The organism is Pauljensenia sp. 20925_1_27 (assembly GCF_041432835.1).
In the GTDB taxonomy this organism is placed as follows: domain Bacteria; phylum Actinomycetota; class Actinomycetes; order Actinomycetales; family Actinomycetaceae; genus Pauljensenia.
The window spans coordinates 1-57,215 of the sequence record NZ_JAPWAH010000002.1; the positions used below are offsets into that span (position 1 = coordinate 1).

At 66.2% G+C, this 57,215-nt stretch carries 55 protein-coding genes and 1 other RNA gene (1 of these 56 running past the window's edge); 14 read left to right on the forward strand and 42 right to left on the reverse strand.

The window, feature by feature from the left end:
• Window positions 1-56: 56 nt before the first annotated feature.
• The 6 genes from O3684_RS01510 to O3684_RS01535 form a co-directional block, all read right to left on the reverse strand.
• On the reverse strand, window positions 57-659 hold the full coding sequence (locus O3684_RS01510) for a class I SAM-dependent methyltransferase (protein ID WP_500064578.1): 603 nt from the start codon (window positions 657-659) through the stop codon (window positions 57-59).
• 332 nt (window positions 660-991) lie between these two features.
• Window positions 992-1,357, reverse strand: coding sequence for an iron ABC transporter (locus O3684_RS01515; RefSeq protein ID WP_500064579.1), 366 nt, complete (start codon window positions 1,355-1,357; stop codon window positions 992-994).
• 123 nt (window positions 1,358-1,480) lie between these two features.
• Entirely contained in the window at window positions 1,481-1,660 is a 180-nt protein-coding gene (locus tag O3684_RS01520; RefSeq protein WP_500064581.1) for a DUF8730 family Cys-rich protein, read from the reverse strand.
• Between the two features lie 217 nt (window positions 1,661-1,877).
• Window positions 1,878-3,554 carry an FAD-dependent oxidoreductase gene (locus tag O3684_RS01525; RefSeq protein WP_500064582.1) on the reverse strand — a complete coding sequence of 559 codons (1,677 nt, stop codon included), beginning with the start codon at window positions 3,552-3,554 and terminating at the stop codon, window positions 1,878-1,880.
• A gap of 243 nt (window positions 3,555-3,797) precedes the next feature.
• Window positions 3,798-4,376: a hypothetical protein gene (locus tag O3684_RS01530; protein WP_500064583.1), complete on the reverse strand. Its 579-nt coding sequence runs from the start codon at window positions 4,374-4,376 to the stop codon at window positions 3,798-3,800.
• Window positions 4,377-4,746: 370 nt separating this feature from the next.
• Window positions 4,747-5,271, reverse strand: coding sequence for a DUF6932 family protein (locus O3684_RS01535; RefSeq protein WP_500064584.1), 525 nt, complete (start codon window positions 5,269-5,271; stop codon window positions 4,747-4,749).
• 636 nt (window positions 5,272-5,907) lie between these two features.
• Here O3684_RS01535 and O3684_RS01540 point away from each other — a divergent pair.
• From O3684_RS01540 to O3684_RS01550, 3 genes are read left to right on the forward strand one after another with little or no spacing between them, the layout of a single operon-like run.
• The gene (locus O3684_RS01540; RefSeq protein WP_500064586.1) at window positions 5,908-6,231 is read left to right on the forward strand and encodes a 2-oxo-4-hydroxy-4-carboxy-5-ureidoimidazoline decarboxylase; all 324 of its coding nucleotides are present in this window, start codon (window positions 5,908-5,910) and stop codon (window positions 6,229-6,231) included.
• Window positions 6,228-6,422, forward strand: coding sequence for a hypothetical protein (locus O3684_RS01545; RefSeq protein ID WP_500064587.1), 195 nt, complete (start codon window positions 6,228-6,230; stop codon window positions 6,420-6,422). Before O3684_RS01540 ends, O3684_RS01545 begins: the two co-directional genes overlap by 4 nt.
• Before the next feature lie 59 nt (window positions 6,423-6,481).
• Window positions 6,482-7,195, forward strand: coding sequence for a hypothetical protein (locus O3684_RS01550; protein ID WP_500064588.1), 714 nt, complete (start codon window positions 6,482-6,484; stop codon window positions 7,193-7,195).
• Window positions 7,196-7,327: 132 nt separating this feature from the next.
• Here the strand turns inward: O3684_RS01550 and ssrA are convergent.
• The 16 genes from ssrA to O3684_RS01630 all read right to left on the reverse strand — a co-directional run bounded on the left by ssrA (window position 7,328) and on the right by O3684_RS01630 (window position 23,461).
• Window positions 7,328-7,705: a transfer-messenger RNA gene (gene ssrA / locus O3684_RS01555) on the reverse strand.
• Between the two features lie 100 nt (window positions 7,706-7,805).
• Window positions 7,806-10,010 carry a YhgE/Pip family protein gene (locus tag O3684_RS01560; protein ID WP_500064590.1) on the reverse strand — a complete coding sequence of 735 codons (2,205 nt, stop codon included), beginning with the start codon at window positions 10,008-10,010 and terminating at the stop codon, window positions 7,806-7,808.
• The gene (locus O3684_RS01565; protein WP_500064593.1) at window positions 10,007-12,697 is read right to left on the reverse strand and encodes a YhgE/Pip family protein; all 2,691 of its coding nucleotides are present in this window, start codon (window positions 12,695-12,697) and stop codon (window positions 10,007-10,009) included. Before O3684_RS01565 ends, O3684_RS01560 begins: the two co-directional genes overlap by 4 nt.
• 18 nt (window positions 12,698-12,715) lie before the next feature.
• Window positions 12,716-13,243: an SsrA-binding protein SmpB gene (gene smpB / locus O3684_RS01570; protein ID WP_500064594.1), complete on the reverse strand. Its 528-nt coding sequence runs from the start codon at window positions 13,241-13,243 to the stop codon at window positions 12,716-12,718.
• Between the two features lie 85 nt (window positions 13,244-13,328).
• The gene (locus tag O3684_RS01575; RefSeq protein ID WP_500064596.1) at window positions 13,329-14,603 is read right to left on the reverse strand and encodes a peptidoglycan DD-metalloendopeptidase family protein; all 1,275 of its coding nucleotides are present in this window, start codon (window positions 14,601-14,603) and stop codon (window positions 13,329-13,331) included.
• A 5-nt stretch (window positions 14,604-14,608) separates the two neighbouring features.
• Window positions 14,609-15,523, reverse strand: a complete 915-nt coding sequence (gene ftsX / locus O3684_RS01580; protein WP_500064598.1) for a permease-like cell division protein FtsX — start codon at window positions 15,521-15,523, stop codon at window positions 14,609-14,611.
• Window positions 15,524-15,528: 5 nt separating this feature from the next.
• Window positions 15,529-16,218 (reverse strand): cell division ATP-binding protein FtsE, encoded by a 690-nt coding sequence (ftsE, locus tag O3684_RS01585; protein WP_500064599.1) that lies wholly within the window; start codon window positions 16,216-16,218, stop codon window positions 15,529-15,531.
• A gap of 191 nt (window positions 16,219-16,409) precedes the next feature.
• On the reverse strand, window positions 16,410-17,531 hold the full coding sequence (prfB, locus tag O3684_RS01590; protein ID WP_500064600.1) for a peptide chain release factor 2: 1,122 nt from the start codon (window positions 17,529-17,531) through the stop codon (window positions 16,410-16,412).
• A 136-nt stretch (window positions 17,532-17,667) separates the two neighbouring features.
• Window positions 17,668-19,029: an NADP-specific glutamate dehydrogenase gene (gdhA, locus tag O3684_RS01595; RefSeq protein ID WP_500064601.1), complete on the reverse strand. Its 1,362-nt coding sequence runs from the start codon at window positions 19,027-19,029 to the stop codon at window positions 17,668-17,670.
• Window positions 19,030-19,101: 72 nt separating this feature from the next.
• Entirely contained in the window at window positions 19,102-19,542 is a 441-nt protein-coding gene (locus O3684_RS01600) for a hypothetical protein (RefSeq protein ID WP_500064602.1), read from the reverse strand.
• Entirely contained in the window at window positions 19,535-19,933 is a 399-nt protein-coding gene (locus tag O3684_RS01605; RefSeq protein WP_500064603.1) for a 1-hydroxy-2-methyl-2-(E)-butenyl 4-diphosphate synthase, read from the reverse strand. The genes O3684_RS01600 and O3684_RS01605 overlap by 8 nt, the downstream gene beginning before the upstream one ends.
• On the reverse strand, window positions 19,930-20,274 hold the full coding sequence (locus O3684_RS01610) for an ABC transporter (protein WP_500064605.1): 345 nt from the start codon (window positions 20,272-20,274) through the stop codon (window positions 19,930-19,932). Before O3684_RS01610 ends, O3684_RS01605 begins: the two co-directional genes overlap by 4 nt.
• Before the next feature lie 28 nt (window positions 20,275-20,302).
• A complete protein-coding gene (locus tag O3684_RS01615) occupies window positions 20,303-20,473 on the reverse strand; it encodes a hypothetical protein (RefSeq protein ID WP_500064606.1) in 171 nt (56 codons plus the stop codon).
• Window positions 20,474-20,490: 17 nt separating this feature from the next.
• Entirely contained in the window at window positions 20,491-21,387 is an 897-nt protein-coding gene (locus O3684_RS01620; protein ID WP_500064608.1) for a type II secretion system F family protein, read from the reverse strand.
• The gene (locus O3684_RS01625) at window positions 21,384-22,205 is read right to left on the reverse strand and encodes a type II secretion system F family protein (RefSeq protein ID WP_500064610.1); all 822 of its coding nucleotides are present in this window, start codon (window positions 22,203-22,205) and stop codon (window positions 21,384-21,386) included. The genes O3684_RS01620 and O3684_RS01625 overlap by 4 nt, the downstream gene beginning before the upstream one ends.
• Window positions 22,206-22,246: 41 nt before the next feature.
• Window positions 22,247-23,461 carry a TadA family conjugal transfer-associated ATPase gene (locus O3684_RS01630; RefSeq protein WP_500064611.1) on the reverse strand — a complete coding sequence of 405 codons (1,215 nt, stop codon included), beginning with the start codon at window positions 23,459-23,461 and terminating at the stop codon, window positions 22,247-22,249.
• A 144-nt stretch (window positions 23,462-23,605) separates the two neighbouring features.
• On the opposite strand from O3684_RS01630, the gene O3684_RS01635 reads away from it, so the two are divergent.
• Window positions 23,606-24,787: a phosphotransferase gene (locus O3684_RS01635; RefSeq protein ID WP_500064612.1), complete on the forward strand. Its 1,182-nt coding sequence runs from the start codon at window positions 23,606-23,608 to the stop codon at window positions 24,785-24,787.
• A 117-nt stretch (window positions 24,788-24,904) separates the two neighbouring features.
• Here O3684_RS01635 and O3684_RS01640 read toward each other — a convergent pair whose 3' ends face one another.
• From O3684_RS01640 to rfbA, 3 genes are read right to left on the reverse strand one after another with little or no spacing between them, the layout of a single operon-like run.
• Window positions 24,905-25,297: a DUF2304 domain-containing protein gene (locus tag O3684_RS01640; protein ID WP_500064614.1), complete on the reverse strand. Its 393-nt coding sequence runs from the start codon at window positions 25,295-25,297 to the stop codon at window positions 24,905-24,907.
• Complete coding sequence (locus tag O3684_RS01645; protein WP_500064616.1) at window positions 25,294-26,049, reverse strand: glycosyltransferase family 2 protein; 756 nt, start codon at window positions 26,047-26,049, stop codon at window positions 25,294-25,296. Before O3684_RS01645 ends, O3684_RS01640 begins: the two co-directional genes overlap by 4 nt.
• Complete coding sequence (gene rfbA, locus O3684_RS01650; RefSeq protein WP_500063062.1) at window positions 26,050-26,922, reverse strand: glucose-1-phosphate thymidylyltransferase RfbA; 873 nt, start codon at window positions 26,920-26,922, stop codon at window positions 26,050-26,052.
• A 195-nt stretch (window positions 26,923-27,117) separates the two neighbouring features.
• Here rfbA and O3684_RS01655 point away from each other — a divergent pair, with 195 nt between their 5' ends.
• Complete coding sequence (locus tag O3684_RS01655) at window positions 27,118-28,545, forward strand: sugar nucleotide-binding protein (RefSeq protein WP_500064618.1); 1,428 nt, start codon at window positions 27,118-27,120, stop codon at window positions 28,543-28,545.
• 393 nt (window positions 28,546-28,938) lie between these two features.
• On the opposite strand, the gene O3684_RS01660 is transcribed toward O3684_RS01655, so the two are convergent.
• From O3684_RS01660 to O3684_RS01675, 4 genes are all read right to left on the reverse strand, one after another.
• Window positions 28,939-29,682 carry a hypothetical protein gene (locus O3684_RS01660; protein ID WP_500064620.1) on the reverse strand — a complete coding sequence of 248 codons (744 nt, stop codon included), beginning with the start codon at window positions 29,680-29,682 and terminating at the stop codon, window positions 28,939-28,941.
• A gap of 211 nt (window positions 29,683-29,893) precedes the next feature.
• Window positions 29,894-31,954, reverse strand: a complete 2,061-nt coding sequence (locus tag O3684_RS01665) for an N-acetylmuramoyl-L-alanine amidase (RefSeq protein WP_500064621.1) — start codon at window positions 31,952-31,954, stop codon at window positions 29,894-29,896.
• 201 nt (window positions 31,955-32,155) lie between these two features.
• Window positions 32,156-33,355 (reverse strand): glycosyltransferase, encoded by a 1,200-nt coding sequence (locus O3684_RS01670; RefSeq protein WP_500064623.1) that lies wholly within the window; start codon window positions 33,353-33,355, stop codon window positions 32,156-32,158.
• A complete protein-coding gene (locus O3684_RS01675) occupies window positions 33,349-34,653 on the reverse strand; it encodes a nucleotide sugar dehydrogenase (protein WP_500064625.1) in 1,305 nt (434 codons plus the stop codon). The genes O3684_RS01670 and O3684_RS01675 overlap by 7 nt, the downstream gene beginning before the upstream one ends.
• 45 nt (window positions 34,654-34,698) lie before the next feature.
• On the opposite strand from O3684_RS01675, the gene O3684_RS01680 reads away from it, so the two are divergent.
• Complete coding sequence (locus O3684_RS01680; protein WP_500064627.1) at window positions 34,699-35,841, forward strand: glycosyltransferase family 4 protein; 1,143 nt, start codon at window positions 34,699-34,701, stop codon at window positions 35,839-35,841.
• 288 nt (window positions 35,842-36,129) lie between these two features.
• Here the strand turns inward: O3684_RS01680 and O3684_RS01685 are convergent, their stop codons facing one another.
• Window positions 36,130-37,413: a lipopolysaccharide biosynthesis protein gene (locus tag O3684_RS01685; protein ID WP_500064628.1), complete on the reverse strand. Its 1,284-nt coding sequence runs from the start codon at window positions 37,411-37,413 to the stop codon at window positions 36,130-36,132.
• Between the two features lie 90 nt (window positions 37,414-37,503).
• Between O3684_RS01685 and O3684_RS01690 the strand changes: the two genes are divergently transcribed.
• Window positions 37,504-38,610 carry a glycosyltransferase gene (locus O3684_RS01690; protein WP_500064630.1) on the forward strand — a complete coding sequence of 369 codons (1,107 nt, stop codon included), beginning with the start codon at window positions 37,504-37,506 and terminating at the stop codon, window positions 38,608-38,610.
• Window positions 38,611-38,619: 9 nt separating this feature from the next.
• On the opposite strand, the gene O3684_RS01695 is transcribed toward O3684_RS01690, so the two are convergent.
• Genes O3684_RS01695 through O3684_RS01705 form a run of 3 tightly spaced genes read right to left on the reverse strand, consistent with a single transcriptional unit; the run spans window position 38,620 to window position 41,370 of the window.
• On the reverse strand, window positions 38,620-39,603 hold the full coding sequence (locus tag O3684_RS01695) for a Gfo/Idh/MocA family protein (RefSeq protein ID WP_500064631.1): 984 nt from the start codon (window positions 39,601-39,603) through the stop codon (window positions 38,620-38,622).
• A 1-nt stretch (window position 39,604) separates the two neighbouring features.
• A complete protein-coding gene (locus tag O3684_RS01700; RefSeq protein ID WP_500064632.1) occupies window positions 39,605-40,705 on the reverse strand; it encodes a DegT/DnrJ/EryC1/StrS family aminotransferase in 1,101 nt (366 codons plus the stop codon).
• Window positions 40,702-41,370 carry an acyltransferase gene (locus tag O3684_RS01705; protein ID WP_500064634.1) on the reverse strand — a complete coding sequence of 223 codons (669 nt, stop codon included), beginning with the start codon at window positions 41,368-41,370 and terminating at the stop codon, window positions 40,702-40,704. Before O3684_RS01705 ends, O3684_RS01700 begins: the two co-directional genes overlap by 4 nt.
• 95 nt (window positions 41,371-41,465) lie before the next feature.
• Here O3684_RS01705 and O3684_RS01710 point away from each other — a divergent pair, with 95 nt between their 5' ends.
• From O3684_RS01710 to O3684_RS01725, 4 genes are read left to right on the forward strand one after another with little or no spacing between them, the layout of a single operon-like run.
• Complete coding sequence (locus O3684_RS01710; RefSeq protein WP_500064636.1) at window positions 41,466-42,146, forward strand: glycosyltransferase family 2 protein; 681 nt, start codon at window positions 41,466-41,468, stop codon at window positions 42,144-42,146.
• Window positions 42,143-42,613: a DUF2304 domain-containing protein gene (locus O3684_RS01715; protein WP_500064638.1), complete on the forward strand. Its 471-nt coding sequence runs from the start codon at window positions 42,143-42,145 to the stop codon at window positions 42,611-42,613. Before O3684_RS01710 ends, O3684_RS01715 begins: the two co-directional genes overlap by 4 nt.
• Complete coding sequence (locus tag O3684_RS01720; protein WP_500064640.1) at window positions 42,606-43,937, forward strand: LCP family protein; 1,332 nt, start codon at window positions 42,606-42,608, stop codon at window positions 43,935-43,937. Before O3684_RS01715 ends, O3684_RS01720 begins: the two co-directional genes overlap by 8 nt.
• Complete coding sequence (locus tag O3684_RS01725) at window positions 43,934-45,319, forward strand: LCP family protein (protein ID WP_500064642.1); 1,386 nt, start codon at window positions 43,934-43,936, stop codon at window positions 45,317-45,319. Before O3684_RS01720 ends, O3684_RS01725 begins: the two co-directional genes overlap by 4 nt.
• Before the next feature lie 102 nt (window positions 45,320-45,421).
• Here O3684_RS01725 and galE read toward each other — a convergent pair whose 3' ends face one another.
• From galE to O3684_RS01755, 6 genes are all read right to left on the reverse strand, one after another.
• Entirely contained in the window at window positions 45,422-46,417 is a 996-nt protein-coding gene (galE, locus tag O3684_RS01730; RefSeq protein WP_016460145.1) for a UDP-glucose 4-epimerase GalE, read from the reverse strand.
• 63 nt (window positions 46,418-46,480) lie between these two features.
• Complete coding sequence (purE, locus tag O3684_RS01735; protein WP_500064643.1) at window positions 46,481-47,035, reverse strand: 5-(carboxyamino)imidazole ribonucleotide mutase; 555 nt, start codon at window positions 47,033-47,035, stop codon at window positions 46,481-46,483.
• A 66-nt stretch (window positions 47,036-47,101) separates the two neighbouring features.
• Window positions 47,102-48,256: a 5-(carboxyamino)imidazole ribonucleotide synthase gene (locus O3684_RS01740; protein WP_500064645.1), complete on the reverse strand. Its 1,155-nt coding sequence runs from the start codon at window positions 48,254-48,256 to the stop codon at window positions 47,102-47,104.
• Window positions 48,257-48,288: 32 nt separating this feature from the next.
• Complete coding sequence (locus O3684_RS01745) at window positions 48,289-49,617, reverse strand: ATP-binding protein (protein WP_500064647.1); 1,329 nt, start codon at window positions 49,615-49,617, stop codon at window positions 48,289-48,291.
• A 22-nt stretch (window positions 49,618-49,639) separates the two neighbouring features.
• A complete protein-coding gene (locus O3684_RS01750; protein WP_003790196.1) occupies window positions 49,640-50,317 on the reverse strand; it encodes a response regulator transcription factor in 678 nt (225 codons plus the stop codon).
• Window positions 50,318-50,410: 93 nt separating this feature from the next.
• The gene (locus tag O3684_RS01755) at window positions 50,411-51,445 is read right to left on the reverse strand and encodes an adenylate/guanylate cyclase domain-containing protein (protein ID WP_500064649.1); all 1,035 of its coding nucleotides are present in this window, start codon (window positions 51,443-51,445) and stop codon (window positions 50,411-50,413) included.
• Window positions 51,446-51,671: 226 nt separating this feature from the next.
• On the opposite strand from O3684_RS01755, the gene O3684_RS01760 reads away from it, so the two are divergent.
• Window positions 51,672-52,382 carry a Maf family protein gene (locus tag O3684_RS01760; protein ID WP_500064651.1) on the forward strand — a complete coding sequence of 237 codons (711 nt, stop codon included), beginning with the start codon at window positions 51,672-51,674 and terminating at the stop codon, window positions 52,380-52,382.
• 44 nt (window positions 52,383-52,426) lie between these two features.
• Window positions 52,427-53,383 carry a 2,3,4,5-tetrahydropyridine-2,6-dicarboxylate N-succinyltransferase gene (gene dapD / locus O3684_RS01765; protein WP_500063041.1) on the forward strand — a complete coding sequence of 319 codons (957 nt, stop codon included), beginning with the start codon at window positions 52,427-52,429 and terminating at the stop codon, window positions 53,381-53,383.
• A 79-nt stretch (window positions 53,384-53,462) separates the two neighbouring features.
• Here dapD and dapC read toward each other — a convergent pair whose 3' ends face one another.
• Together dapC and fdxA are read right to left on the reverse strand one after the other, a co-directional pair.
• Window positions 53,463-54,608: a succinyldiaminopimelate transaminase gene (gene dapC / locus O3684_RS01770; protein WP_500064653.1), complete on the reverse strand. Its 1,146-nt coding sequence runs from the start codon at window positions 54,606-54,608 to the stop codon at window positions 53,463-53,465.
• Between the two features lie 19 nt (window positions 54,609-54,627).
• Complete coding sequence (gene fdxA / locus O3684_RS01775) at window positions 54,628-54,969, reverse strand: ferredoxin (RefSeq protein WP_500063039.1); 342 nt, start codon at window positions 54,967-54,969, stop codon at window positions 54,628-54,630.
• A 52-nt stretch (window positions 54,970-55,021) separates the two neighbouring features.
• Between fdxA and O3684_RS01780 the strand changes: the two genes are divergently transcribed.
• Window positions 55,022-55,348 (forward strand): putative acetyltransferase, encoded by a 327-nt coding sequence (locus O3684_RS01780; RefSeq protein WP_500064655.1) that lies wholly within the window; start codon window positions 55,022-55,024, stop codon window positions 55,346-55,348.
• A 20-nt stretch (window positions 55,349-55,368) separates the two neighbouring features.
• On the opposite strand, the gene typA is transcribed toward O3684_RS01780, so the two are convergent.
• On the reverse strand, window positions 55,369-57,215 hold the 3' portion of the coding sequence (gene typA, locus O3684_RS01785; protein ID WP_500063037.1) for a GTP-binding protein TypA/BipA. Its footprint extends 73 nt past the window's final position; 1,847 of the gene's 1,920 nt are visible here — the last part of the coding sequence; its start codon lies off the right edge, out of view — the gene reads right to left on this strand; the stop codon is at window positions 55,369-55,371.

The window sequence follows — 57,215 nt, forward strand, 5'->3', positions numbered from 1 at the left end:
CCGCGACTCGGTCACCTACGGGGCGATGCTGCGGAACGTCGCCCTGGGCTCGGCATCTACTGATCGTTCGTGAAGGAGGCAATCACGCAGGGAATTCGACCTCGCACGACGCGGTAGGTGACACCCGTGCAGCCCACACGATCAAAGAACGCCCGGTAGGACACCGGGTCGAAGTGCTCCTGGAAGTGCACGCCGAATCGGGAGATCACCCTCAGGAACATGGTGTGCGCCCGCTTCTTGGGAATCACGTAGGTGGGCACGATGATCGTGCCACCCGGGCGCACGACCCTCTTGAGCTCCTTGAGCGCGTCGCCCGGTTCAGGCAGCAAGTGGATGACGTTGCCCGCGACGGCCACATCGAAGGAATCGGCGGCGTAGCGTAGGGCCGTGATGTCGGCTTGCTCGACGGTGACGTTCGAGTGTGTCGCGAGCTTCTTGCGTGCCTGCTTGAGCATCCCCTCGGAATAGTCGGTCGCGACCACACGCGCGCATGCGGGGGCGATGGCGGCGCTAATCGCGCCCGTTCCGCACGCACATTCGAGCACGGTGTCACCGGGGCGAATCAACCGGGCAACGGCACCGCCCGTCCCGTCGTACACCCTCCTGTTGAGCGTGTTGACGACGAGGTCGTAGAGCGGGGCAACTCGATCCCAGAACAATGCTGAACACCTCCGTATTCCCATACGTCGCACGAGGCCGACGCTGCTTCGCGCTGCTGGACATGATACGCCTGCGTGGGAGATGCCGGGGCGGAAAGGGGTTCTGCGCACAGGAACAGAACCACGAAGGCGCACGCGGATAGGTTATGCGGATACGGATAGGTTATTCACTTGCGGATAGGTTAATAAGCTATCCGCATCGTCATAACCTATCCGCATGTTCGTAACCTATCCGCGTAGTTACCCCCTGCGTGCCACACCCGCTGCGTGCGACTCGGCCAGAGAGTAACCGCGTCCGCAGACTCGGGGAAGGACTACCCCTTCGCGCGCATCTACGCCCGCGGCGCGCGGCGCGCATGGACGAGCGCGCCGAGGCCGTGGGCTGCAAAGCCGAGCAGGCTGTAGCCCACCCCGTAGATGAGCCCGCTGTCGTTGAGGAACAGGTACATCGGTGCCAAGAAACACACGAAAGGCGCGAGCAGCCACAGGAGGCTGAAGCCCTCCTTCACGCCGTCCCAGGCCCCAAAGGCCATCGCCAGGATCGGTAGGATCGCGAGCAGGATCAGGAACACGAGGCTCTTCACGATCTCCATCGAGTCCGCGACGCGCGAGACACTAAACCACGCCGCCAGCACCAGCAGGTAGATGCCGAACAGCACGGCGATACGAATCCACGTTGATTTTGTCGTCCACCTCATGACTCAATAATACCCGTGTCACATGAAGAAAAAAGCTCCTTGACACGTCATCTGTGTGGGCCGCAAAAAGGGCGTGAACAACCCATCGTCGCGGCGCGCGCGACGCTACCAGAGGGTGACAGGCTACCTGCAGAAGCTGCCGAAGAAACCGCGCTTCTTCTCGGCGGCCGCGTACTCCTCGTCGGAATGGTCCTTATCGCACCACTGATCCGGGGGCACCTGTTCCTTCACCGAGTCGATGTGCTTGCCGCAACCCTTCCAGGTGGTCTTTCCGCATACCTCGCAGGTGGTGGGTCGACACATGATTGTCTCCTTCCTTGTTGCGCCGCGAATTCGTCAGCGGAGCCGCGCCATGGTGTTGCGAGCTTGCGCCCTCCTCAGGCTCGTTGCACCGTCGCATGAAGCCAGTCGGAGGACCAAGCGCTCGGAATTGCCGATCGTTACGCTCTCGGTTGTGACTAGAAATTCTACTGCTTCAGGCTCCGATGCGGGGTCGTTTCCGGGGCAAGAATCCGCAGGCTCAGCCCTCCCCCGTCACGAGGACGGCCTCGGCCCTGTCCCCGAGCCACGCCCGCAGCGTCTGGATACCGCCCGACAGCATGGTCACGTTGAAGCCCGCGTGGCGCACGATGCGGTAGCCGATCCAGGAGCGCACGCCCGCGGCGCACATGACGACGAAGGGCTGGTCGCCGACGTTGGTCTCGACCCAGGTGCGGACTTCATCGAGGCGGTCGCGCAGCTGGGTGTGTGGAATGTTGAGTGAGTTCGGCATGTGCCCGGCCGCGTACTCGCCGGGCGTGCGCACATCCAGGATCGGCGTGTCTTCGGTCAGGGCGTCGGGGCCGGTGAGGACGAGTTCGCCGGTCGCCACGTTGTGGGCGACCATGCCGGTCTGGTTGACGGGGTCCTTGGCTTGGCCGTAGGGCGGCGCGTAGGCGAGGTCCAGGTCGATGAGGTCAGTCGCGCTCAGGCCGGCTCGCATGGCGGTCGCGATGACGTCGATGCGGCGGTCCACGCCGTCGGCGCCCACGGCTTGCGCGCCGAGAATCTGCCCGCCGGTGCCGACATGCATGAGGATGTGCACGGGCTTGGCGCCGGGGAAATAGCCCGCGTGCTGGTTGGCGTGCGTGTGCACCGTGAAGTACTCCGTGCCCGAGGCATCGAGGGCCTGGCGGTTAGCGCCGGTCATGGCGGCAGTGAGGCACCCGATCCGAACGATCGCGGTGCCCTGGGGGCTTGGGATCGGGCGCGCGGTGGCCTGGCCGTGTTCGGCGTCGGCGATCGCGTCGGCGACGAGGCGTCCCCCGCGGTTCGCGGGTCCGGCCAGGGCGACGGGACGGTCGTGGCCTCGGCCGACCGCGGCGTCACCGACCGCGTAGACGTCGTCCACGCTGGTACGCCCATGCTCGTCGACGAGGATGTAGCCGCGGCTGGTCTCGATGCCCGCGGCTTCGGCGAAGGCGGTGTCGGGGCGCACGCCGGTCGACAGGACGATGACGTCTGAGGTCAGGACGGTCCCGTCGGAAAGCGTCACGGAGTCCTGATCGTCGCCGTGGACGATGGACTGGGCAGCAACACCTGCGTGGACGCACACGCCGAGGCCGCGCAGCTCGCGGGTGACCAGCGTGGCCATCTCGACCTCGAGGGGCGGCAGGACGTGTTCGGCGTACTCGACGAGGTGGGTCTCGAAGCCTCGCTGCGCGAGGGCCTCGGTGGCCTCGATGCCGATGAAGCCGGCGCCGAGGACGACGGCTCGCGTGCCCGAGGCCTCGCGCAGGGCGAGGGCATCGTCGACGGTGCGCAGCGTGTGCACGCGCGGGGAGTCGAGGCCGTCGATCGGGGGCCTGCTAGCGAGGCCGCCCGGGGAGAGGATCAGGTGGTCGTAGGTGAGCGTGTAGGCCTCGCCGGTTTCCGTGTTTGCGACCTGGACAATGTGCGCACTGGGATTGATCGCCGTGACCTCGGAGTTGATGCGCACGTCGAGGTTGAGGGCCGCTTTGAGGGTGTGCGGCGTGTGAAGGAGGAGCTTGGCGGGGTCTTCGATCTCGCCGCCGACGTAGTACGGGAGTCCGCAGTTCGCGAAGGACACGTACTTGCTGCGTTCCAGCACGATGATCTCGGCGCCCTCGTCACGCCTGCGCAGGCGTGCCGCCGCGCTCATGCCACCCGCGACTCCTCCGACGACAACTACTCGCATGTGCGGCTCACTTTCTGGCTCAAGGGCTGGTCTTCTTCGACTGCATCGACCATACCCCCGGGGGTATTATTATGACAACAGGACGCAGATGCTCACAGACAGAAATCCCCGGGCTTCCAACGGAAACCCGGGGAAGGATAGCGGCGTTAGAGGAATCGACACTGAACGACGGAAACACTACAAAATCGGTGGGTTATGTCATCAACGCCCTGTTGACCGTAGTAGACAGCCAGTTCAGCAGGCTCAGTCCTCGACAACTGCCACCTGGCACGCACGCCGCATGACGCTTGTTTCTCCAGCGGCAGATACTCGAGACTTCTCAATTACTTCGACGCGCACTCGGGACCCCGTATGCAACAAGTCAATGTCCTCATCTTGAAGATCCCCCCGCAGTATCTGAACCACACCTGCTCCATCAGCTAGATCAACAACGAGGGCTACGCGCCGTTCACGAAAGATACCGATCAGAGTACCCTCAATGCTTGCGAATTCCTCATCCAGATCCCGCCCATCAATGATCGAGGAGATGCGCGCAGCATCCGCGCTCGTCGTCGTCACTCTCCGGGTAGGATGCTCGGGTTCTTTCCATATAAGGTCTGTGGTGAAGTGCCCACGCACAAGCGTGTCAGCATAAGCCTTCAAAGCGGAAGCAACCCTGGGACCACGTTCTCGCACATCAGCACTGAAGCGGTCAGCAACTGGCTCAACACTTGCCCCCTCTGTCAACAAGGAGACAAGATCTTCGAACGCTCTATCCGTGAGCATCCGCTCGTCATTGCCAGCCACCACCATAGGTGCGTCGCCACCGAGTTCTTCAGACACGTCACAATTGGGACTAAAAACCAAGCGGAGCGAACCAGGTTGAGGATCAGCACTAAGCTGCAGGCGAGTACGTTTACAAATAGTCTCGGGGAGTTTCCCCGCGCCTGTGCGCACCCCCTCAACCGCTGCCCCCATCGCATCTACAAGGCGCTGCAGCGCACTCATGACACTTGCCACCGCGGGAAGACTCGCCTCATGACCACGCACACCGGCGCCGGTGAGTCGCAGTTCCCCTGAAGACCGTAGAATGCGGCCGGTCGCACGTTGCGAGACAAACGATTCTACGGAAAGTCTCGAGAGATCATCAGGGGTTTGCCACTGGGATGTGGGAGCACCCCTTCGAATGCGTTCGCGTAGCTCGTTGAGACCTTCAACGGTTCCCATCGATGATCACCTCCACGTACCCGCGCCGCTGATATGCTTCTGATTCTACTGGTTCCCCAGGTTGTCTGCGGCGCCGCTCCCACCAATCGTCCCAGTACCCCCGTAGTTGCTGGTACCCCGTGACATCCGCGCCAGCCTCGAGCGGCCATGGAACCAGGAAAGAGTCTACTCGGAGGCCAGTTACTTCCTTGAAACGATGGCCGCTCGCTGCAAGTTCGAGGATCCGACTATCGTCTTCTCTCAACTGGGCATGCAGAATTTGATCGGCACGCACAAAGAACACTGCATCCACATCCCCCGGCTCCTCCTTGACGGAGATAAAAGACCCACCTACCCACACCCTGGATACGCGGACTACCGACCGCAGGAGACTAAGCGCCGCCTCAAACTCAGCCCACACCTCAGCGCGCCAAGACGATGAGTCCTGCGCGAAACAGCTCCGGACCTCATCCAATGTGGCTCCCCAGCGCCCTGGGGGAAGGAATCCATCATTGTTCAGGGTTGGGATCATTGACCATTCCGAATCTAACGATACCTTTACGCGTCGCCACCATTGCACCACGCGCGTCTGACTGTCTTACAGACGACACAATACCGCAAGAATCGACACAGGGGGCTTTGCACCTCCCGCCACCGATCAAATCCCATTGAATCTGCACCTGAGTATAGCCGAAGTCCAGCACATCAACTTCACCTCAACCGCCAAGGTCTACCCTCCCAAGCGCAAGCAGCGCCGATGAAGGAAGGCCCCTTAGCGTACTGCTATTTCAGGGTCGTTACATCAACATTCGAACAGCAGAACTAACTTTTCTGGATCGAGCGAAGAGCCCGCGCAGTCCATGAGAAACCTTCGACAAGGAAGTAACTCAACACTTCTTTCCACAAGCTGAGCCACACACTGCTACAGCATGACACACGTGAAGAACACAAGCAGAGGAGCGAAAGTCTTCTAGTTGTACAGAAACCCCGGGCTTCCGTTAGGAAGCCCGGGGAAGGATGGCGGAGCTCAGAGGGCACGTGTCGAACTCGTTCTCACGCGAGATCACCTGCTGCTGGCGTAGGCATCCCGGGACTTTCGTGAGGGCACTTGCTACCTAAGAGAGGCAGCCCGGTCACCCAAGTTTCGCGGGGCGCACCCTCAGCCTCGTTGGCGTCAACGCCTGCTGTCCGAACGAACGCGCGTGAGTCCCGAGCATTCGCCACGACGACGGCGCTGCGCCAACCCTTCGAAGACGAGGTCCTCGCCGCCTCGTCCAAGGATCGGGAGGCACTCATCGCCGACTACACCGGCGTCGTCGACCTCCAGATGGACACCACCTCGCTGACCCTGGGGGAGCCCGACGACGCTGAGGCCGCCGAGCTGCGAGACCTGACCAAGGTCAACCGTGCGACGTTCGGGCATCCGCTCGTCATGTGCGTCGAGCACGTCGCCGACCGCAGCCAGTTCATCACCCAGGGCTGGCCGGCATGAAGATGTCCGATGGCCCCGAGACGCGCACCTCTGTAAGCGAGGTCATCAACGTCGTCGACGAGCATTTCAGCACGATGATCGCCGACGCTTGCCCCATCCGCTCCGCCTGGGCGCGCAAGTTCGAGCAGCTCGACTCACGGTCCGTGGACCCCTGGAGAAACGCGCGATGCAAAGAGTACAGCCAAGCGTAGTGACGTCCGTCATAGCGGTCAGCACGCCCCCGCCGTCGACAGCCTGAGATAATTCAGGCATGACTGGCATACCCTCCCCTACAGACGTAGCAGTCAACATACTGCAATTATTGGGCGTTCCCACCATAATTCTCCTGCCGCTTGTTTTCGCCCTGCAGATCGCCGAGTGGTGGAAGACGGGGCAACAACTGCGAATCGGCGTGCGGAACGTAGGAGAGACTGCTGCTGTGCTCGCACATCGACGCCCCGTGCGTCTTATCCTGTTCGTTCTGCTGCAGTCACTGCTGGTGGCACTCGTCTACTCATGTTTTACGCTGGCCCACGCTATGGGCGTTTCGGACGCAGCAGGAAGAAATATTGCCGACGGTAGTTCATTCACTTGGACGCAACTGTGGATGACCATTACAACATACTCGACGACAGCCGGGCTTCCATACCAGGCCTCGCTCGGCGCAATGGGGTGGCTGATCGCCCTGAACATCACGCATGCGACACGCACACGGCTATTGGTTCGCATCCTGACCATGCCAGTGCCCCTCATCGTCATCCTGGCAGCTCTCTCCGGACTCGGCATTGGCATCGTAGGGCTGATGGTCCTCAGCCTCGCAACCTGGATGCACAGCCCCGGATACAACGTGGGGATGGTGTCGCTGTACGCAGCTTGGGTGATCATCCTTTGGGGCATTGCCGCCACCCTCCCCACATGCGTGAGTCAAGCCGAGCAGATATACAATCAGAATGCTCAGCCTCAGGCACCTCAATCGTCACGGTAGCATGCTTCAGCACGATGATCGCCGACACCAACCCCATCCATTCCGCGTGGGCGTGCAAGTTCGAGAAGCTCGACTCACGCGGGCACGACAACAACGTCCCCTGCAGTCCTCTCGGACCGCGGGGGACGTCACAGGTGGAGATGGGGGGAATCGAACCCCCGTCCAGCAGCCGGCCCCGAATTCTTCTCCGAGCGCAGTCTACGATTTTATTTCTCAGCCCCCAGCATTGCGTAGACACACCGCCAGATAGGCTCAGTTGATTAAGTGTCGGAGGCACCCCACCAACATGGGCGACTCCCAGTGGCTCCCTAGACGACGCCAGACACCGGGCCGGAAGCAACTCCCGGGCTGACGGACTAAAGGTTCAGGCTGCGATATCAGGCAGCGAGAACGTAGTCGGTGCGATTCTGTTCGGCACCTATTGGTTTGCACGCATCGTTAACGAGATGAGCGCACATTCTCGGCTCGCTTCACTTCGATCGACGACCACTGTCGAAACCGATCATCCCCTCTTGAGTTTTCAACTCCCCGACGCCCAGCATTACCGCAGACCGTCGGACACATCAGTCTACGCCCGCAGCCCACGCCCGTCAAGGGAAAAACCGACGCCTCAGAGCAGCTTCGTCGACTCCAGCTTCTCCACCATGCGCCGGTTCTTACGCACCAGCAGCGGGCGCAGCGCCAGCCCCAGGAACGCGGCAAACAGGATGAAGGAGGCCAGGAACCACATGGCATCCGCATACTCGTGCCCCGCGTACCCCGCGATCGACGCGCGCAGCGCAGTGATCGCGTGCGTGGCCGGCAGGAACGGGGAAACGGAGGAGAAGAAGGAGGGCAGGATCGCCAGCGGGAACGCTCCCCCGGCGCCCGAAATCTGCAGGACCAGGAGCAGCACGCCCAGGGCCTTGCCCACATTCCCGAATGTCGCAATGAGCGTGTACATGAGGAACGAGAACACGACGGCCGTCAGCCACAGGGTGCCCATGAACTGCAGCGGGTGAGCGTGTTGGACCTTCAGGAAGTACAGGTCACCCAGCCCCACCAGGGTCGCCTGGGTGAGCGCGATCGTCCCGAAGATCAGGTAGCGGCCCAGGTACCCGGCGGCCAGGCCGACGGGCTTCGCGGTCAGGGTCGCGCGCAGCGGGTCACCCTCGGGTAGGCCGTCGGCGACGTTGGAGTCCGTGACGTCCGAGCGCAGCGACACGACCATCAGGATAGAGCCAACCCACAGCGCCAGGATCGTGTACAGGGGCGCCATCTGGGAGCCGAAGTTCGCGACCGGGTAGACGGGAGTTTTCTCCACGCCGACAGGTGCCGCAATCGCGGCAGCCAGGGCCTCGGGATTATTCCCGATGATGGTCCCGAGCGTCGTCAGGTCGCCACTGGCAAGCGCCTCGCTGATCGAAGCGTGCAGGGAGTCCAGCTTTCCGGCCGCCTCGCGCAGGCTCGAGGCCGCGCCGGCCAGGTTGTCGCGCAGTTGGGTCAGCCCCTCGCGGGCGCTCCCGCTGCCGTTCGAGGCAGTGGACGTCGCACCCTCGAGGGACGTGCGCGCTGCGCTCAGGGACGACTGGGCCGAGGCCAGGGTTGAGCCAAGCGATTCAAGCTGAGGACGCAGGTTGTTCTCGTAGTCGGAGGACAGGCCGTCGACCGCGGAACGCGCCTGGGCGATCAGGCCGTTCACGCTCGCGCGCCCAGCGTCGGCATTCGCGACCTTGGAGTCCAGCTCGGACGCGGCGGCGCGCAGCCCGTTCGCAACCGCGGTCAGACGGTCAGAGGCGGCCTGCAGGCGGTCCAGCGAGGACTGGGAGACGGGCGAGCCCGGCAGGGCCTCCAGCGTCGACTTGATCGATGCGAAACTGGCGGACTGCGTGTCCAGAACGGAGGCCTGCGAGCGCAGCGTCGAAGCCGCGTCCGACGCGCTCGTCGAGCCGTTCGCATACACGTTCTCGACGGCGCTCGACAGGGAGGACAGCGAGGACTGCGAGGAGGAGATGGCGTCGGACACCGAGGAGACCGCCGCCGACGCAGCGGACCCAAGCCCGCCTGCTCCAGCCTGAGCACTCGACACCGCGGACTGCGCGGAGCCCTTCGCGCTGCCCAGCCCGTTCACGAGCGTGGTCGTCGAGTCGATGAGCGTCACCGAGGAGCCCACGAGCGACGCGTAGGCGTCCGCGCTATCGGCCGCCGTGCGCAGGCGCGAGGCGACCGTCTGCACGCGGTTATCGAGGGCCGTCACCGTGTTGACCGCGGTCGGGGCGGACAGCGCGTCCCCCACCGACGTTGCCGTATCGAGGGCGACCTCGGACAGCGTCTGCACGAAGATCTGGTTCACCTGGGCGCTCACGGCCTCGGCGCCCTGCCCGGCGATCTTCGGCGAAATACCGTTCTTCTTCTCGTTGACGTAATAGGTCATCGGCGCGGAGGATGCTCCCCCGTCGAAGAACGTCAGCATCTCCTGAGAGAAGTCCGAGGGAATGACGATGGCCGCGTAGTACTCGCCTGACCGCGTCCCCTCAACCGCCTTATCCTCGGATGCAATGACCCAGTCGAAGTTGTCGTTCTTACGCAGCGCGGACACCACAGAGTCCCCAATGTTGACGTGCAGCGGCACCAGGTCCGATTTGTAGCCCGCGTCCGTGTTCGCAATCGCGATGCGCAGGCTCTTCGTGTTCCCGAACGGGTCCCACGACGCCGCCACGTTGAACCACGTAAACAGGGACGGGATGACGACCAGTCCGAAGACGACGACGCTGGCGATGAGGGAACGATGCGCGCGGCGCAGGTCGGCGCGGTAGATGGCCCAGATGGTCCTCACTGCTCTTCTCCCTTCGCCGCCTCCGACGCGTCACCCGCGCTGTCCTCATCGACGAGGCCGGGGTCGACCTTGTCCATGCCCTCTCCCCCGCGCTCACCCAGGGTTGAGGCAAGCGCCGACGAGATCGACGCGCCCACGGCGGCCGCGCCAAGCGCGAGACGCGATCGCGCGCCCTGCACGCGGCGGGTGAGCAGGGAACGCACGTCCTGCTCGTCCATGGCACCGAGGAGCTGCTGGCGCGCCAAAGCCTCACGCAGGTACTCCAGCCCAATCAGGAAAGTGATGACGAGGAGGACCCAGACGATCCAGGCGCCCAGAATGATCGGCACCTCCGCCACATTCGCGACGGACAGCACCGCCAGAGCCACCGGCACGATAACCCCGAGAATGATCGCGATGCGGCGAATCCTCGGGTAACGACGCTCGAAGCGCGCGGCGCGGCCGCTGACCGAGCGCTGGAAGCCGTCGTGATCGGCCAGGGCTGCCACGATCTGCGTCAGGCGGTAGCGGTTCGAAGGCACGCGCGTGGCCTCGGCCAGGAAGAGCCCGGAGGAGGCCAGGTCGCGCGTGATCATCGCGTTCAGGTTCACCAAGAACGGACGTAGCGCGAGGCCGATCGCGAACGCAACCAGCGCCTCGGCACCGAGAACCGCCAGGCACGACAGGTAGGTGTGCCCATAGAACCCGGCCACGATCTCACGCAGCGCATTAACACCGTAGGTAAAGGGGAACAGCGGGTGCAGGAAGCGGAAGAAGGACGGGAGCATCTCGATCGGATACAGGCCGGCGGAACCGGGAATCTGCATGACCATGATGATGACGCACAGGCCCTTGCCGATATGCTGGAAGCACGTGGAAAGCATGTAGACGATCGAGGTGAACACCAGCGAGATGATCATCGCCGTCCCCACGAAACCCAGTCGGGAGACCGTCTGCACGCCGATGATGAGGTCGCCGATCGACACAACAAGCGCCTGAATGAGCGCGAAGAAGGCGAGCAGCATCCACCTGCCCATGTACTTGGCGGCAGAGGACGTGGGGCCGATGCCCTCCTCATCCACGTCAAGCTTGAGGAGGAGGACGAGCGAGAACGCGCCAATCCACAGGGCCAAATTGGTAAACAGCGGGGCCATCGCCGAGCCGTACGCAGCCACGGGGTACACGGCCTTCGTCTCGATCTGCGTCGGCGAGGCCATGAAGGAGGCGATCGACTCGGCGTTGACTCCCAGGGAGCTCGAGAGGTCGCGCAGCGTATTCGAGGAGGACAGCGACGAGATGTCCGTCGCCACCGAGTTCAGGTCGGACGTGATCGCAGCGACGTTCGTGGCGCTCGTCTGAGTCGCTGTCTTTGCCCCGTCCAGCAGGGAATCGAGCTGGTCGAGCAGGCCCGACACCTGGTCGCGCTGGCTGCGCAAGGTGTCGAGGGAGCCGCGCATCGACGAGGATGCGCTCGAGAAATCGTCAAGCGCCGACGAAATCGCGGGAAGCTGGGCAGACACGCCGCTGCGGGCGTTCGTCACCGCGGACGAGACAGCAGCCGAGGCATCGGAGGCCGACGTCAGCGCGTTCGTGATCGATGAGGATGACGCCGAGAGGTCCGAGTTGAGGGTCGTCAGGTTCCCGAGGGCCGCGGACAGCGCGGTGTTCTGGTTCGTCAGGTCTGCCAGAGCCGTCCCCGCGGCGGGCAGGTTCCCAATCCCTAGGGCATTCAGCTCCGTGAGCACCTCGCCCACCGAGTCGTTGATCGACGTGCCCTCGGTCAGCAGGCCACCCACGCGTCCGGACGCGCCCTGCACCGCACCGTCGAGGGTGCCCGCGTCCGCAGAGACCCCCGCAAGGGCGCTCGCCGCGTTCGAGGACAGGCCGTCGAGGGCACCGCCCATCTGACCGGAGAATGAGGCCAGCGAGGAACGCGAGTCGCCCACCAGCTGGTCCGCCCGGTCCAGGGACGCCGACAGATCCGAAGCTGCGCTATCCAGGTCGCTCAGGGTCGCGCGCGCCGAGGCCACCGAAGCCTTCGCCGCGTCGATCTTCTCCCCCACACCCTCCAGGGTCTGCGAGGCACTGCCCAGCTTCGCCGAGGCCTCGGACACCGAAGCAGACACGTCCGAACGCTTCTGGTCAGCGTTGTTCGCGATGCTCACCCCGGCCTCGGACGCCTTCTCCGACAAAACCTTGGCCACCGTCGACACGAACGCCGAGTTGATCTGGCGATCCAACGCCGTCGCACCCGCCCCCGTGATCTTGGGGGCCACCGCGTTGTTCTTCTCGTTGACGTAATACTGGATATTCGGCTTGACGTACGTACCGTCAACGATGCCCGTCAGGTCACGCGAAAAAGACGCCGGGATGATGAAGGCCGCGTATGAATCACCGCGCTCGACCTCCGCGCGGGCCTCGTCGGCGCTCACGAAGTGCCAGCCCAGCTGATCGTTCTGCTTCAACTGAGTCTCAAGCATCGCACCCACATTCACGGTGCCGATCCGGTCCTTGGTCGCGCCCTCGTCCTCGTTCGCCACCGCCACGCGGATGTGGGAAGTCTGCGAGTACGGGTCCCAGAAGCCAACGATGTTGAACCACGCGTAGAGCGCGGGCACGAATGCCATACCGATGATGACAATCCACGCGACCGGTACACGTACCAGCCTCAGCAGATCACGACGAAAAATCCTGACGGAACCTCGCACAAGGTCGCCTTCTTTCCCCTATCGGCGGGCCTGCTTGACGTAGCGGCGCATCGCGCGCTCGGCCTCGCGCTGGTCCTGCTTTTCGCGCAGCGCCTGGCGCTTATCCCATTCCTGCTTGCCCTTGGCCAGGGCGATTTCGACCTTGACGCGGCCGCCGATGAAGTAGAGCTCCAGCGGCACGATCGTGTAGCCCTTCGCGGCCACCCGGTCCTGCATGCGCTCGATCTCCGCGCGGTGCAGCAGCAGCTTGCGCTTGCGAGTCGGCGCGTGGTTCGTCCACGAACCCTGGGAGTACAGGGGAATGTTCGCGCCGTAGAGCCACGCCTCTCCCCCGTTGATCTCGACCCATGCATCCACGAGGGAAGCGCGGCCCATGCGCAGCGCCTTCACCTCGGTGCCCATGAGAGCCAGGCCGGCCTCCCACGTGTCTTCAATCGTGTAGTCGTGGCGCACCTTCTTGTTGCGGGCGATCGTCTTCTTCGCGTCGGAGGCAGCCTTGGCGCGCTGCCCCTCCGTGGGCTTGGGCTTCTTCCAATCCTTGGGCATGCTGCCTCCTTTCAGACTCGTTTTCCGCGCAACTTGCGGAAAGACCCCCGTAGCAAAACGCTACGAGGGTCCATCCTAACGCGGATTACAAATAATCCATCGGTTCAACGTAGCTTCCGTTCTGAATGACACCAAAATGCAGGTGGCATCCGGTCGCGTAGCCGGTCGAGCCAACCTCACCCAGCGCGTCGCCCGCGTTCACGTACTGACCCGGCGACACGTACTGGGCCTGCATGTGCAGGTACTCGGTGATGACGGAGTTACCGCCGACGAGGCCGTGGTTAATATCCACGTAGTTACCCGCCGAGTAGTCCGAGGACACCGCGTTGACGTAGCCCGAGGCCACAGCGCGAATGATCGTGCCGCAGTCGGCGGCCATGTCGGTGCCCGAGTGGCCCTTCATGATGCCCAGGACCGGGTGGTAGCGCATGCCAAACGGGCTGGTCACGACGATCGGAATGTCGAGCGGGCTACGGAAGCCCGACGCCGACACGTAGGAGGCCCCCGACGCAATGTTTGCCGCGTCGATCGCCGCGAGCTCGGAGCTGCGCGCCTGATAGTCCGCTTCGGCCTGGTCGAGCGAGGCCTGAACCTGGCCCTTCTGGGCATCCCACTCGGCCTGCTTGGCCTGCGCCTGCGTCTTCAGGTTATTGAGCTCAGTGAGCTTGGAGTCAGCCTCGCTCTTCGCAGCCTCCGCCTCGGCCTCGGCCTGCGCGGCCTTCTCCTCCAGGTCGGAGATACGGTCCGTGATCGCGTTCTGACGAGTGGCCTGCGTGCGCTGGGACGAGGAGACATCCAGCGCGGCCGTCATCGTCTGGCTCTCCGTGCGCAGCGCCATGTCGGCGGCCGCCGCACGGTCGGTGATCGACTCCGTACCGCCCGCGGTCAGGGCCACGGCGACCGGATCGACGTTGCCTTCGCGGTACTTACGGCGCACCAGATCGGCGATCGCGCGCTGAGCGTCGTCGGCCTGTGTGGTGGCCTGAGTCAGCGACTGGTCGATGCGGTTCTGCTCGCCCTGGGCGGCATTCAGCTCGCCCAGGATCGTCGCGTGCTCGCGCGACTTCGCGTCGTAGGTCGCGGTCGCGGACTCGTAGGCGGCCTGCGCCACCGGAATCTGCCCGTTGAGAGCCTGCAGGTCGATGAAAACCTGAGCCAGCGACGCGTCGATGCCCTCCAGCTGCGACTGCAGGGCGTTGACCGTTGCCTCGGCCTCGGCGGCTGCGTTCGCGGCGGCGTCGCGCTCGTCGTCGGCGCGAGCAGGCATCGCCTGACTCATCGCCGCGAAGCACGCAACCGCCAGGGCAAGCGCGCCAACGCGCAGCGCGCGAGAACCCGGATGATGCAGGAAACGGGACATGAGACTTACGCCTTCGTGTACTTCGCGAGCGAGAACGCCGAGGCGATAACCGCCAGCGCGACCGCCGCCAGGACGAGGACCGGCGTCATGATCGCCACCTCGCCCATGCCGATAAAGTTCGTCCACCTAAAGGAGGGGGCCATCCAGCCCTGGACGATGAAGTGAACGCCGGCGAACAGCGAACCGATCGCGAACACGGCACCCACGAGCGCAGCCAACGCGCCCTCAATCATGAAGGGAGCCTGAATGAACAGGTTCGAGGCACCCACGTATCGCATGATCTGCGTTTCCTGCTCGCGGCTCATCGCGCTCAGGCGGATCGTCGTCGAGATCAGCAGGATCGCGGCGACAACCATGATCGCGCCGAGGCCCAGGGCGGCCGTGCGAGCGGCACCCAGCACGCGGAACAGGGGCTCGACGACCTCACGCTGGTCGCGGACCTCGGACACGCCAGGGGTCCCGGAGAACTCCTCCTTGACCACCGAGTACTGCTCGGGGTTGACCAGCTTGATGCGGAAAGCGAACTGGAGCATGTCCGGCGTGGTCCACTGGGTCAGCGCATCGTTGCCGTTGAGGCGCTTGAAGTTCTCGTAGGCCTCTTCCTTCGTCTCCTCGTACACGTTCGCCACGTACGGGCTCATCTCGGCGGAAGCCAGCTTTTGGCGCACCGCGTCGATCTGCGCATCACTCGCCTCCGTTGCGTTGCAATTCGGGGCTGCGTCGTTGATCGCGCACATGTAGATCGTGACCTCGATCTTGTCGTACCACTCCGACTTCATCTTGGACACCTGCATCTGGGTCAGGCCCGCGATGCCCACGAAGAGGAGGGACACGAAGGTCACGAGGATGACGGCGACGCTCATCGCGCGGTTACGCGACAGGCCCTTGCCGACCTCGGACAGAATAAAACGAAGCTTCACTGGTGTTACCTCCCGGCCCCGTAGACGCCGCGGTTCTGATCGCGCACGACGTCGCCGGCCTCAAGCTCAATAACTCGCTTACGCATCTGGTTGACGATATCCGCGTCGTGGGTGGCCATGACGACGGTCGTGCCCGTGCGGTTGATTCGATCCAGGAGGCGCATGATGCCCAGCGACGTCTCCGGGTCCAGGTTGCCGGTGGGCTCATCCGCGAGCAGCAGCTCGGGACGATTCACCATGGCACGCGCGATAGCGACGCGCTGCTCCTCGCCGCCGGAGAGTTCGTGCGGCAGACGCGACTCCTTGCCGGACAGACCCACCAGCTCGAGCGCGTCCGGGACCAAGGTTTCGATCGCGTGACGCGGCTTTCCGATGACCTGCATGGCCAGCGCGACGTTCTCGTACACGGTCTTAGAAGGCAGCAGTCGGAAGTCCTGGAAGACCGTGCCGATCTGGCGGCGCAGCTTCGGGACCGCCCACGTGGACAGCTTGGACACGTCCTTGCCGAGCACCCACACCTTGCCGCTGGTCGCCTTCATTTCGCGCATGACGAGCTGCAGGAACGTGGACTTGCCGGAACCCGACTTGCCAACGAGGAACACGAACTCTTCGCGTTCCACCTCCAGCGAGACGTGGTCCAGCGCGGGCTGGGCACCAGGTGTGTACACCATGGTGACATCATCAAAACGAATCATGGGACCGTCCGATCGGGGTCAATAGTCCCTGTCAGATTAGGTAACGATCGGGTCACGCCCCTGCTGCGACACGCGGAAAACCGCCGGTGTGTCACTCAGCCCTCCGCCCGGGACGCCTTGGACACGCGCGCGGCCCCGGCCTCGTGCATAAATCGACGAGGCCGGGGCCGGGTGATGCGTTGCCGCGCGGCTCAGTCCTGGGCGGCGTTCTGTTCGTTCTTGCGCCAGCGGATACCGGCGTTGATGAAGCCATCAATGTCGCCATCGAAGACGGACTGGGGGTTGCCCGACTCGTACTCGGTGCGCAGGTCCTTGACCATCTGATACGGCTGGAGGACGTAGGAGCGCATCTGGTCGCCCCACGAGGCCTTGACGTCGCCGGCGAGCTCCTTCTTCTTCGCCTGCTCTTCCTCGTGGCGCAAAACGAGGAGGCGGGACTGCAGGACTCGCAGGGCGGCCGCGCGGTTTTGGATCTGGGACTTCTCATCCTGCATGGACACGACGATGCCCGTGGGGATGTGGGTCATGCGCACGGCCGAGTCGGTCGTGTTCACGGACTGGCCGCCGGGGCCCGAGGAACGGAAGACGTCGACCTTCAGCTCGGACTCGGGGATCTCGATGTGGTCCGTCGTCTCGATGAGGGGAATGACTTCGACGGCCGCGAAGGACGTCTGGCGGCGACCCTGGTTATCGAAGGGGCTAATACGCACGAGGCGATGGGTGCCGGCCTCGACGCTCAGCGTGCCGTAGGCGTAGGGGGCCTGGACCTCGAAGGTCGCCGACTTCAGGCCCGCCTCTTCCGCGTAGGAGGTGTCCATGACCTTCGTCGGGTAGCCGTGACGCTCGGCCCAGCGCAGGTACATGCGCAGGAGGATCTCGGCGAAGTCGGCGGCGTCCACGCCGCCCGCGCCGCTTCGGATCGTAATGACGGCGTTGCGCTCGTCGTACTCACCGTCCAGCAGCGTGCGGATTTCGAGGTCGCTCAGGTCCTTGCGGAGCTTCTCCAGGTCGGCTTCGGCCTCCGCGAGGATATCGGCGCTCTCGTCCGGGTCCTCGGCGGCCATGTCCACCATGGCCTCCAGGTCGTCGATGCGCTCGCTCATCTGCGTGACGCGGTCGAGCTCGCTCTGGCGGTGGCTGAGCGCGCTCGTCACGGCCTGGGCGGCGCTCGGGTCGTCCCACAGGTCGGGCGCGGCCGCCTTCTCATTCAGCTCGGCGATCTGCTCACGCAGCTTGTCCGGCTGCACGACCGCGAGGATGTTCTCCATCGTGGTGCGCAGGGACGGGATCTCTTCAGAAAATTCAATGGCCACCCATCCAGGGTAGCGGATCGGGCGGCCAACGAGGAACGCTAGGGCACGACGGTGGCCGGGCTTACTCCCCCGATCAGCCGCAGAGACGACGGTGCCCCGACGCCACAAGGACGCCGGGGCATCGACAGGAAGCGGATCAGATGAGACCCATCGCAACCATCGCGTCGGCCACCTTGCGGAAGCCCGCCAGGTTCGCGCCGGCCACATAGTCGCCAGCCACACCGTATTCCTCGGCGGTGGCAACGGTGTTCGCGTGGATGTCGACCATGATCTGGTGGAGCTTGGCGTCGGTCTCCTCGAAGGCCCACTGGGTGCGGCCCGAGTTCTGCTGCATCTCGAGGCCGGAGGTGGCCACGCCGCCCGCGTTGGAGGCCTTGCCGGGGGCGTAGGCGACGCCCGCGGCCTGCAGAGCCTCGATCGCCTCGGGGGTGGTGGGCATGTTCGCGCCCTCGGCCACCAGCTGGACGCCGTTCTTGATGAGGCTCTGAACGCCGGACAGGGGCAGCTCGTTCTGGGTCGCGCAGGGCAGCGCAACGTCACAGGGGACGTCCCAGATGGAGCCGTCGGCCACGAAGACGGCACCGGGGCGCTCGGCTGCGTAGTCGGAGACGCGTCCACGACGCACCTCCTTGACGTCCTTGAGCAGGGCGACGTCGATGCCGGCCTCGTCCACGACGTAGCCGGAGGAGTCGGAGACGGCGACGACGGTCGCGCCCAGCTGCTGGGCCTTCTCGGTCGCGTAGATCGCAACGTTACCGGAGCCGGACACCACGACGCGCTTGCCGTCGAAGCTGGTGCCCTTCGCGGCGAGCATCTCGGCGGCGAAGTAGACGAGGCCGTAGCCGGTGGCCTCGGTACGCGCAAACGAACCGCCCCAGGTCAGGCCCTTGCCGGTCAGGACGCCCGCGTCGAAGCGGTTCTTGAGGCGCTTGTACTGGCCGAACATGTAGCCGATCTCGCGGCCGCCCACGCCGATGTCGCCCGCGGGCACGTCGGTGTCGGGGCCGATGTGGCGGGAGAGCTCAGTCATGAAGGACTGGCAGAAGCGCATGACCTCGGCGTCGGACTTGCCCTTGGGGTCGAAGTCCGCGCCACCCTTGCCGCCACCCATGGGCAGGCCGGTCAGGGCGTTCTTGAAGATCTGCTCGAAACCGAGGAACTTGATGATGGACAGGTTCACGGAGGGGTGGAAGCGCAGGCCGCCCTTGTAGGGGCCGAGCGCAGAGTTGAACTGGACACGGAAGCCGCGGTTCACGTGGATGTTGCCCGAATCGTCGGCCCACGGGACGCGGAACTGGAGCTGGCGCTCGGGCTCGACGATGCGGTCGATGATGGCCAGGTCGGCGTACTCGGGGTGGCGCTCGGCCAGCGGGGCGATGGTCAGGAGGACCTCGTAGACGGCCTGGTGGAACTCGGCCTGGGCGGGATCACGGCGCTGGACGGATTCGAAAACGGAGGCCAGCGCGGGGGAAAGACGAGATGTATCAAAGCTGCTCATGGCTTAAAGTTTACGTTTCATTTACCCTCACTTCTGGAGCCATCCCACAATGTGACCGTAGCGGACGCCACTTTAGTGCGGCCCATGAACCTGCCGAAGGCGCGCACTTGAGGTACGCATCAGCTCGGGAACCGCCACTGCGCGCAGAACTGGAGGTACCAACGACACGGTCGGCCGCGCACTCACTGCGACCTCCACCTCGGTAGCGCTGACATTCACCGCGCTCAGAGTCACCCCATCGCCCACCTTGCATGTGGTATCCGATAGCGCCGCCAGGCCCTCCTCGACCCGAGAACGCACCCCGGCCTCGTCGACTTCGAGCGCGTCCCCTTCCACGAAGAACGCGCCAGTCGAAGCGTTACCACCCCCGACGCTCGCCAGGGCATCGGCGCACGACACAAGCCTGCGATCCTGCATCGCGACCTCGGTCAGAGCGAGGGAGACGAAGAGAAACAGACAGACGAATGCGCAACCCGCACCCATCAGAACGCCGACGCGCCCCTCATCACCCATGGGCAACCACCTCCCGGATGGGAACGCGCGCACTCGAGGACACACCCACACCGGCGCTTCCCAGCCATGCAGGCATATACGGCAGGGGGACACGCACGGACACACGCACGTCGACGACGCCGCCATCCCCCTCGCACCCCACGCAGCTCGAGACCACGTCCGCCTGAGCATCGATCCCAAAGTCCTCAACGATGAGCGCAACGGCATGGGATGCGTCGGCTTCGCGAGCGGGATCCTCGGCGAGAATCGGCGCGGCTTCGCGCGCCCCCGCATCCACCGCCATCGCACCGGCACTCACCTGCCCAACCGCGAGAACAATGTAGAGGACTGGGATGACGAGGACCACCAGGATGCCCAGGAATTCCACGCTGGCGTCCCCGCGCTCACTCACGGCCCCTCCACCAGGGCACGGCCATGAACGGTGAGCCAACGCGGCCCAAAGCCACCGACGAGCGGCAGGCGCGTGCGCACCGTCACCACGAGAACGTCAACTCCCCCATCATCCTCGCGTGCGACGTCGATGTCGCGGTCCTCGGCGGACCCCACGAGAGAATCGAGGAGTTCCCCCGTGCGCACCCGCGCCTCGTCCTCGTCGCCGCCGAGGAGACCACCGCGGCGCGCGCCCTCGGACGCGGCGCTGACGCTCATCGTGCGCACGTGCGAGGCAAAGGCGATCTGGACGAGCAGGAGTATCACCAGGACGACGAGTCCCTGGACGAGGACCGTGGACACGACCTCGGAACCTCGCTCGGGATGCGCGTCAGATGCCTGAAATCGAGTCCATCGCACGGTTAAAGATCTCCACGAGACGCTCCGAGGCGACGCCCCAGATAAGAACGACGAGGGCAGCCGTCATCAGCGTGATGAGCACCCATCCGGGCACGTCACCGCGCTCCCCGAGGGGCATCTTCCTGAGAAATAGCTTCTTCATGACAGTATTTCCTTCCTTCACGGGGTGAAATCCAAGGCAATGAGCCCCGGGTAGAGGGCGAACATGACGGTGACGGGCAAGATGAGAAAGACGACGGGTAGCAGCATCGCGATCTCGCGGCGTCCACCCTCCTCCATGAGGTCGGCGAGGGATCGTTCGCGTTGATCACGCGCCTGATCATGCAGGACCGAGGCCAAGGGTGAACCACGCTCGATCGCGGTCGTGAGCGTTCGGCTCAGGCGCGTGAGAGCGGGCGACTCGGTGCGTTCAACGAGGTCGGAGAGGGCACGCACGGAAGGCGTGCCGTTGCGGATGTGTCCAGCCGTCAGGGACAGCTCCGCCCCCAGCGGCCCACCCGCGCACCCCGCAACCCGCTCGATCGCGGCAGGAATCGACTCCCCCGCCGCGACCGCGAGCGCAAGCAGCTCCGCGCAGTCGGGAACGGCGACGTCGATCGCGCGCTGCCTGGCGTGGGCCCGCACAGTGAGGTAACGATCCATACCGGCAACCCCCAGCAGCGTGCCGACGAGAGCGCACGCGCACAGGGGGATGATTGAGGCGCGCAGCGAGGAGGCGGGGCGCACCGTGAGGGCGAGGCAGGCGAGGATGAGGCCGGCGATCCCGGCGAGCGCCTGGCGTAGCCGAAAGACGGAGACCTCCGGCGTCATGCCCGCCAGGGCGAGACGGCGTGCGACTGACTGCGTGGTCGATCCCAGGGATTCGAGGGCAGCTGCACTGAGGCGCCGCGCCCACGCACTCACCGGTGACGGGGCCTCCTCGCTGACGCGGCCCTGCGCGACTCGGGCCGCGAAAGTGGGACGGCGCGCGAACCAGGCCGCCGCGAGCAGCGCGAGGCCTCCCACGAGCAGTGCGCTGACTGCCACGTCGAGGATGCGGAAAGTCCAGGGGCTCACGATCCACCTCCCAGGTTGCGCGGATCGGTGCTGAGCCGACTCATTGCCTTCATCGCCAGGTAGGCGATGACGCAGATTCCGGCACCCGCGCACAGGACAGCGATACCGCCTGGGGAGTTCCAGACGCTGGCGCTGGCACCTCCTCCGGATAGGAGCAGGAGGACGACCCACGGAGCGGCGATCCCGAGACGAGCCGCCCCAACCGTCCAGGACTGTCGGGCCTCGAGTTCACCACGCACGCGCGCGTCCTCGCGCAGGAGAGCGGCCAGGTCCTGCAGGAGGCGCGTCAGATCAGCACCACCGACGGACCGCGCAATACGCAGCGCCTCGATAATGCGGTCGGCGACGGGGTCTGCGACTTCTGCTTTCATCCGATCGAGCGCGGGAGCAAAACGCCCGTGAGCACTGTAGTCGCGGGAGAAAGCCTCGAAGGCAAAGCGGACGGGGACGGGGCCCTCCTCGGCGAGATCGCACAGCACCTGGGGCAACGAGGTGCCCGCGCGCACGCCGGACACCATCGCATCGATGACCTCCGGCCATGCGGCACGAACGGTTTGAGCGTGTGCGCGCACCCGAGAGACGACCCACGCGTACGGCAGGAAAGACACGCCGAGCGACACGATGAGGGCCACCGGCCATGCGCCGGTGACAGCGAGGACAACCATCGCGACGACCGCCCCGATCACACCGCTCAGCATGACGAGGCGCCCTGCCGTCAGCCCCGGAACACGTGCACGCGCGACGTCCTCACGCACGCGCTTCCACGGCCCCCACGGCCTCCACGCCGGCGCGGGTACGAACCACGGGGAGAGGGCCATCACAAGCCCTATCCCGAATACGAGTCCACACACGATGGCGATCACGCCGTCCCCCACTCCAGCAGGGAGGCCAAGTCGAACCCGGCTGCGGCGAAGCGATCATGCAGATCCAGTCCGCCGCTGCCTCGTTCGCAGCGGATCCCGTCGTACGTAAAGAGCGACGCAGTTTCAATCCGATTACCTTCAACGCGCCCGGGAACCGCGAGAATCTCGGCGATGTGGCGGTGCCCATCGGCTCCTCGTTCAACGTGACACACGAGGTCAATCGACGAGGCCAGGGTCGGCGTGACGAACCCCGTCGTGACATTTTCTCCCGCGAGGAGAGGCAGGATCGAGAGCTTGTCGAGGGCCTCACGCGCCGAGTTAGCGTGCACGGTCGCCATACCCGGAACACCGGCGTTCAGGGCGACGAGGAGATCGAGGGCCTCGGGTCCTCGCACCTCGCCGACGATCAGATATTCGGGGCGCATACGCAGTGACTCGCGCACGAGGTCACGCAGGGTGATCTCCCCCGTGCCCTCCGCACCCGCCGGACGCGTCTGCATCGCGACATGGTCCCAGTTAGCCAGACCCAGCTCGAAGACCTCCTCGCAGGATATGACGCGGCGCGAACGCGGTAGCTCCCCCGCGAGGGCGCGCAGCAGCGTCGTCTTGCCCGCCTGAGTCCCTCCCGAGACGAGCACGGACAGGCCGCAGCTGACGGCGGCCGAGAGGAAGTCGCGCATCGGGGCAGCGACCATCTCCACCGCGACCAGGTCCTCCAGGGTGCGCGCCCGCTGGATGTGTTTGCGGATGTTCACGCTCCACGACGAGCCCGTCACCGGCGGGATGACGACGTGGAGGCGCTCCCCGCCCTCGAGCATCGCGTCCACGAAGGGGCTCGATAGGTCGAGTCTGCGTCCCGAGTGGTGCAGCATCCTCTCCACGAGGGCCCGCACATCCTCGTCCGTGAGAATGAGGCTGGTCAACTCAGCCACACCGCCGCGCGCGACAAACACGCGCGAGGCGGCGTTAATCCATATTTCCTCCACCGACGGATCGTCCATGAGCGCCTGGAGCGGCCCTAGGCCGCAGATGTCGTCCATGAGGTCTGCCTCGATCTGCGCGCGCGCAGCGGGCAACAGGTCGGGTGCATGCCGATCGATGGCACGCTCGATGAGCGCGCGCACCGCCGCAGGATCGCGAGCCGCGTCAATGCCGCCCGCAGCCAATCCCTCTCGGACACGCGCCGCGAGAGAACGCGTCATGGCTTCCATCGCTGCGCCTCCTTGCTACAGACCAAGCCAATGTGTCGAAAGTAACAGAGTTTTTCGGAAAGGAGCAAACCCACACCCACCCAATCTCCCCCGACTCCGCGCGGGGAAGCACTCGCGCGCACTCGCACGCGATACGTTAAGTCAATGACCTCCCCGAAGAGCCCCCTCGAACTGGCAGCCCTGGCCACCGCCGCCGTCCCCGGTATGCGCGTCACCGCCCTGCGCCCGCCCTCCTACAGCGACGAGCTCTCTACCGTGACCGGCATCGAAGACGCCGCAGGCAACCGCTGGATCGTCACCTGCCCCCACGAGGAGGTCTCCGGCCCCGCCCTCGAAGCGACCTCCGGAATCCTCGACCGCCTCGGGCAGGCACACGACCACGACTACATCCCCTTCGACGTGCCCCGACTGGCCGGGCAAGCCAAGCTTGCACATGGCGGAAGCGTCTACGTCCACCGCGATCCGGGCGGCGCCGTCCCCACCGACGAGGACCTCGACACGGACCCGCTCCTGCCCGCCTCTCTCGGACGCGCCCTCGCAGCCCTCCACAACCTCCCCGAGACCGTGTTTTCCGCGATCGGACTGCCCACCTACACGGCCATCGAATGCCGCGACCGCAACCTCGCACTCCTCGACGAGGCCGCCAGCGAGGTCACCATTCCCGCCGCCCTGTGGAGCCGCTGGGAAGCCGCCCTCGAAGACGTCTCCCTCTGGCGATTCCCCGCCGCCCCCGTCCACGGCGACATCCAAGAACACTGCCTGTCCGTCAAACGCGGTTCACTCCTGGCCATCAGCGGCTGGACCAGCGCGCACGTGGGCGACCCCGCCCTCGACATCGCATGGATCCAGGCCACCGCATCCGATGCATTCCTCGAACGCTTCCGCGAAACCTACGGCCACGAGCGCCGCGCCACCGACCTGCACGTCTTTACACGCGCACAGCTCATGAGCGAGATCGCCCTCGTCCGCTGGCTCGTCCACGGCCTCCACGCCGAAGACTCCTCCGTCATCGACGAAGCACGCGCCATGCTCGACGACCTCGCCAAAGACCTCGACGGCGAGCCCCTCCTCCCCTCGCATGCATCCGCAATGGGGGCCCGCATCTCCCTAACCCCCGTCGAGTCCCCCTCCGCCTCGCCGATCGAAGCCTCGAAACCTACGCCGAGCGCGGCGGACGACACCGACGAGGACACCTCCGGCGAACCCACCGTCCCCGTCTCGCGCCCAGCCTCCGCACTCAGGCGCAAGCTCGCACAAGGCGAAGTCGACCCCGCAGCCCCCACCGAACGCCTCAGCCTCGGCCCCGACGGCACGCTTTTGCGCTAACCGCGCCGCGCCGCCCGCGGACCACCCGCCCAGGGGCGCTCCCACGCAACAAACCGGGGCCCGCCAGGTTTCCACCTGACGGCCCCGGCCTCGTTGATTGCCTTGAAGGCGAGCGCCTCAGTCGGAGCGATCATCCCCCTGCCGCGATGCCTCGAGAGCATCGACACGGCGCTGTAGATCCTCCACCTGGAGGCGCAGGATCGCGGCCTCCTCCGTGAGGCGGCGACGATCCTCATCCGAACGCGACAAGTCCACCGAAAAACGCAGCGACAGCAGCAGCAACACCACGCCGGCCACAAAGTAGCCCAAATTCAGCGGAACTACGACGCCCAGCTGCATCGCCGTCCACTTCAGGATCTGCGGGAAAATGGAAAGCAGCGCCGTGAAGAAGGCGATGCAATACCACCACAGACCGTAGCGCTCCTTCAGGCCCGAGTTACGCATCTTGACGAACACCATCACGAGGATGATGATCGCGAACACCAGTCCAAGCACATAGGTGGGTGTCATGCGTTATCTCCCTGTGCCGGCGCGACCTTCTCGCCGGGGCGCGACAGAGAGACCGCGAGGGCCATCGTCGCGCGCACCAGGAAGAGCGCCGATTTGATCGGATTGTGGGAGGGCTCCCCACCGGCCCGAGGATGCATCTGCACGCCAACCTCGCGCACGACCAAGTGTGAGCGCGCCGCAATCACGAGCGCCCCAATCGTGTCACCCAGGTACTCGGCAGGATAGTTATGCGCGAACAGCGACAGAGCCCGAGGACCGTAGAGCTTAAACCCGCTGGTCGTATCGCTCAGGTGGGTCTTGCACACGCGCGAGAGGATCAACGAGAAGAGGTTCATCGCCCACTTACGAGGACCCCGCGCACGATAGTCGCCCTTACCCGCGAAACGGGAACCGATCACGACGTCCGCATGCTCGCGCGAAGCCGTCTCGACGAGCGTGTCGATCTCGCGCGGATCATGCTGTCCGTCCGCGTCGAGCTGGCACGCGTACTCGTACCCCATGCGCTGGGCGTACTGGAAACCGGCGCGCATGGCACCACCGACACCCAGGTTGAGGGGCAGGTCAAGGACGGCGACGCCCGCAGCGCGCGCAATATCGGCAGTCGCATCCGTCGACCCGTCGGAGACCACGAGAATATCCGCGAAGGAAGGCTTCTCAACCTTCACCATTTCGAGGACATCACCGAGCACCTCCTCCTCGTTCCACGCGGGAATAACGATGAGCAGGCGGGATCGAGCACTGGGACGGCTCACTCAGCAGCCCTCGCGCTCAAGCAGCTCGAGCAGGTACGCACCGTAACCGGACTTGACCAGAGGTTCGGCACGCTGGCGCAGACCCTCGTCGTCAATGAAGCCCATACGCCACGCGACCTCTTCGGGGGCGCCGATCTTCATGCCCTGGCGGGCTTCGACCGTACGCACGAACGCAGTGGCGTCGGCGAGGGAATCGAATGTGCCCGTGTCGAGCCACGCGGTGCCGCGCGGCAGGACCTCGACCTTGAGCTTCCCGGCTTCGAGGTAGGAGCGGTTCACGTCGGTAATCTCGTACTCGCCACGCGCACTCGGCTTGAGGTTACGGGCGATCTCGACCACGTCGTTGTCGTAGAAGTACAGGCCGGGCACCGCGTAGTTCGACTTGGGGTTCTCGGGCTTCTCCTCGATGGACAGAGCGTTGAACTCCTCGTCGAATTCCACGACGCCGTACGCACGCGGGTTGGACACGTGGTAGGCGAAGACCGCACCGCCGTCGGGGTCGACGTGGCGGCGCAGCTGCGCGCCCATGCCGGGGCCGTAGAAGATGTTGTCGCCCAGGACCAGGGCGGCGCTGTCATTGCCCACGTGATCGGCACCGAGCACGAAAGCCTGCGCGAGGCCGTTGGGCTCGTGCTGAACCGCGTAGGAGATGTTGACGCCGAGCTGGCTACCGTCACCGAGAAGGCGGTGGAAGGACGGCGCGTCGTGAGGCGTCGTGATGACAAGGACGTCAGAAATTCCCGCCAGCATCAGGGTCGACAGCGGGTAGTAGATCATCGGCTTGTCGTAGACGGGGACGAGCTGCTTCGATGTCCCCAGCGTAATCGGGTTGAGACGGGTGCCCGAGCCGCCCGCCAGGATGATGCCTTTCATGTTGCCTCCGCTTCCCGGCGCGTCCTCGTGTGGGTCGCGCGTCGTTGACAATTATCCCTATCAACGAGTATTTTTCCACAACTTTATCCCTACGCGCGCCCATGGGGCGGCGCACACCGCCACGAGGGTACAGATCGGATAGTATTTACACGGAATGTTGCGTCCGCACAGAAACCTCGCACGTAAGGAAGAACCATGGCGCCCACCACTAAGCCCCTGGGGATTACGACCACGCCGATCCCCGGCTTTTTGCGCATTGACCTGACTGTTCACGGCGATAATCGAGGCTGGTTCAAGGAGAACTGGCAGCGCGAAAAGATGGTCGCGCTGGGTCTGCCGGATTTCGGCCCCGTGCAGAACAACATCTCGTTCAACGACGAGGTTGGAGTAACCCGCGGCATTCACGCGGAGCCGTGGGATAAGTTCGTGTCGGTCGCGACGGGCCGCGTTTTCGGCGCATGGGTGGACCTGCGCGAAGGCCCCTCGTTCGGCACGGTCTACACGACGATCATCGATCCGGGTGTCGCCGTCTTCGTGCCTAAGGGCGTGGGTAACTCCTACCAGACCCTGGAGCCGAACACGGCGTACACGTACCTGGTGAACGATCACTGGTCGCCGGACGCGCGCTACACCTTCCTGAACCTCGCTGACGAGACGGCTGCCGTGGATTGGCCGATCCCGCTCGAGCGCGCCATTCTGTCGGACAAGGACAAGGCCCACCCGCGCATGGCGGACGTGACCCCCTTCCCGGCTCCTGCCCCGGTGGGTCGCCGCGCCCTCGTGACGGGCGCGAACGGACAGCTGGGCCGCGAGCTCATGCGCGCCCTACCCGAGGCGGGTTTCACGGTCACGGGTGTGGACTTGCCCGAGGTGTCGATTTCCGACGCAGAGCAGGTGTCCGCGCTGCCGTGGGACGACATTGACGTGGTCATCAACGCCGCCGCGTGGACGAACGTGGACGGCGCCGAGACGCCCGAGGGACGCCGCGCAACCTGGCAGGCGAACTCGACCGGCCCAGCAGTCCTCGCACGCGAGGCGACGGCTCACGGCGTGACGATGGTTCACATTTCGACGGAGTACGTTTTCGACGGCACGCAGGACGTGCACCTTGAGGACGAGGCCCCCTCTCCCCTGGGCGCGTATGGCCAGTCGAAGGCGGGCGGCGACGCCGCTGTGGCCTCGACCCCCAAGCACTACATCGTGCGCACCTCCTGGGTCGTGGGCGACGGTAAGAACTTCCTGAAGACCATGGCGTCCCTAGCGGATCAGGGCACGTCCCCCTCGGTCGTGTCCGACCAGGTGGGGCGCCTGACCTTCACGTCCGACCTGGCGCGCGGCATCATTCACCTGCTGACCACCGGCGCCGAGTTTGGCACTTACAACCTGTCGGGTGAGGGCCCGGTCATGAGCTGGGCGCAGGTCGCCAAGCGCGTGTTCGAGCTGTGCGGCCGCGATCCGGAAGACGTCACGCCCGTGACCACGGAAGAGTACTTCGCTGGTCGCGAGGTGGCACCGCGCCCCCTGTCCTCCGTCCTGGATCTGACGAAGATCAAGGCCACTGGCTTCACCCCAGAGGATTCCTCGCAGCACATCGACTCCTACGTCGCTTCCCTGCGCGGCTGATTTCTGTAGCGGCGAGGCCCCGGGCGCTTTCCAGAAGCGCCCGGGGCCGTTGCTATGTCCGCGTTCACTGCGTGCGCGTGGGGCTACGGGGACTGCCCGCGTAGCCGGGGCTGCCCGCACATGCCCTAGGGGCGACGGTTGCGAATGGGGGGGCGGCGGTTACGAATGGGGGGGCGGCGGTTACGAATGGGGGGCGGCGTATCCGAATAGGATACGAATATCCGGATAGCTTAATAAGCTATCCAGAAGCGCATAACCTATCCGGATGCGCACAACCTATCCGCGCATGAGCCATCGGCGAGTGAATCGCTGAGAACACACACCCTTCACGATGGCACAACACCGATCAATGATGAGCGGTGCCCTTTGCAGCCATCTCGTCACGAGGATCAGCTAGGAGACATCCGGGGAATAGACCCCTCGTGGCTGGAGAGTCCCCACATAGCGCTTGCCCTTGAAATCATCGACATTATCGTTCTCGGGGTGAGGAACAGGAATCCGGATGCAAGTACTATCCGGATCGGCGAGTTCCCATTCAAGGTTGGGATCCACTTCCCAGGACCCGAGGATGACATGAGCCTTTGTTAGCACAGCGACCAGCTTCCTAATCTTGGGACGCTTGTCAGGGGCGACGTTCCAATACTGTGCTGCACGTTCGATAAACACCTCGCCGGTGTTGCCGCCAAACGCAGAGACGCGCCCTTCGAGAGAGTCCGCAGAGATCGGCACGATGATCGTCCCCCTCATGTCACTCTGAGCGACCTCTCCGTCACGCATGAAAATGGCCGGCCCCAGGTGTTTGCTCGTCTTCGTCCCCGCAATGTTCGTAACCGGCTTGTCGCTCTTCTCGAACAGCTCGTCCTCATCCTTAGCGGCATAGATCGGGTCCAGCCCCATGAGAGAGGCGACATGGATGGCGACAGCCTCGGCCCTGAGCGCATCCTCACGGCTCGAAAACGGCTCGACGGTCTGGCGAATGAGTGTCCCCTCCGTGTCGCGAAGACGCTCGGCGTCGGGATTATGGGGTTCGAACACACGCCCCATGCTCTCACCGATCCCGATGTAGATGCTCCTGCGCTCCTCCTCGTCGCTGCGAGGCGCACCCTCATAGATGTACAACCAGGTTTCTTTGGACATTGCACTCTCCTTGTCGATAGACACACACTGTCTATCTCGCCCTCATCATAGGGCAGATTGCCTGACATTTTGCTCAAACAAGGCTACCCACCACAATTTGACAGAAGCGATGTGCAGCCCGCGCGACCAGGACCAGAACCGGAGGATAACGAGGCCGGGGCCAGCCGCACTCACACGCGCGGCTGGCCCCGGCCTCGTCACGGAACAACTCTCAGAAGTAGGCCTTCATCATAGACACCAGGTCGTAGCCGTAGTTCTTGGCTGCGGCCCAACCGGTATGGCTCGGGTTCTCCTGGATGCCCAGGTGCTCGACGACGGGTGCCGCACCCTTGCGCACGTAGGTGAAGCGCGGGTCGACGACCGCGTTCGCGAGCGACGCCGTGGTCACCGAGGAGTCCGCGTAGGCGCGCAGGTGCTGGACCTGGGCGCGGATGCCGGTGCGCACGTCCGGGAAGGATGCACCCTTCGCGCCGCCACCGACGGCACCGATACCGGAGAAGTTGTACTGACTGACGCTCACGTCGCCGCCGAAGCGCAGCCAGCCCGTTTCCTTCATGGCCTGCACGAAGACCAGCTCGGGGGACACACCCTCGGCCACGGCCTCGTCGTAGACGATGGACGCGAAATCACGGATCGTCGGCGCACCGCCGGCGGCCAGCGCGCTCGGGTAGCTGTACCCGGCCTGATCCCAGGCGTCTTCCATCGCGTCAATAACCTCAGAGCGCGAGGCGGTGGGTGCACTCATGATGAGGCGCTGACCCGCAGCGTTCGTCACGGAGGCGCTGCGCGAGGCGCTGCGGGAGGCCGCAGGAGCACCGCTACCGTCCGCGTAGCCCAGCCACGCGCCGGAGGACGCGAAGTTGGATGCGCGGCCTTCAACGGTGACCGTACCGGTCGCCATGGCACCTGAGCTCGGGTCCAGCCAGTACCAGGCACCGTCGAGGAGCCAACCGGTGCTCATCGCGCCGGAGGACTGCATGTGATACCAGGTGCCACCAACCTTGACCCAGCCGGTCACCATGGCACCGTCCCCGTCCAGGTAGTACCACGTGCCGCCGTCGAGGAGCCAACCGGTGACCATCTGACCGTTGGGCCGCATGTAGTACCAGCGCTTATCATCCTCAGTCAGCTGCCAGCCGGTGAGCATGCGCGCGTCGTCTTCGAAGAGATACCAGGCGCCGCCAACATTGGCCCAACCGATAGCTGCCGCGCCGTTGGCACGCAGCCAGTACCAGTTGTCACCGTCCTTGAGCCAGCCAGTGGCCATGACACCGTCGGAGCCGAGGAAGTACCAGGAGCCGCCGTCCTTCACCCAGCCCGTCGCCATGTCACCCTCGGGACGCAGGTAGTACCACTTGCCGTCTTCCTGCTTCCACCCCGTCACCATGGCGGTGGAGTCATCGAAGAAGTAGCGGCGTCCGTTGATCGTGGACCAGCCGCGGATCGTCCGCTTGTCGGCGCCCGCCCAGTACCAGCGGCCGCCGGTGGAGAACCAGCCGGTCTTGGCGGTGCCGTTGGAGATGAAGCTCCAGGAGTTGCCATCTGCGCGCCAGGTGCCCTTGCTCAGGCCGTACGCCTGGGCGATGCCGGTGGCATCAGCGATGCCGAGTGAGCGCACGAAGTTCGCGTCGCGCAGGAGTGCAGCGTCGGACGGGGAGGTCACGAAGGCGTGCTCGACGATGATGCCGGTCATGTTCTCTTCGCGAGACTGACGGATGATCGCGTAGTAGTCGCCGGTGGAGCCGTCCGGGTAGTCGTAGTAGGGGTTGTCGCGCGTCTTGATGCCGCGGTCGGCCAGCCCGAGGCCGGTGAGCTGCTTCTGGATGGCGTTGGACAGGGCGCGTCCCTGCGTGTGGGTGCCGTAGTTGTACGAGGAGGAGTTCGGGTACCAGATCTCGGCGCCGTTCGCGATGGGCGAGGCCGAGTTGAAGTGGATGGAGACGAGGGCATCTGCATCCGCAGCAGCGGCCATGTCGACGCGGCTCGACAGGTCGGCGCTGGTGTTTTCCGAGGGACGGGTGTCCGTCGTGCGGGTCATGACGACGCGCACGCCGTCGTAGCTTTCCAGTTCTTCCTTCAGGGCCAGGGAAACCGCGAGGGTCAGGTCCTTTTCACGCAGGCCGTTGGCGACCGCACCGGTGTCCGAGCCACCGTGACCGGGGTCGATGGCGATCGTGATGCCAGCTGCGTGCGCCGGTGGCACCAAGGCCGATACGGCGGCACCGAGGGCCAGGGCGAGCCCGGCGACGATGGTCCTCCACGAGGAGCGCATAGTAATCCTTCGAGTTGCTGATGTGACAGTCGTGATTGTAGGTACTTATGGTGTAACTGTAAACATGAGAATAGTTACATGAATAAACTAATATGAACTAATACGATTGCTTTTCCGCATGTGAGACGAGGCCGGGGCACCCCAGAGAACGCCGCGCGGCAACGCTGCGACGTCAGCCACAGAGAAGAGAAACGGCCAGTCCTACGCGAGCGCCGAACGCACCACCGCGGCTGCTGCGCGCGACGAGGCCGAGACCGACCGATGCTCGCGGACCCAGGCGCGCGCGCCACTGCATCCGACCCACGGGGCAGTCCCCGATGCGAGGGCAACCATGGCCTCGGCAATCTCGTCGGCGTCGAGGGAGCACGCTACTCCCAACCCGCCTTCGGCGACGTCTCGAGCCGCCTGCCCAGGACCGGCGTAGATGACGGGGGTTCCCTGCGCGAGAGAGGCGAGGATCTTCGTGGGGTAGGCGTAGTCGTATCCGCCCGGGCGCAGCGAGGCGAGCGTGGCGGTGGCTCGCGCCATCCACCGGTCGGCCTCGTCGGCACTGACCGCAGGAATAAGGTCGACGCCGGCCACGCCCCGCGCACGCTCAGCGAGGGCATCCCATCCGCTGCCCTGCCCCACGAACACCAGGCGCGCATCCCCGAGCCGCCCGCGCGCACGTTCGAAGGCGTCGACAAAGACCTCGGGGGCCAGCCACTGGGCGACCGTGCCCGCGTAGACGAAAACGGAACCTGAGCCGGCGGGGAAGCCTTCAGGCGCCCCGGTGGCCACGGCCTCGGGCACGCGCACGCCGTTGGGGACGACCGCAACGTCGCGGGCACCCAGCTCACGGGCGCGACTCGCAACCCCGTCGGAGACGGCGATGACGCGGCGCGCACCCCGCAGCGCGAAGGACTCTAGGCCAGCTACCGTGCGCACGACCAGGCCGGGAACCCCCGCGAGCGCGGCCGCGTCCGAGACGATGTCGGCGCAGTAGTACACGTAGGGAACGCGGCGGATCGCGCATGCGAGGCGCACGGCGACACCGGTCGTGGGCGGGGGCTCACAGACGACGACATCGGGGCGGGGGCCGACGAGGAGCCGGGCGAGGAGGGGCAGGTCGAAGGACATGTAGGAGACGTATCCTCGCACCGCGCCCGTGCGGTCGCGCAGGACGGGGGCACGGTGCACCTCGACGAGGCCGGGGCGCTCCCCTGCGTCACCGCTGGCGTTCTCGGAGGCTCGGGTTTCCTCGGCTTCTCGGGCGTCGCGGGCGACGGAGGGCGCCAGGCGCGAGGTGAGGACCCGGACCGTATCGCCGCCCGCCGCGAGCGCGCGTGCGAGGGCCCCGAGGCGCAGCGCGGCGGCCGTGGGCTCGGGTGTAAAGGTGCGGGTCGCCAGAGTGACTAGCATGTGGGGTTGGTTCCCCCGCCGATCGTGATGCGCGGGGTGCCCACCCAGGCCTCGGGCGAGGTGATGGCGCGGCCGTCGACGAGGAGTCGCACGCCCGGGAGGTCCGCGGGGGTCAGGTCCCGGTAGGCGGCATGGTCGGCCTGGATGATGGCGACGTCCACGGCCTCGCCGAGGTGGTAGGCCTCCCAGCCGAAGGCTGCCAGCTCCTCGTCGGAATAGAGCGGATCGTGAACGCTGACCTGCGCCCCAGCCTCGCGCAACGCGCCGAAGACGCCGAAGACGCCGGAGAACGCGGTTTCCTTGACCCCGCCGCGGTAGGCGGCACCCAGGACGGCGACGCGCAGGCCCGACAGGGATCCCAGGAGGGCTGCGGCGCGCGCGACCGCGTAGGCGGGCATGGCGGCGTTGGCTGCGCGGGCGGCAGACACGACGGTCGCCTCGGGGTCCCCGGCCAGGTACAGGCGCGGGTAGACGGGGATGCAGTGACCGCCGACAGCGATGCCGGGCCGGTGGATGTGTGAGTAGGGCTGAGAGTTGCACGCCTCGATCACGCGCGCGACATCGATGCCGACAGCGTCCGCATAGCGCGCGAACTGATTGGCCAGGCCGATGTTGACGTCCCGGTACGTGGTCTCGGCGAGCTTGGCCATCTCGGCGGCCTCGGCGCTACCCATGGGCCACACGCCGTTGGGTCGCGGCAGGTCGTCGCGCTCGTCGAAGGAGAGGACGGCCTCGTACAAGCGGACGCCGCGCGCCTCACCGGCCTCGCTCAGTCCACCCACGAGCTTCGGGTAGCGCGCCAGGTCAGCGAACACGCGACCGGTGAGGACGCGCTCGGGCGAGAATACGACGTCGAAGTCGCGGCCCTCGAGCAGGTCGGAGACCTCCTCGATGAGGGGCTTGTAGCGTCCGCGGGTCGTGCCCACGGGCAGGGTCGTCTCGTAGGAGACGAGGGTGCCGGGCGTCAGGTGCTCAGCCATGGAGCGGGTGGCGGCGTCCATGATGGTGAAGTCGGGGCGACTCTCGTCATCGACGACGAGGGGCACGACCATGACGACGGCGTCGGCCCCGGGGATCGCCTCGGCGTACTGCGTCGTGGCGCGCAGGGCACCGGAGGATGCGAGCGGGGGCAGGTACTCGGCGAGGTGCGCCTCGCCCGGGAAGGGTTCTTCTCCCCCGTTGATCAGGGCGACCACGCGGGGGTTCACGTCCACGCCGACGACGGTGTGCCCGCCGCGCGCGTAGTGCACCGCCAGCGGCAGACCGATCTTGCCCATGCCGACGACCGCGATGCGCATGGGGTCCCCTTTCCGTCTCCGGCCTCGTTGTTCCCCTCCAGTGTAGTGCCCCGCCCCACCTACAATGGGGGCGTGGATCGCGCGCTCAACCTTCTGCTCTACCCGTCGAACCTGGCCTCACCCGGCCGACTGGTGAAGATCGCGCGTTCGCTGTCCCCGCTCTTTTCACAGACGCACGTCGTCGGCATCGACCAGGGGGGCCTACCCACGGACGAGGCCGTGGCCCCCACCGTGCGCCTCACTCGGATCCGGGGGGCTTCCCTGGGCGCGCCCCTGGGCGGGGTGAGGGTCGTCGGGGCGTGGGGCGCTCGCGTGTACCGGCGGTTCGCGAGGGAGCGCGTTGCGGCCGTCTCCGCGCAGAACCTGTTCCTGCTGCCGCTGGCGCACGCGTTGGCGCGGCGCACGGGCGCGGTATTTGCTTACAACGCGCACGAGTTGGAGACGGAGACGGTGGGGTCGGCGGGACTGCGCCAGCGCCTCCAGCGCGTGATCGAGCGCCGCTATATCCGCCGCGCGGACGTGGTGTCCGTGGTCAATGAGTCGATCGCACAGTGGTACCGCGAGGCCTACCCGGGCGTCGAACCGGTCGTCGTGACGAACGCGCCGACGGGGACGGGCGGGGTTATCGACCTGCGGGCGCGGCTGGGGATCCCGGAGGGCGAGCTCCTGTACCTGCATTCGGGATACCTGGCGCCGGGGCGCAACATTCCCCTGATTCTGCGCGCCTTCGCTCAGGTGGGGGCGCACGTGGTCTTCGTCGGGGAGGGCGCCCTGCTGGACGAGGTCGAGCGCGCGGCCGCCGCACACCCGACCATTCACCGCCTGCCTCCCGTGGAGCCGGACCAGGTGCTCGCCATGACGCGCGGGGCTGACGTGGCGCTGTGCCTCATCGAGTCCGGGTGCCTGTCGCACCGCTTGTCCACGCCCAACAAGATGATGGAGGCCTTCGCGGCAGGCATCCCCGCGCTGTGTTCTCCCCTGTCCGAGGCCCGCCGATACCTGGGCGATCAGGCCGGCACGTGGGTGCTGGAGGATCCCGAGCGCGACCTCGTGCGCGCGCTGGAGCGCATCACGCGGGCGGACATCGAGGCTTTTTCAGCCCCGGAAATCCCGACATGGGAGGAGGGTGCCGCGCGCCTGCGCGAGGCCTACGAGCGAGCCCTCGCCGCGCGAGCGACACATCGATAGTTCCCCCAAAATCTCGCAGGTAATTTGGGTTCACTAACTTTTCTTAGCATTCCTAAAAATGGCAGAATATCAAGGTTTTTAACCTTACACAGAAATGGACCACATGGGAATTGCATGCGACTTTTGGGGAAGAAGAGGTGTGTCACGAGGCCGGTCGGGTGTGTCACGAGGCCGCTAGATCGCCTGTTTCACAAGGGTTTCACGAGGCCGGGTGGGGTTTCACGAGGCCGGGTGGGGTTTCACGAGGCCGGGTGGGGGTTTCACACGGTCCGAGGCCGGGTGGGGGTTTCACACGGTCCGAGGCCGCGCGCCGTCCCCGCGGTCGTAAGCGCGTGCCGTCACGACAGCCATGACGAGCATCCCCACCAACAACACGGCCATCAGGGCCCCCAGCACGGTAACCGTGGTCTCGACGCCGTAGGGGCTGCACGCGAGCCACGCCAGGGGCGCGGCGCAGTACACGCACGCGAAGGCCAGCATGCGACGCTGGTGGTAGGTCGCGACGAACACGTTCGACAGCGGCGAGGTCGCTACCGTGAGCGCCAGCCAGGGGGCCAGGGATCGCGCGAAGTATCCGGCCGCCTCCCAGCGTGCCCCGAACACGAAGGGGAAGAGCGCCGGGCTGACCCACGCGAGGAGGGCGAACACAGGGATCGAGCAAGCCAGGGCGATGCTGCCGACGCGCACCACCACGCGGGTCATCTGCCCAGCGGGCGTATCCGACAGGCGCGGCAGATACACCTGCGACAGCGCCCCCGCGATGAGGGCGACCGGGGCCTGCAGGGCCAGCCACGCCATGTTGAATTGTCCGAGCGAAGCCACGGAATACGTGGCAATCAGCAGAGGGATCGCGCTCGTGCGCACAGCGTCGACGACGACGTTGGGCACACCCACGAGGGCCATCTTGCGGTAGCGCGAGGCCACCTCACGCAGGGTCGGATCCGCAGCCTCGCGCTCGCGGGCGTCGCGGGCGCGCCACGACAGGCAGGCGACGGCGAGGCCCTGGCCAGCGATCGTCGCACCGATGGCGGCACCCAGGCCACCGCCAGCCAGGAAACCGCACAGCAGCTGCAGGGCCGCGATCCCGAGGGAGCGCACGACCGACGAGCTCGCGATCGCCTGGAAGCGCCGGTGGCGGGTCAGCCAGTAGGAGCACACCTGTCCCTGGGCCAGGAACAGGACGGAGACGCCGACGGCGAGCATCCAGCCCGCGAGCGCGGCCCCGTAGCGCGCACTCACCCACGGCCAGGCGGCGGCCGCGATCAAGGTGGCCAGCGCGGAGGCGACTGCCGCGCAGCGCGAGGCCAGGCGGGCCAGGGAACGGGCCGAGGCCTCGTCGCCGGGGACGGGCAGCACGATGCTGAGGTCGAAGCGGGCACCCGCGACGGCGGCGCCGAGCGTGGCGGCAGATGTGAAGATGCCCAGGTACCCCAGGTCCGTGTCCGTGTAGAGGCGGGCGATGCCGATCTGAGCGACGAAGGCGATGACCTGGGCGAGGAGGGTGCCGCCAAGAAGGGTGAGCACCTGCGCGAAGACGCCTGAGCGGGCAGAGCGGGCAGGTGCGTTCGTCATGGATTCATTTAATCACCTGGGGCGCGCGGCTTGCCCCTAGGATGGGGGCATGCCCACTCCCCGCTCCGCGCCCGCCGCCGGGTGGAACTCGTGAGGGTCGCCCTGACGAAGGGAACCCTCCTGGTTCCCCCGACCTACTTCGCGCTCTCGCACGCGCTCGCGATGCCCCAGCTCGATTGGCGTGCTTTCACGCTCGCGGCACGCATCGCCGATCCGGCCGTCACGCTCCCGATCGTCGAGGCAGCCCCCCGCGCGCTCGGCGGCTCGCTCCCGCTTCGCGTGGCAGCGCAGGCACGAGGCCTAGGCCGGATGTACCGTGCAATCAGCGCGTGGGGTCCGGACGTCATTCACCAGCAGCAGGCGACCTGGTCTCTGCCAGCTGTGGGGGCGGCACGCGACACGGGCGCGCCCCTCGTGGTGACGCTGCACGGCGGGGACGCCTACCGCAGGCTCGGGCGCGGCGCGGGTGCCGCGTGGAACGCACGTAACCGCACCGCCGCCTTTGAGGGAGCGACCCGGCTGCTGGCCGTCTCCCGTTATCTGGCGGATGTCGCGTTAGGCGCGGGAGCACATCCGGAGCGCCTGAGCGTCCACTATCAGGGCGTGGACACGCACTGGTGGACGCCAGCCACCACGCCAGCCATTGATTCGTATGAGGAGCCCATCATCCTGTTTGTGGGCGCGCTCAGCCGCCTCAAGGGCGCAGGCGACCTGGCCCGGGCCTCGTCGACTCTGGTGGGTCGTCGCCCACATCGCCTCGTGTTCGTCGGTGAGGGGCCGTTGACCCCCTCACTGCGCGCGCACGCACCCGCCCACGTGACGTTCACGGGCCGACTGGATCGCGAAGGGGTACGCGACTGGATGCGCCGCGCCCACGTCCTCGTCCTGCCCACGAAGCCGACGCAGGGGCGGCAGGAGGCCGCCGGCCTCGTCCTGCTCGAGGCACAGGCGTGCGGTGTTCCCGTCATCGCCTATTCCACGGGCGGCACGCCGGAGATGATCGCGCCCGGGGCCTCGCTGCTGACGGCCGAACGCTCGCCGAATGCTCTCGTCCGCTCCATCGACGAGGCCTTGGCGTGGTCGACGGACGAGCGCGCGGATCGCGGGGCGGCGTGCCGCGAATGGGTGACGCGCGAGCGCTCACTGCGAGGCGCAACCGCGCAGCTACGTGCGATCTACGATGACCTCACGCTGTAGCGCAGCACCCTAGAGGTCGATGGAACGCCCTGTGTTGGCAGACGTCAGGATGGCTTCGACGACGCGTAGGTTGTCCAGGGCCTCGTCCATGGTGACGTGCTCGCTGGCCACGCCGAGGATCGCGTCGCGGAAGCGCTCGTGTTCGAGGGCGAGGGGTTCGCGCTTGGTGAGCGCGTAGCGCACGACCTGCCCCTCGCTGACTCCGCGGAACGCGGCGATCGCGTCCCACTGCAGGGGCGCATGACCGTTCTCGTAGAAGGTCAGGTCCCCCATCGCGGTGTCGGCGACGAGTGCGCCGCGTTCCCCCGTCACGATCGTCGTGCGGTCCTTGTACGGGGTGAGCCAGTTGACGAGGTGATTGACGAGGATGCCGCCGGCAAGCACGCCCGAGGCGACCATCATGTCCTCGTGCACTCGCCCCGAGCGCGCGGACGTGCGCGCGTAGATGCTCTCGTAGGGGGCACCCGCCACCCAGGCGGCCAGGTCTACGTCGTGCGTGGCCAGGTCTTTGACGACGCCGACGTCGCTGATGCGGGCGGGGAAAGGCGACTGGCGGCGTGTCGCGATCTGCTCGATCTCGCCGAGCTGCCCCTCCGCGATGCGCCGACGCATGTCGATGAGCGCGGGGTTGCAGCGCTCGACGTAGCCAACGGCGCCCACGAGGCCCGCGGCCGCGAAGGCGTCACGGATACGGCGGCCCGCCTCGACGCTCGTGGCGAGGGGCTTTTCGACGAGGGTATGCACCCCGGCCTCGGCGAGCGCCAGGGCTGCGGCCTCGTGGTGGGCGGTGGGAGCGGCGACGATCGCGGCGTCGATACCGGCCTCGATCAGCTCCTCGACGCCACCTAGGACGGGCAGGTCACCGGCGACGCCGAAGCGGTCGCCACCCGGGTCAGCGAGGGCGACGAGCTCCACGCCGGCGGTCGCGCGGGCGTTGCGCACGTGGTGTCGACCCATCGAGCCGATGCCAAGGATTCCCAGCCGAATGGCCATGTCAGGCCCCCGCTTCCGCGAGCGCGTTGACGCCCTCCACGATGCGTTCCAGCTCGCCGGAAGTCAGGGAGGGGTAGATCGGCAGGGAGAGCACCTGATCCGCGGCCTCGCGCGTGGCGGGCAGCTCCACGTCGAGGGCGAAACGGGCAAGGGAAGGCAGCTCGTGGTTCGGGATCGGGTAGTAGACGCCCGATCCGACGCCGTACTCCTCGCGCAGGGCTGCGGCAAAGCCGTCGCGGTCCTCGGCCACGCGGATCGTGTACTGGTGGTAGACGTGGGTGGCGCCGGGAGCAACGTGCGGGACGGTGACGCCGCGCAGGTGTGCGTCCAGGAAAGCCGCGTTGCCTTGACGCGCGTGCGTCCAAGCGCCGACCTTGGTGAGCTGAACGCGCCCGATCGCCGCGTGGATGTCGGTCATGCGGTTATTGAGGCCCACGATCTCGTTGGCGTAGCGCGTCTCCATGCCCTGGTTGCGTGCGAGGCGCACGCCTCGGATGATGCCGGGGTCGGCGGAGGTGACCATGCCGCCCTCGCCGCTGGTCATGTTCTTCGTCGGGTAGAAGGAGAAGGCCGCGAAGGTGCCGAAGGAGCCGACCGCGCGCCCGTGCAGGCTCGCGCCGTGGGCCTGTGCGGCGTCCTCAAAGATCATGAGGCCGTGGGAATCAGCGATCGCCCGGAGCGCGTCCATGGGCGCGGGGTGTCCGTAGAGGTGGACGGGCATGATGGCGCGCGTACGCTCAGTGATCGAGGCTTCGACGGCGGCCGGGGAGAGCGTGAAGGTGAGCGGGTCAATGTCGGCGAAGACGGGGGTCGCGCCCGTGATGGCCACCGAGTTCGCTGTGGCCGCGAAGGTGAAGGAGGGGACGATGACCTCGTCGCCCGGCCCGATTCCCGCGGCGAGCAGTCCCAGGTGCAGGGCGGAGGTCCCCGAGTTGACCGCGACGGCTCGAGTTCCGGGCACGAGTGCAGCGGCGAACTCGTCCTCGAAGGCTGCCACCTGCGGGCCCTGGGCGATCATGCCCGTGCGCATGACGGCCGCGACCGCGTCGATCTCCTCCTCGCCGATCTGTGGGCGAGCGGGCGGGATGAACGGCTGCGTCATAGCTGGTCCTCACGGGTCTGGGCGGGTGTCGCGGGTGCGCTCGGGGACGAGGCCGGGGCCTCCTCGGGCGACAGGGCGCCGTTTCGCTCAACGTAGCGCCGTCCCGTGGCCGGGCACACCCAGGTGCGGTTCCCGGCCTCGTTCCTGGGTGCCTCGTCGGCGGCCACGAGCGGCACGCCGGCCTCGCCAACCCACCCGACGCGACGCGCGGGCACGCCGACGACGAGGGCGTAGGGTGCCACGTCTGACGTGACGACCGCGCCCGCACCGACCGACGCCCACTCGCCAATGCGCACGGGAGCCACGCACACGGCACGGGCACCGATGGCGGCGCCTCGTTCGACGGTGACGCCGACGCGTTCCCAGTCGCTCGCGCTCTTGAGGCTCCCGTCGGGGTTGATCGCGCGGGGGCAGTGGTCGTTCGTGAAGACGGCCGCGGGGCCGACGAACACACCGTCAGCCAGGGAGGCGGGCTCGTAGATGAGGGCGTAGTTCTGGATCTTGCAGCGATTCCCGACGCGCACGCCTTCGCCGATGTATGCACCCCGACCGACGATCGTCTCTGCGCCGATGGATGCATCTTCTCGAACCTGGGCGAGATGCCACACGCGGGCGCTGGGGGCCACCATCGCACTGGGCGCCACGTCGGCGCTGGGCTCGATCACGGTGCTTCCCTCTCCTTGTTGCTGCACGCGCGGGTGCGTTCACAGATACCCAACACTATAGGCGCGCGCCCATCCCAATGTGCGACACTAATCGAATGCAGATGCGCTCCGACACGTGGGTCGTCATCCCCGCGTTCAACGAGGCGCCCGTCATCGGGGGCGTCGTCGCGGGCGTGCGTACCCTTTTCCCGCATGTCCTCGTCGTCGATGACGCGTCAACGGATAACACCGCGGCCCTGGCCCGCGCGGCCGGCGCCTACACGGCCACCCACCCCCTCAACCTCGGTCAGGGCGCTGCGCTCCAGACAGGTTTCGAGGCGGTGGCCGCGCGTGGGGCCCGCTACGTCGTCACTTTCGATGCCGACGGCCAGCACGATCCGGCGGATGCGGCGGCGATGGTTGATCGGGCCCGCGAGGAGGACCTCGCGTTTGTCCTCGGATCTCGCTTCCACGACGGCGCGCATGCACAGGTTGGCATCGTCAAGCGCGCGATGCTGCGCCTCGGAGCCCTCATCGCCCGTCTGCGCACCGGTATGGCTCTCACGGACACACATAACGGGCTGCGCGTAATACGCGCCGATGCCCTCGCTCATGTGCACCTGACCCACGCACGCATGGCCCACGCCTCGCAGATCGTCTCCCAGCTGGCGGCCTGTGGCCTGCCCGGTGCCGAACACCCCGTGACGATCTCCTACACGGACTACTCACGGGCGAAGGGCCAGCCCCTGCTCAACTCAGTCAATATCGCCGTCGACCTGGCGCTGGGGGGACGATGAGCGCCTACATCGCGATCCGCGTCCTGTTGCTCCTGGCCCTCGGGCTCACCGCGTGGTGGCTCGTGCGCCCGGTATCCTCGGCCTCGTCCCTGGCTCTGCGCCGCATCGGCATCGGCGTCCTCGTGGCGGCGGCCATCGTGGCGATCCTCGTGCCGTCGCTGGCCAACACGGTCGCCCGCGCCATCGGCGTGGAGCGTGGCGTCAACCTGATCGTCTACGGGCTCGTCATCGCATTGATTGCGCAGATGGTGACCGCCTATCGGCGCGAGGCCCGGGCCGAGGCACGCATGGCGACCCTGGCTCGCTCGCTCGCCCTCGCACACGTCCTTCCGCCCGAGGACACAACCCCTGAAAACGCCGCCTCCTCTCCTGTTCACGCTGATGGCCCGGAAGTGGAACGCGCCGCTAACGGCCCTGATTTCCCGACAAACCCGCCAGATAACGATATGGTTACAACCGATGAGTAACGTGAATCTGCGACCGATCCAGCACTCGGCCGTCAACTACGGACGCTTCGGCCTCCTGCGCGGCGCACTCGCCGTGCTCCTGGCCGGCGTGCTCTTCGTGGTGTCATCGGCGGGTTTCGTGTACGCCAAATTGAGCAACCAGTTCGCCAACCGAGTCGTCAATATCGACGCATACTCAACTGACGATCAGAACAACGCGACCCCCGATTCTTTCGAGGGACGCGCCGTCAACATCCTCGTGGTCGGAACCGACTCACGCAATGGCGCCAGCGGCGAGCTAGGCGCGGGCGACGCAGATGACGTCCCCGGCCTGCGCAACGACTCGACGATGGTGATTCACGTCAGTGCGGACCGCTCCCGCGTACAGATCGTGTCCATCCCCCGTGACACACTGGTTGACATCCCCGCGTGCAAGCACCGTGACGGCACCACGAGCGAGCCGACCAGCGACGACATGTTTAACAACGCGATGGTCTACGGCGCGAACGGTGGCGACGATCCGGAGGACATCGCCCCCGGCATCGCCTGCGTGAAGTCGACCGTTGAAAAGCTCTCCGGCATGTCCATCGACGCCTTCATGGTCGTCGATTTCGCTGGCTTCATTAACATGATCGATGCGCTCGGCGGCATCTGGTTCAACATCCCCAAGCGCATCGACGACGATTCCGCCCAGCTCTACATCGACCCGGGCTGTTGGAAGCTGTCGGGCACTCACTCGCTGGCCTACATGCGCTCGCGCAAGGGACAGGGCGACGGTTCCGACATTTCGCGCATCGGCCGCCAGCAGCAACTGATTTCCGCGATGCTGCGTGAGCTGCAAGACAAGAACTACGTGACCGATCCCGGCGCGCTCATTAACTTCCTGCAGGCCGCGATTTCCGCCGTGAACGTCTCCGATAACCTCGGAAACGCCAGCTCGGATGCATCCCTGCTCATCAACGTGCTGCAAAAGGTGGATCGCACCAACATCCAGTTCGTCACCATGCCGGTCGAGGAGCCGTCCTGGGATCCAAACCGCCGCATTCCGTCCGATCCGATGGCCCGCAACGTGTGGACCGCGTTGAAGAACGATCAGGCCCTGCCCGTGGGCACGACCTACACGGACGGCAACGGCGCGCAGCTCGTCGTCCCCGACCCGAACGCGACGACAGCTCCTTCGACGTCTGCTCCGACGCAGGATTCGACGACCGATCCCACGACCGATCCCGGCTCCGAGGAGACCACTACGGATAACACCGAGCAGTCTGCATCCGTCGCGAATAACGCGGCGAACGAGGAAGCCGCTAAGCAGACAGCCGCCACCTGCCCGCCGAAGGACCAATGAGCACTCCCCCCTCGTTTACACCGGATCCGAAACGACGCCGTCCCGCATCCGACGACGCCCACGTCGTCGGTGAAGAGGTGCGCGGCAGCGCCCCCACTCCCCCACCCGAGGCCCTGGCGCCGCAGATGTGGAGGATTTCGGAGGACGAGGCCGACGCCTCGCGCCCCCTGATGCCACGCACGCTGGACCAGCCGCAGCGCGACTCTCAGTCGATTTTCCCGCGCCGCACCCCCGTCCAGCGCCCGCCGTCGTTCCAGCCCGCATCGGCCTCCAACCCCCCGTCCTACGCGCCGGGCTCTGGCCGTTCCTCGGGAGCGAATACCTACGCGCCCTCCGGGAATGAGCCTCGTCAGGTGACGATCAATCGCGCCCAGGGCATGCCCGCGCCCGCGCCCGCCGCTCCTCCAGCCCCGTCGGCTCCGGTGAGCGCGCCAAGGCGACGCAAGCGCCGCCACCCGATCTTGAAGACCCTGTGCCTCTTCCTGGTCATCATCCTGGCGTGGGGCGGCTTTCTCATGTGGGACGCCAACACGAATATGGGTCGCGTGAGCGCGCTGTCGGGCGCCGCCGACACGCCCGGCACGACCTACCTGCTGGCCGGCTCGGACTCGCGTGCGGACGGCGCTGTCAAGGACGGTTTCGATGAGTCCGAGCGCGCTGACTCGATCATGCTCGTCAACGTCGCCCCGAACGGCCAGACGGTTGCGCTCTCGATTCCCCGCGACACGTACGCGGAGATCCCGGGCGTCGGCTGGGACAAGATCAACGCCTCCTACGCTTATGGCGGGCCGCAGCTGCTCGTCGAGACCGTCGAGAAGCTGACGGGTCTGACGGTCGATCACTTCGTTCAGATCGGCATGGGCGCCGTGCCCGACATGGTGGATGCTGTCGGCGGCGTCGAGCTGTGCTACGACAACGACGCGGACGACCAGTATTCCGGCCTCAAGTGGACCGCGGGCTGCCACACGGTGGACGGCACGACTGCGCTGCAGTTCTCACGTATGCGCTACCAGGACCCTGAGGGCGACATCGGCCGCACGAAGCGTCAGCGCCAGGTGATTTCGAAGGTCATTTCCTCGGTGGCCTCGCCCTCAACCCTCATTAATCCCGCGAAGACCCTGCGCGTGGAGCGCGCGGGCTCCAAGTCCTTCACGGTTGACGAAGACTCCTCCGTCGTCACGGTCGCGTCGCTCGTGTGGGCGCTGCGCTCCGCCTCGTCGAATCAGATGATGGGCGTCCCGCCGATCGAGTCGCTGAACTTTACAACGAACGCGGGAGCATCCGCTGTCCTGCTGCGCGATACGACCGCAGACGATTTCTTCGCCAAGCTGCGCGCCGGTACGCTGACGACGTCGGATCTCAACCAGGTCGACGGGATCTAACGCGCTGCGCCCAGCATCGCGCTATCTACGTTCGACGATACAAGCACCGGCCTCGTTTCCTTCCAGGAACGAGGCCGGTGCTCTATCGGCGCCGACAGGTACTCAGGCGCCGGGGACGGTGATCGGGCGAGGACCCGCCTGCCAGCCTTCCCAGGCGGAGGTGAGGATCTCCTCGACCCCGTTGTTGGCCTTCCAGCCGAGGTCGACACCAATCGAGAGCGGATCACCGATCAGCTTGGGCGGGTCGCCGGCGCGGCGGTCCAGCTCCTCAACGGGGAAGTCCCAGCCGATAACGCGACGCAGGCCGTCAACGATCTCGCGGACGGAGGTGCCCAGGCCGGTCCCCACGTTGTAGGTGTGATGGTCGGGCTGACGCCCCTCGGCCAGCACGTCAAGGGCCGCGATGTGTGCCTCCGCCAGATCCAGGACGTGGATGTAGTCGCGGATGCAGGTGCCGTCGGGGGTGTCGTAGTCAGTGCCGAAGATCTTGGCGCTCTCGCCTCGCTCAACGCGGTCCAGCACCATCGGGATCAGATTCATGACGGCGTCGTCGGCCAGGTCGGGCCACCCGGCACCCGCAACGTTGAAGTAGCGCAGGCCGATCCACTTCAAGTCCCAGGCGCGCTCGCAGTCAGCCATCAGCCATTCGCCGATCAGCTTCGTCTCGCCGTAGGGGTTGATGGGGTGACCGGCCATGTCCTCGGTGACCACAGGCAGCTCGGGAGTTCCGTACACTGCGGCCGAGGACGAGAAGATCATCTGGTCGACTCCGGCGTCCTCCATTGCGAGGAGGACGTTGGCCATTCCGCCAATGTTCTGCTGGTAGTACCAGGCGGGGCGTTCGACGGACTCGCCGACCTGCTTGCGTGCGGAGAAGTGGATGACGGCCGTGACGTCCTCGTCCACCATGAGGGTAGACAGCGCCGAGCGGGCTTCGTCCAGCGTCACGTCAAGCTTCACGAGCTTGGCGTCGCCGACGCGCGATGCCTTACCACTCGACAGGTCGTCGACGACAACGACGCGATCCCCGCGCTGACGCAGGAGACGGACAACATGCGCGCCGATGTAGCCGGCGCCGCCACAAACGAGAATGCTCATGGTTCCAGGATACGACGCGCCGACCCCTCAGGGCTACCCGCACGGTGCTTGTGTTTGCGTTGCTTAGCGTGCCTCTGACACGCGTCGAGCGAGCGCCGCGCCCTTCGCATTGGCCACGTCGCGCAGGTCCTTCTGGAAAGAACGCATCTGGGCACGCAGGCCCTCGGCGCGCTCGCCTTCGCCCGCACCGAGGATCCGTGCGGCGAGCAGGCCCGCGTTACGCGCACCCGCGATGGAGACGGTCGCGACGGGCACGCCGGCGGGCATCTGGACGATGGAGTGCAGGGAGTCGACGCCGTCAAGGTGCTTGAGCGGCACAGGGACGCCGATGACGGGTAGCTCAGTGAGGGCTGCGAGCATGCCGGGCAGGTGGGCCGCTCCCCCAGCGCCGGCGATGATGACGCGCAGGCCGCGTGCCGAGGCGCTCCTCCCGTAGGCGACCATGTCCTCGGGCATGCGGTGAGCGGAGACGACGCCGACCTCGCAGGCGATGCCGAACTCCGCGAGCGCAGCAACGGCGGGCTCCATGGTCGGCCAGTCAGAGTCGGAACCCATGACGACGCCGACGATCGGATTATCGCCGGTGGCGGTCAGCTGGATGTCAAGGTCGGTAGTCACGGGCAGTCCTTTCGGGAGGGAACGAGGCCGGGGCACCTGGTCCCGCGGCCGTCAGTGGGTGGAAGGTTAGTCGGTGGGCGCGTCGCCTCGGAGGGCGGCGACTGCGGCCCGTGCCCGCTCAAGGGCGAGGGCGGGGTCCTGATCGACGACGGTGACGTGTCCGAGCTTGCGGCCGGGGCGCACTTCCTTGCCGTACAGGTGGACTTTTGCATTCTCTCCCCCGGCCCGGAAGGCTGCCGCGAGGGCGCGCGCGGGCTGAGCGTGAGCCGAGCCGAGGAGATTCACCATGACGGAGTGCGAGCCCGGAGCACGCAGATCGGTCGAGCCGAGCGGCAGATCGAGGACGGCGCGCAGGTGCTGCTCGAACTGGCTGGTAATCGCCCCGTCGATGGTCCAGTGCCCCGTGTTGTGGGGACGCATAGCGAGCTCGTTAACCAGTACGCGCTCGTCCGCACCCTCACCGACGACAAACATTTCGACGGCGAGGACGCCGGTGACTCCCAGCTCGGAGGCGATACGCTCGCCGATGCGGCGTGCCTCGGCAGCCGTCTCGGGACGGATGCCAACGGCGGGAGCGGTCACCTCGGCGCACACGCCGTCCACCTGCACGGTGGAGGCCACGGGCCACGAGGCGATCTCACCCGACGGGGTGCGCGCCAGCAGAGCAGCCACCTCGCCCGTGAAGGGAACCAGGGCCTCGGCCAGGAGGGGACCATGCCCCCACCAGGAGGACACGTCCGCGGGGCTATGAGCGACAGCCACGCCGTGCCCGTCGTAACCGCCGCGCGGCGTCTTGACGATGAGAGGCCAACCGATCGTGGCGCCGAACTCCTCCAGCTGGGATTCGTCCTCGACGCGGGCCCACGCGGGGCACGGAATACCCATCGCGGTCAGGCGCTCGCGCATGGCGAGCTTGTCCTGCGCGTAGAGCAGGGCGCTCGCCGGGGGCTGAACGGAGACGAGGCGCGCAGCCTCCTCCATGGTGGCCGCTGGAATGTGCTCGTGCTCGAAGGTGAGGACGTCCGCGCCGTCGATGAGCGCGCGGACAGCATCCAGGTCAGCGGGAGCCCCCGCCGCCTTATCAACCGTCACCTGCCCGGTCGACCCGTCGTCGGCCTCGACAAGTGCGCGCAGGTTGATTCCGAGCGCAATCGCGCTCTCCTGCATCATCCGTGCCAGCTGTCCGCCGCCAATGACGGCAACGGTGGGAGGTGTGCGCATCTCGTATTCCACTCCTTGAATCTATCGCGCCGCTAAAAGCGCCGCGAGCGGCGTCCCATGGACATGAGGGGTCCTTCAGGCATCACGCGGTCCGGGTCCAGCGATGCGGGAATCGCCGCAACCGACACCGTGAAAACGGGGGGCTTGTTCGTCTTCAGCTCGAGGCGGCCGCCCATGGCCTGCGCGAGGTCGTGGGCCAGGGCCAGGCCGATGCCCGTCGAGCCGTGTCCCGAGACACCTTTTTCGAAAATATCGGGAGCGAGGCTCTCATCGATGCCCTCGCCTTCGTCGCTCACCTCAATGACGACGCCGCGCTTGGATGTGCCCGCGTGCGCCCACACGCGCGTGGTCCCACCGCCGTAGCGCAGGGAGTTTTCAATGAGGGTGGCCAGGACCTGACCGAGCTTTCCAGCATCGGCGAGGATCGGGCGCTCAGCTTCGTCGAGGAATACGAGGGATCGTCCGGCGGCCTCGAACTGGTCCTCCCACTCCTCGCGGGCCGTGTTGAAGACCTCGAGAATGTGGATGGCCTCGGTCTGGCTGGTCTGTCGCCGCGAAACGTCCAGGAGCTCCGTCACGACGTTCGTCATGCGCTCAACCTGTTCGAGGCACGTGCGGGCCTCGCTGCGCACTTCATCCTCCGTGGAGATCAGTTCGATCTCCTCCAGGCGCATGGACAGCGCCGTCAGAGGGGTGCGCAGCTGGTGCGAGGCATCGGCGGCCGCCTGACGCTCAGCCGCGAGTCGGCCCGCCATACGTTCACCGGTGCGGGCCAGCTCCTCGGAGACCAGGTCGATTTCCTCAATGCCGGACTTCTCGACACGGGCGCGCACACCGCCCGAACCGATCTGCTCAGCCTGGGCGGCCAGGTAGATGAGGGGAGCGGACAGATCGCGCGACAGGGCACGCGCCATGAGCCAGCCGATCAGCATCGACAGGGCCATGCCAGCTCCGAAAAGCGAGCACGTCCACGCAATGCGCGACAGTGCCGCCGAAGCGGATGAGGTGAGCTGGACGGAGATTCCGCTGGGGGACGAGGCGATGGCCGTCATGGTGCGGCCCGGGATGATCTTCGCGTTGGTGACGAGGTTCGCATCGGGAACCTTAATCCGATACGCGAGTTCGCCGCCCCGACTCTTCGCCTGATCGGTGACGAGCGACGCAAGGGTCGCGGGGTCGGTGCTCTCCCCCGCCGCCCACCTGCGTTCAACGCTCTGCAAGATCGACTGGGACTGGACCTCAAGGCCTCGCTGCTCGGAGGTCCAGATGGACGCCGACGCGAAAAACGCGCCGGGGAGTCCCATCAGAAGGCACACGACGGCGACGACCGAGACGATCATCCTCACCGCGCGTGCGCGCATGACGAGCCTCCCTCAGCGGCGTTCAGCGAGCGTTTTCGAAGCGGAAACCCATCCCGCGGACGGTCGTGATGTAGTGCGGGTCGGTCGCGTCGTCGCCGAGCTTGCGACGCAGCCACGACACGTGCATGTCGAGGGTCTTCGTGGAGCCGGTCGGATCCGAGCCCCAGACCTCGCGCATGAGGGTGTCGCGGGCGACGACGGATCCGGCCTCGCGTAGGAGGACGCGCAAGAGGTCGAATTCCTTGGCCGTCAGGCTCAGCTCGACGTCACCGACGAAAGCGCGGTGCGCGGCGACATCCATGCGAATATCCTGCGCGCGCAGCTCACCCTCGACGGGTTCCGCGGCCTGGCGGCGCAGGAGGGCGCGCACGCGGGCAAGAAGCTCGGCCAGACGGAACGGCTTCGTCACGTAGTCATCTGCACCGGCGTCGAGGCCGACGACCATGTCAACTTCGTCCGTGCGGGCGGTGAGGATCAGGATCGGGACTCGGTTGCCGGAGGAGCGGATCTCGCGAGCGACATCCAGGCCGTCCATGTCCGGCAGGCCGAGGTCCAGGACGACCAGATCAACGCCACGCACATCGGCGAGGGCCTCAGCGCCCGTCGCATGTGCACGCACGTCGTAGCCCTCCCTGCCCAGTGCGCGGGCAAGGGGCTCAGAGATGGCCGGATCGTCTTCAACGAGGAGAACTGTAGTCACGCGTTCATCTTAGCAATTCCGAACCAAAACTTGCACCTTTCTTGACCCGTTATCCGGGCCAATCAGACACTCGTTCACACTGCGAGATGAACGTTAGTTGACAACGCTCGCGAGCAGGTACGGCGAGACCGGACCGAAGCCACGCAAGTCTGCGGTCGGGAACTCTTCGAGCTCATATCCGTCACCGACCTCGCCGGCTGCGATGGCGGCAGCCGTGGTCGGATCCGTCAGGATCTTGCCCACCGGCGCGATGTCCACGAGGCGAGATGCAAGGTTGACGGTGGGGCCAAAGACATCGCCCGAACGCGAGAACACATCGCCGCGCACGAACGAGGCGCGCACCGGCAGCATCTCATCATCAGCATTGAGGCGTTCAATCAGAGACGTGGCCACGCGCAGGCCGGTCGACAGGTCGTCCGCAATGTAGAGGACAGCATCGCCGATCATCTTGACGACGCGACCACCCTCCTCAATGACGGCGTTACGACTCTCTTCTTCGAAGCGCTCAATGAGCCCCACGAGAGCGTCACCGAGGATCGTCGAAGAGGACGTGTAGGACACCATGTCCACGAAGCCAAGGCAGCGGTTGAGCGGGAAACGATTATGGCGCTCCTCATGCCCGCGCTGGGAGACCTCGCGGTCGAAACGGGACAGCGCCGCCTCAAGCTGACGCCGCCACGCATAGGTGAACATCTCCTGGAAGACATCGATGTACTCACGCATATGGTCGAGCACGTACATGCGGGCAGTCGTGTCATCCAGCATGAAGCGACGCATCGAGTCCTCGACCAGGGCCTCGAACTGCCACAGAGCCAGACGGTCGGCCAGGTGAGCGTTCGCGCGCAGGAGGGAACGAGAGGTCGATGTATCAATGCCGCCCGATTCGACAAGCTCATGCCAGCGACTGAAAACATCCAGGTCGCGCTGCGAAAAAACCTTGTCATCGGCGGTAGGAGCCTGGAAGCCGAGGGCGATCCAGAAACGGAAGACGCGCTCGATAGGCGTATTCGTCGCCTCCGCAATGTCGCGGGCGGAATACGTCAGATGACCACCGAGCAGCTGAGGAACGTAGCTTGTTGCGGTCAGGTCATCAGGAGTTGCAGGGGACGAAGCCGCGCGCTCATCCATCGCAAATCCCTCCTCTTTGAGCTGACTCAACACCACATCAGCGGGTAACGGTATATCAGATCACTTTTCAAAGTCACATCGGGAATGCGACCTCGCACATTGACAATTGTAGTAGTCTGATGGGTTTTTCTCTAGAGAATTGCACGTTTACCTGCGAAAACCGAGATTCCTGCACCAAATTGCACCTTGTCTGTGCGCAGGAAGCACGTTGGGAGACAATGTCCTCATGCGCCTTGTTCTTGCCTCAGCATCCCCCGCCCGCCGCGCGACCCTCATTGCGGCGGGCATCACACCAATCGTTCATGTATCAACAGTTGACGAGGATGCCATCCTCGCCGCACTCCCCGGAGGTCGAGCCTTTTGCGGCGGCACAACCACCCCCGCCGACGAAGTCGCAGCGCTCGCAGCAGCTAAGTGCGCGGACGTCTGCGAGGCCTTGGGCGCCCCGGACAAGGCTCCTGACCTTCCCGAGGGCGAGCCCGTCCTCGTCGTCGGCTGCGACTCAATGCTCGAGATCGGCGGCCAGATGCTCGGCAAGCCCCACACTCCCGACGTCGCACGCGAGCGCATCCGCGCCATGCGCCGCACGACCGCAACCCTGTGGACAGGCCACTGCGCGGCTATCCTCGCCCCGGCCTCGTCGAGGCACGAAGGCACAGCCGAGGAACGCACGGTAAGCGCAAGCCTCACCCGCTCCGCCTCGACCCAGGTGCACTTCGGGGACATCTCGGATGCCGAGATCGACGCATACGTGGCCACCGGCGAGCCCCTGCACGTTGCCGGTTCGTTTACGGTCGATGGGCTCGGCGGGCCCTTCATCGAGGGCGTAACAGGCGATTATCACTCGGTCGTCGGCATCTCCCTGCCCCTGCTGCGGTCCATGGCCACCGAGCTCGGCGTATTCTGGCCCCACCTGTGGGATGCGCCGCGCCCCTGAGTTTCAGCGCTTGTCCCCCTCCCATCGCCCCGTACTGTAGGGACATGGACAACAGCACTGCATGGGGCATCGGCCTCGCAACGATCACTCTGGACGGAACGACACTCGACACGTGGTACCCCGCCCCGCACCTGGGCGAGCCCGGCACCGACGAGGAACTGGCGACCTCGCTGTCCGTGCTGGAACGCGTCGATGACGCGCGCCGCGTGCGCACCGTCGTCGTGAACACGACGATTGACCTGCAAGAGGCCCCCGCCTCGACGGAGGACGCCTACCTGCGCCTGCACCTGCTCTCCCACCGCCTGGTGGCACCCAACACGATCAACCTGGACGGTATCTTCGCGGTGCTGCCCAACGTCGTGTGGACGGACGCCGGCCCGTGCGCTGTCGCAGACTTTGAGGCCACCCGCCTGCGCCTGCGCGCCCGTGATGGCCACCCCGTGACCGTGCAGGGCGTCGACAAGTTCCCGCCGATGGTCAACTACGTGCTGCCGACCGGCGTGCGCATTGCCGACGGCACGCGCGTGCGCCTGGGCGCCTACCTCTCCGAGGGAACGACCGTCATGCACGCCGGCTTCGTCAACTTCAACGCCGGCACGCTGGGCCGCTCGATGGTCGAGGGCCGCGTCTCGCAGGGCGTCGTCATCGGCGACGGCTCGGATGTGGGCGGCGGCGCCTCCACGATGGGCACGCTCTCGGGCGGCGGCAAGCAGCGCGTGCGCCTGGGCGAGCGCTGCCTCCTGGGCGCGAACTCGGGCCTGGGCATCGCTCTGGGAGATGACTGCGTGGTCGAGGCCGGCCTGTACGTGACCGCCGGCGCGAAGGTCACGCTCATTGATTCCTCCGGCGAGGCCGAGCCGCGCACGATTGCGGCCCGCGAGCTGTCGGGTGCGTCGAACATCCTGTTCCGCCGCAACTCCCAGACCGGCCGTATCGAGGCCATTGCCCGCGCGGGCGTGGTGGGCATCGAGCTCAACGACGCTCTGCACGCGTCGAACTGAGTTTTCCTATCAACCAGGCCGGGGCCGCCCGTGCGCAGTGTACGCGGGTGGCCCCGGCCTCGTTGTATCGACGCGTCTCTCAGCGCACGTTCCATGCCTCGCGGATGCGCTTCGCTGCGGCAGCCACGCGCTCGTCGGTGGCGGTCAGGGCCACGCGCACGCGCCCGTGGGCGGCCGTGCCGTAGAAGTCGCCGGGCGCCGCGAGAATGCCGAGGTCGGCCAGGCGGTTCACGAGCGCCCATGAGTCGGTCGGGTTGGCAGGGTCGACGACCCACAGGTACAGGCCAGCGGCGCTGTCGGGGTCGACGTCGAGGCCAGCATCGGTCAGCGCATCGAGGAGGAGGGCACGACGCGCCGCATAGACGCCGCGCTGGCGCTCCACGTGCTCAGTGTCGCGCAGGGCGACCGCCATCGCGTGCTGAACCGGGGCGGGCACCATGAGCCCGGAGTGCTTGCGCACGCTCACGATGGGAGCGACCAGCGCGGGATCACCGTAGATGAGGGCGCCTCGGTAGCCCGCAAGATTCGACTGCTTGGACAGGGAGTACAGGACGAGGAGGCCGCTCGCGTCGCCGTCGCACACGTCCGCATCGAGCAGAGAGGGCACGCCCTCGCTCACGTAGGGCTCGGACCAGGGCAGCGCCGCGTAGCACTCGTCGGAGACGACGACTGCGCCGTGGGCACGTGCCCAGGCGACGACCGCGCGCAGCTCGTCCTTGCTCATCACGTGGCCGTCGGGGTTGCCCGGGGAGTTCAGGTAGACGAGCGCGGCCTCGGGCCAGCGCTCGGGGTTCGTCGGATCCACGGCGACGGGCGTGGCACCCGCGAGCCGGGCACCGATGTCGTAGGTCGGGTAGGCAACCTCGGGCACGAGGACGGTGTCGCCCGCGCACACACCCAGGAGGGCGGGAATCCAGGCGACTGCTTCCTTCGATCCGATCGTGGGAATCACGCCGCCGCGGCCAACGTCGACCATGCCCCGTCGCTGTCCCCACGCAAGGATCGCATCGCGCACCTCGGTAGTGCCAATCACCGTCGGGTAGCCGTGCGCGTTGGATGCGTCGGCCAGGGCCTCGCGGATGAACGCGGGCGTATCGTCGACGGGTGTTCCGACGCTGAGATCGCAAATTCCCCCGGGATGGCCGGCCGCGCGCGCTTTTGCGGGTGCCAGCTGATCCCAGGGGAATTCGGGCAGGTCAAGGGGGCGGGGAAGGATCGTGGTCATACCCCTACCCTATCGACTGTCAGAGGTTTTCGGCCTTCCAGTCCTCATTCTGAGGCGGCAGCGCGGTGATCATCGAATCGTCGAAGTCCTGGACGCCGGTCTTCTGGGCGCCGCCGGGGCTGCCCAGCTCGTTGAAGAATTCGGCGTTGGCGCGCAGATAGTCCGACCACTCATCGGGCAGGTCGTCCTCGTAGAAGATGGCCTCGGTCGGGCACACGGGCTCGCATGCGCCGCAGTCCACGCACTCCTCGGGGTGGATGTAGAGCGAACGGGCGCCCTCGTAGATGCAGTCGACGGGGCACTCGTCCACGCATGCGCGATCCTTGACGTCCACGCAGGGCTGCGCGATGACGTAGGTCATGAGACGTTCCTCCTGGTCAGTTCTAAAGACTCGTTGATTCTATTATTCACGTATGAGCAACCCCGAGTCACCCCGCGTCAGCAAGACCGCCACAAGCGGCGGAAATACGCCGATTCCATCGAACGGAACGGATGGGGCGCGCGAGGAAATTTCCGCACGCGCACCTGGCGCAATTCCCGCCTTGCCGTGGATGAGCTTCAGGGTCGGCGAGAGGATCGTCATCCGCTACCGCCTGGCAGACGGGCTGCACGATGCGCTCGGGGAGGCACTCGAGGTGGCTCCCACGCACGTCACGGTCGCGACGAGGCGTGGGCCGGTCCGCGTGGACGCCCGCACGATGGTGACAGGCAAGCGCGTACCGCCTCCGCCCACCGTCTAGCGGGCGGAGGGCAAGGCAGTTCAGCGGTTGGCGCGACGCTCGCGAGCGGCGATCTTGAAGCGCTCCTGGGCATCCAGGACGACCTTGCGCACGCGCACGGCCTCGGGCGTGACCTCGACGCACTCGTCGTTGGCTGCGAACTCGAGGGACTCCTCGAGGGTGAGCTTGCGCGAGGGGGTCAGCGACTCGTACACGTCGGCGGTCGCGCTGCGGGTGTTGGTCTGCTTCTTTTCGCGGCAGATGTTCACGTCCATGTCCTCGCCGCGCGGGTTTTCACCCACGACCTGGCCCTCGTAGACCTCGGAGGAGGGCTCGACGATGAAGGAGCCGCGCTCCTGCAGGTTCGTCATGGCATACGGCGTGGCCTGGCCGGCGCGGTCGGCGACGAGGGAGCCCGTGAGGCGCTGCTCGATGGTGCCCTGCCAGGGCGCGTAGCCGTCAGCGATGGACGAGGCGATGCCGGTGCCGCGCGTTTCGGTGAGGAAACGCGTGCGGAATCCGATGAGGCCTCGCGCGGGAACCACGAACTCGAGGCGGATCCAGCCCGAACCGTGGTTTGCCATGGTCTCCATGCGGCCCTTGCGGGCGGCCATCAGCTGCGTCACCGCGCCGAGGTATTCCTCGGGGATGTCGATCGTCATGCGCTCCATGGGCTCGCTGAGGACGCCGTCGATCTCCTTGGTGACGACCTGCGGCTTGCCGACGGTCAGCTCGAAGCCCTCGCGGCGCATCTGCTCAACGAGGATTGCCAGGGCGAGCTCGCCACGGCCCTGGACCTCCCAGGCGTCGGGGCGCTCGGTGGGCAGGACCTTCAGGGACACGTTGCCGATGAGCTCGCGGTCGAGGCGATCCTTGACCTGACGGGCCGTGACCTTGGCACCCTTCACGCGGCCCGCCATGGGCGAGGTGTTGATGCCGATGGTCATCGAGATGGCCGGGTCGTCGACCGTGATGAGCGGGAGAGGACGCGGATCATCGAGGTCGACGAGGGACTCGCCGATCATGATGTCCTCGATGCCGGCGACCGCGACGATGTCGCCGGGGGCAGCGGAGTCGGTGGACACGCGCTCGAGGCCCTCGGTGGCCAGCAGCTCGGAGATGTGGACGCGCTGGATCGTGCCGTCGTGGCGCGCCAGGCCCACGTCCGCGCCCTTCTTGAGGGTGCCGTTGTGGATGCGCAGCAGGGCGAGACGGCCCAGGAACGGCGAAGCGTCCAGGTTGGTGACGTGTGCCTGCAGCGGCATGTCCTCGTCGTAGGAGGGGCCGGGGATACGGTTGAGGATGGTCTCGAACAGGGGCTCAAGGTCCTCGGTGGGCAGCTGGCCGTCGCCCGGGTTCTCCAGGGAGCACTTGCCGGCCTTGGCGGAGGCGTAGACGACGGGGACGTCCATGAGAGAGTCCACGTCGATGTCGATGCCCTCGTTCATGAGGTCCTCGCCCAGGGAGAGCAGCAGGTCGGTGGTCTCGGAGACGACCTCTTCGATGCGCGAGTCGGGGCGGTCGACCTTGTTGACGACGACGATGACGGGCAGGTGTGCCTGCAGGGCCTTGCGCAGCACGAAACGCGTCTGCGGAAGCGGGCCTTCGGAGGCGTCGACCATGAGGACGACGCCGTCGACCATCGACAGGCCGCGCTCGACCTCGCCACCGAAATCGGCGTGGCCGGGGGTGTCGATGACGTTGATGGTGACGCCATCTTCCAGGCCGAGGGCCTGCGCGGCGGGGCCGCGATAGTGGACGGCGGTGTTCTTCGCGAGAATGGTAATGCCCTTCTCGCGCTCGAGATCGCCGGAGTCCATGACGCGCTCACCGGTCTTTTCGACCGTGTCACGCTCGGAGAACGCTCCGGACTGCCAGAGCATTGCGT

Bases quoted from the DNA above. Each gene is read 5' to 3' on its own strand.
- O3684_RS01515 (WP_500064579.1), bottom strand. From the start codon at position 1,357: ATGAGGTGGACGACAAAATCAACGTGGATTCGTATCGCCGTGCTGTTC.
- O3684_RS01520 (WP_500064581.1), bottom strand. From the start codon at position 1,660: ATGTGTCGACCCACCACCTGCGAGGTATGCGGAAAGACCACCTGGAAG.
- O3684_RS01525 (WP_500064582.1), bottom strand. From the start codon at position 3,554: ATGCGAGTAGTTGTCGTCGGAGGAGTCGCGGGTGGCATGAGCGCGGCG.
- O3684_RS01535 (WP_500064584.1), bottom strand. From the start codon at position 5,271: ATGATCCCAACCCTGAACAATGATGGATTCCTTCCCCCAGGGCGCTGG.
- O3684_RS01545 (WP_500064587.1), top strand. From the start codon at position 6,228: ATGAAGATGTCCGATGGCCCCGAGACGCGCACCTCTGTAAGCGAGGTC.
- O3684_RS01550 (WP_500064588.1), top strand. From the start codon at position 6,482: ATGACTGGCATACCCTCCCCTACAGACGTAGCAGTCAACATACTGCAA.
- smpB (WP_500064594.1), bottom strand. From the start codon at position 13,243: ATGCCCAAGGATTGGAAGAAGCCCAAGCCCACGGAGGGGCAGCGCGCC.
- O3684_RS01575 (WP_500064596.1), bottom strand. From the start codon at position 14,603: ATGTCCCGTTTCCTGCATCATCCGGGTTCTCGCGCGCTGCGCGTTGGC.
- ftsE (WP_500064599.1), bottom strand. From the start codon at position 16,218: ATGATTCGTTTTGATGATGTCACCATGGTGTACACACCTGGTGCCCAG.
- gdhA (WP_500064601.1), bottom strand. From the start codon at position 19,029: ATGAGCAGCTTTGATACATCTCGTCTTTCCCCCGCGCTGGCCTCCGTT.
- O3684_RS01600 (WP_500064602.1), bottom strand. From the start codon at position 19,542: ATGGGTGATGAGGGGCGCGTCGGCGTTCTGATGGGTGCGGGTTGCGCA.
- O3684_RS01615 (WP_500064606.1), bottom strand. From the start codon at position 20,473: ATGAAGAAGCTATTTCTCAGGAAGATGCCCCTCGGGGAGCGCGGTGAC.
- O3684_RS01625 (WP_500064610.1), bottom strand. From the start codon at position 22,205: ATGGCCCTCTCCCCGTGGTTCGTACCCGCGCCGGCGTGGAGGCCGTGG.
- O3684_RS01630 (WP_500064611.1), bottom strand. From the start codon at position 23,461: ATGGAAGCCATGACGCGTTCTCTCGCGGCGCGTGTCCGAGAGGGATTG.
- O3684_RS01635 (WP_500064612.1), top strand. From the start codon at position 23,606: ATGACCTCCCCGAAGAGCCCCCTCGAACTGGCAGCCCTGGCCACCGCC.
- O3684_RS01640 (WP_500064614.1), bottom strand. From the start codon at position 25,297: ATGACACCCACCTATGTGCTTGGACTGGTGTTCGCGATCATCATCCTC.
- rfbA (WP_500063062.1), bottom strand. From the start codon at position 26,922: ATGAAAGGCATCATCCTGGCGGGCGGCTCGGGCACCCGTCTCAACCCG.
- O3684_RS01655 (WP_500064618.1), top strand. From the start codon at position 27,118: ATGGCGCCCACCACTAAGCCCCTGGGGATTACGACCACGCCGATCCCC.
- O3684_RS01660 (WP_500064620.1), bottom strand. From the start codon at position 29,682: ATGTCCAAAGAAACCTGGTTGTACATCTATGAGGGTGCGCCTCGCAGC.
- O3684_RS01665 (WP_500064621.1), bottom strand. From the start codon at position 31,954: ATGCGCTCCTCGTGGAGGACCATCGTCGCCGGGCTCGCCCTGGCCCTC.
- O3684_RS01670 (WP_500064623.1), bottom strand. From the start codon at position 33,355: ATGCTAGTCACTCTGGCGACCCGCACCTTTACACCCGAGCCCACGGCC.
- O3684_RS01675 (WP_500064625.1), bottom strand. From the start codon at position 34,653: ATGCGCATCGCGGTCGTCGGCATGGGCAAGATCGGTCTGCCGCTGGCG.
- O3684_RS01685 (WP_500064628.1), bottom strand. From the start codon at position 37,413: ATGACGAACGCACCTGCCCGCTCTGCCCGCTCAGGCGTCTTCGCGCAG.
- O3684_RS01695 (WP_500064631.1), bottom strand. From the start codon at position 39,603: ATGGCCATTCGGCTGGGAATCCTTGGCATCGGCTCGATGGGTCGACAC.
- O3684_RS01700 (WP_500064632.1), bottom strand. From the start codon at position 40,705: ATGACGCAGCCGTTCATCCCGCCCGCTCGCCCACAGATCGGCGAGGAG.
- O3684_RS01710 (WP_500064636.1), top strand. From the start codon at position 41,466: ATGCAGATGCGCTCCGACACGTGGGTCGTCATCCCCGCGTTCAACGAG.
- O3684_RS01715 (WP_500064638.1), top strand. From the start codon at position 42,143: ATGAGCGCCTACATCGCGATCCGCGTCCTGTTGCTCCTGGCCCTCGGG.
- O3684_RS01720 (WP_500064640.1), top strand. From the start codon at position 42,606: ATGAGTAACGTGAATCTGCGACCGATCCAGCACTCGGCCGTCAACTAC.
- O3684_RS01725 (WP_500064642.1), top strand. From the start codon at position 43,934: ATGAGCACTCCCCCCTCGTTTACACCGGATCCGAAACGACGCCGTCCC.
- galE (WP_016460145.1), bottom strand. From the start codon at position 46,417: ATGAGCATTCTCGTTTGTGGCGGCGCCGGCTACATCGGCGCGCATGTT.
- O3684_RS01740 (WP_500064645.1), bottom strand. From the start codon at position 48,256: ATGCGCACACCTCCCACCGTTGCCGTCATTGGCGGCGGACAGCTGGCA.
- O3684_RS01745 (WP_500064647.1), bottom strand. From the start codon at position 49,617: ATGCGCGCACGCGCGGTGAGGATGATCGTCTCGGTCGTCGCCGTCGTG.
- O3684_RS01755 (WP_500064649.1), bottom strand. From the start codon at position 51,445: ATGGATGAGCGCGCGGCTTCGTCCCCTGCAACTCCTGATGACCTGACC.
- O3684_RS01760 (WP_500064651.1), top strand. From the start codon at position 51,672: ATGCGCCTTGTTCTTGCCTCAGCATCCCCCGCCCGCCGCGCGACCCTC.
- dapD (WP_500063041.1), top strand. From the start codon at position 52,427: ATGGACAACAGCACTGCATGGGGCATCGGCCTCGCAACGATCACTCTG.
- dapC (WP_500064653.1), bottom strand. From the start codon at position 54,608: ATGACCACGATCCTTCCCCGCCCCCTTGACCTGCCCGAATTCCCCTGG.
- fdxA (WP_500063039.1), bottom strand. From the start codon at position 54,969: ATGACCTACGTCATCGCGCAGCCCTGCGTGGACGTCAAGGATCGCGCA.
- O3684_RS01780 (WP_500064655.1), top strand. From the start codon at position 55,022: ATGAGCAACCCCGAGTCACCCCGCGTCAGCAAGACCGCCACAAGCGGC.